54 protein-coding genes, 3 tRNA genes and 1 pseudogene (2 of these 58 running past the window's edge) are annotated in these 55,939 nt (G+C 68.1%); 36 read left to right on the forward strand and 22 right to left on the reverse strand.

The genetic code is table 11. The features are described 5' to 3' along the window. From BLS42_RS01050 to BLS42_RS01075, 6 genes are all read left to right on the forward strand, one after another. Nucleotides 1-10: the end of a cystathionine beta-synthase gene (locus BLS42_RS01050; RefSeq protein ID WP_090575104.1), read on the forward strand. It extends 1,376 nt beyond the left edge of the window; 10 of the gene's 1,386 nt are visible here — the last part of the coding sequence; its start codon lies beyond the left edge, outside the window; its stop codon occupies nt 8-10. A 17-nt stretch (nt 11-27) separates the two neighbouring features. After that, nucleotides 28-1,230 (forward strand): cystathionine gamma-synthase, encoded by a 1,203-nt coding sequence (locus BLS42_RS01055; RefSeq protein ID WP_090575107.1) that lies wholly within the window; start codon nt 28-30, stop codon nt 1,228-1,230. Nucleotides 1,231-1,325: 95 nt separating this feature from the next. Beyond that, the gene (locus BLS42_RS01060) at nt 1,326-1,919 is read left to right on the forward strand and encodes a winged helix-turn-helix transcriptional regulator (protein ID WP_256336160.1); all 594 of its coding nucleotides are present in this window, start codon (nt 1,326-1,328) and stop codon (nt 1,917-1,919) included. Continuing rightward, nucleotides 1,916-3,298: an MFS transporter gene (locus BLS42_RS01065; RefSeq protein ID WP_090575110.1), complete on the forward strand. Its 1,383-nt coding sequence runs from the start codon at nt 1,916-1,918 to the stop codon at nt 3,296-3,298. Before BLS42_RS01060 ends, BLS42_RS01065 begins: the two co-directional genes overlap by 4 nt. Nucleotides 3,299-3,399: 101 nt before the next feature. Continuing rightward, the gene (locus tag BLS42_RS01070) at nt 3,400-4,776 is read left to right on the forward strand and encodes a glycosyltransferase 87 family protein (RefSeq protein WP_090575113.1); all 1,377 of its coding nucleotides are present in this window, start codon (nt 3,400-3,402) and stop codon (nt 4,774-4,776) included. Nucleotides 4,777-4,837: 61 nt separating this feature from the next. Next, complete coding sequence (locus BLS42_RS01075; RefSeq protein ID WP_090575117.1) at nt 4,838-5,599, forward strand: SDR family oxidoreductase; 762 nt, start codon at nt 4,838-4,840, stop codon at nt 5,597-5,599. 44 nt (nt 5,600-5,643) lie between these two features. Here the strand turns inward: BLS42_RS01075 and BLS42_RS01080 are convergent, their stop codons facing one another. After that, nucleotides 5,644-6,843 (reverse strand): acyl-CoA dehydrogenase family protein, encoded by a 1,200-nt coding sequence (locus BLS42_RS01080; protein ID WP_090575120.1) that lies wholly within the window; start codon nt 6,841-6,843, stop codon nt 5,644-5,646. 222 nt (nt 6,844-7,065) lie between these two features. Between BLS42_RS01080 and BLS42_RS01085 the strand changes: the two genes are divergently transcribed. The 8 genes and pseudogenes from BLS42_RS01085 (at nt 7,066) to BLS42_RS01120 (ending at nt 13,211) form a co-directional block, all read left to right on the forward strand. Then, nucleotides 7,066-7,719, forward strand: coding sequence for an MOSC domain-containing protein (locus BLS42_RS01085; RefSeq protein ID WP_090576032.1), 654 nt, complete (start codon nt 7,066-7,068; stop codon nt 7,717-7,719). A gap of 388 nt (nt 7,720-8,107) precedes the next feature. Further along, entirely contained in the window at nt 8,108-10,225 is a 2,118-nt protein-coding gene (locus tag BLS42_RS01090; protein WP_090575123.1) for a DEAD/DEAH box helicase, read from the forward strand. A gap of 234 nt (nt 10,226-10,459) precedes the next feature. Continuing rightward, nucleotides 10,460-10,531: transfer RNA gene (locus tag BLS42_RS01095), tRNA-Thr, on the forward strand. A gap of 62 nt (nt 10,532-10,593) precedes the next feature. Further along, nucleotides 10,594-10,667: transfer RNA gene (locus tag BLS42_RS01100), tRNA-Met, on the forward strand. A 162-nt stretch (nt 10,668-10,829) separates the two neighbouring features. Then, on the forward strand, nt 10,830-11,333 hold the full coding sequence (locus tag BLS42_RS01105) for a hypothetical protein (protein ID WP_143019127.1): 504 nt from the start codon (nt 10,830-10,832) through the stop codon (nt 11,331-11,333). Beyond that, nucleotides 11,324-11,596 (forward strand): nuclear transport factor 2 family protein, encoded by a 273-nt coding sequence (locus tag BLS42_RS01110; protein WP_090575129.1) that lies wholly within the window; start codon nt 11,324-11,326, stop codon nt 11,594-11,596. Before BLS42_RS01105 ends, BLS42_RS01110 begins: the two co-directional genes overlap by 10 nt. Before the next feature lie 158 nt (nt 11,597-11,754). Beyond that, nucleotides 11,755-12,534 (forward strand): annotated as a pseudogene (yidC, locus tag BLS42_RS01115) (membrane protein insertase YidC); the annotation flags it as partial. Between the two features lie 17 nt (nt 12,535-12,551). Next, nucleotides 12,552-13,211: an NAD(P)H-binding protein gene (locus BLS42_RS01120; protein ID WP_090575135.1), complete on the forward strand. Its 660-nt coding sequence runs from the start codon at nt 12,552-12,554 to the stop codon at nt 13,209-13,211. Between the two features lie 52 nt (nt 13,212-13,263). On the opposite strand, the gene BLS42_RS01125 is transcribed toward BLS42_RS01120, so the two are convergent. Both BLS42_RS01125 and BLS42_RS01135 read right to left on the reverse strand, forming a co-directional pair. Continuing rightward, entirely contained in the window at nt 13,264-16,098 is a 2,835-nt protein-coding gene (locus BLS42_RS01125; RefSeq protein WP_176803090.1) for a M43 family zinc metalloprotease, read from the reverse strand. Between the two features lie 195 nt (nt 16,099-16,293). Then, nucleotides 16,294-17,475 carry an ROK family protein gene (locus BLS42_RS01135; RefSeq protein WP_090575144.1) on the reverse strand — a complete coding sequence of 394 codons (1,182 nt, stop codon included), beginning with the start codon at nt 17,473-17,475 and terminating at the stop codon, nt 16,294-16,296. Between the two features lie 103 nt (nt 17,476-17,578). On the opposite strand from BLS42_RS01135, the gene BLS42_RS01140 reads away from it, so the two are divergent. From BLS42_RS01140 to BLS42_RS01160, 5 genes are all read left to right on the forward strand, one after another. Beyond that, complete coding sequence (locus BLS42_RS01140) at nt 17,579-19,285, forward strand: glycoside hydrolase family 13 protein (RefSeq protein ID WP_090575147.1); 1,707 nt, start codon at nt 17,579-17,581, stop codon at nt 19,283-19,285. A 41-nt stretch (nt 19,286-19,326) separates the two neighbouring features. Beyond that, on the forward strand, nt 19,327-20,277 hold the full coding sequence (locus BLS42_RS01145; protein WP_176803120.1) for an aldo/keto reductase: 951 nt from the start codon (nt 19,327-19,329) through the stop codon (nt 20,275-20,277). Nucleotides 20,278-20,450: 173 nt separating this feature from the next. Further along, complete coding sequence (locus BLS42_RS01150) at nt 20,451-21,314, forward strand: HpcH/HpaI aldolase/citrate lyase family protein (RefSeq protein ID WP_090575154.1); 864 nt, start codon at nt 20,451-20,453, stop codon at nt 21,312-21,314. 25 nt (nt 21,315-21,339) lie between these two features. Then, the gene (locus BLS42_RS01155; protein ID WP_176803092.1) at nt 21,340-22,293 is read left to right on the forward strand and encodes a DUF2797 domain-containing protein; all 954 of its coding nucleotides are present in this window, start codon (nt 21,340-21,342) and stop codon (nt 22,291-22,293) included. Nucleotides 22,294-22,421: 128 nt separating this feature from the next. Continuing rightward, nucleotides 22,422-22,646 (forward strand): DUF3188 domain-containing protein, encoded by a 225-nt coding sequence (locus BLS42_RS01160; protein WP_090575158.1) that lies wholly within the window; start codon nt 22,422-22,424, stop codon nt 22,644-22,646. Here the strand turns inward: BLS42_RS01160 and BLS42_RS01165 are convergent. Further along, entirely contained in the window at nt 22,636-24,333 is a 1,698-nt protein-coding gene (locus BLS42_RS01165; RefSeq protein WP_090575161.1) for a SulP family inorganic anion transporter, read from the reverse strand. The two genes, BLS42_RS01160 and BLS42_RS01165, sit on opposite strands and share 11 nt — an antisense overlap. After that, complete coding sequence (locus tag BLS42_RS01170) at nt 24,330-24,725, reverse strand: ArsR/SmtB family transcription factor (protein ID WP_090575164.1); 396 nt, start codon at nt 24,723-24,725, stop codon at nt 24,330-24,332. The genes BLS42_RS01165 and BLS42_RS01170 overlap by 4 nt, the downstream gene beginning before the upstream one ends. A 189-nt stretch (nt 24,726-24,914) precedes the next feature. Here BLS42_RS01170 and BLS42_RS01175 point away from each other — a divergent pair, with 189 nt between their 5' ends. Genes BLS42_RS01175 through BLS42_RS01190 form a run of 4 tightly spaced genes read left to right on the forward strand, consistent with a single transcriptional unit; the run spans nt 24,915 to nt 28,272 of the window. After that, entirely contained in the window at nt 24,915-25,394 is a 480-nt protein-coding gene (locus BLS42_RS01175) for an FAS1-like dehydratase domain-containing protein (protein WP_090575167.1), read from the forward strand. Between the two features lie 2 nt (nt 25,395-25,396). Further along, nucleotides 25,397-25,834, forward strand: coding sequence for a MaoC family dehydratase (locus BLS42_RS01180; protein ID WP_090575170.1), 438 nt, complete (start codon nt 25,397-25,399; stop codon nt 25,832-25,834). A gap of 14 nt (nt 25,835-25,848) precedes the next feature. Next, a complete protein-coding gene (locus BLS42_RS01185; RefSeq protein ID WP_256336161.1) occupies nt 25,849-27,162 on the forward strand; it encodes an MFS transporter in 1,314 nt (437 codons plus the stop codon). A gap of 42 nt (nt 27,163-27,204) precedes the next feature. Next, on the forward strand, nt 27,205-28,272 hold the full coding sequence (locus BLS42_RS01190; RefSeq protein WP_090575176.1) for a UDP-N-acetylmuramate dehydrogenase: 1,068 nt from the start codon (nt 27,205-27,207) through the stop codon (nt 28,270-28,272). 47 nt (nt 28,273-28,319) lie between these two features. On the opposite strand, the gene BLS42_RS01195 is transcribed toward BLS42_RS01190, so the two are convergent. Then, nucleotides 28,320-28,832 carry a hypothetical protein gene (locus BLS42_RS01195; protein WP_256336162.1) on the reverse strand — a complete coding sequence of 171 codons (513 nt, stop codon included), beginning with the start codon at nt 28,830-28,832 and terminating at the stop codon, nt 28,320-28,322. 89 nt (nt 28,833-28,921) lie between these two features. Here BLS42_RS01195 and BLS42_RS01200 point away from each other — a divergent pair, with 89 nt between their 5' ends. Beyond that, on the forward strand, nt 28,922-30,028 hold the full coding sequence (locus BLS42_RS01200; RefSeq protein WP_090575183.1) for a winged helix DNA-binding domain-containing protein: 1,107 nt from the start codon (nt 28,922-28,924) through the stop codon (nt 30,026-30,028). Nucleotides 30,029-30,059: 31 nt separating this feature from the next. Here BLS42_RS01200 and asd read toward each other — a convergent pair whose 3' ends face one another. The 10 genes from asd to BLS42_RS01250 form a co-directional block, all read right to left on the reverse strand. After that, complete coding sequence (gene asd, locus BLS42_RS01205) at nt 30,060-31,202, reverse strand: aspartate-semialdehyde dehydrogenase (RefSeq protein WP_090575186.1); 1,143 nt, start codon at nt 31,200-31,202, stop codon at nt 30,060-30,062. A 54-nt stretch (nt 31,203-31,256) separates the two neighbouring features. After that, a complete protein-coding gene (locus BLS42_RS01210) occupies nt 31,257-31,475 on the reverse strand; it encodes an NF038396 family protein (RefSeq protein ID WP_090575192.1) in 219 nt (72 codons plus the stop codon). Then, entirely contained in the window at nt 31,475-32,068 is a 594-nt protein-coding gene (locus tag BLS42_RS01215) for a dihydrofolate reductase (RefSeq protein WP_090575195.1), read from the reverse strand. Before BLS42_RS01215 ends, BLS42_RS01210 begins: the two co-directional genes overlap by 1 nt. After that, entirely contained in the window at nt 32,065-32,868 is an 804-nt protein-coding gene (locus tag BLS42_RS01220; protein ID WP_079550143.1) for a thymidylate synthase, read from the reverse strand. The genes BLS42_RS01215 and BLS42_RS01220 overlap by 4 nt, the downstream gene beginning before the upstream one ends. A gap of 33 nt (nt 32,869-32,901) precedes the next feature. Continuing rightward, a complete protein-coding gene (locus tag BLS42_RS01225) occupies nt 32,902-33,318 on the reverse strand; it encodes a GntR family transcriptional regulator (protein ID WP_090575198.1) in 417 nt (138 codons plus the stop codon). Next, nucleotides 33,315-34,967, reverse strand: coding sequence for a hypothetical protein (locus tag BLS42_RS01230; RefSeq protein WP_256336164.1), 1,653 nt, complete (start codon nt 34,965-34,967; stop codon nt 33,315-33,317). The genes BLS42_RS01225 and BLS42_RS01230 overlap by 4 nt, the downstream gene beginning before the upstream one ends. A 77-nt stretch (nt 34,968-35,044) precedes the next feature. Beyond that, complete coding sequence (locus BLS42_RS01235) at nt 35,045-36,022, reverse strand: NUDIX hydrolase (protein WP_090575201.1); 978 nt, start codon at nt 36,020-36,022, stop codon at nt 35,045-35,047. 11 nt (nt 36,023-36,033) lie between these two features. Beyond that, nucleotides 36,034-38,298, reverse strand: coding sequence for an RNA degradosome polyphosphate kinase (locus tag BLS42_RS01240; protein ID WP_256336165.1), 2,265 nt, complete (start codon nt 38,296-38,298; stop codon nt 36,034-36,036). A gap of 88 nt (nt 38,299-38,386) precedes the next feature. Then, nucleotides 38,387-39,409: a mycothiol synthase gene (gene mshD / locus BLS42_RS01245; protein ID WP_090575208.1), complete on the reverse strand. Its 1,023-nt coding sequence runs from the start codon at nt 39,407-39,409 to the stop codon at nt 38,387-38,389. 291 nt (nt 39,410-39,700) lie between these two features. Further along, a complete protein-coding gene (locus BLS42_RS01250) occupies nt 39,701-40,399 on the reverse strand; it encodes a winged helix-turn-helix transcriptional regulator (protein WP_090575211.1) in 699 nt (232 codons plus the stop codon). Nucleotides 40,400-40,641: 242 nt separating this feature from the next. Here BLS42_RS01250 and BLS42_RS01255 point away from each other — a divergent pair, with 242 nt between their 5' ends. The 7 genes from BLS42_RS01255 (at nt 40,642) to BLS42_RS01285 (ending at nt 46,921) form a co-directional block, all read left to right on the forward strand. Beyond that, nucleotides 40,642-41,376, forward strand: coding sequence for a permease (locus BLS42_RS01255; protein WP_090575214.1), 735 nt, complete (start codon nt 40,642-40,644; stop codon nt 41,374-41,376). 167 nt (nt 41,377-41,543) lie between these two features. Continuing rightward, nucleotides 41,544-42,158 (forward strand): nitrobindin family protein, encoded by a 615-nt coding sequence (locus tag BLS42_RS01260; protein ID WP_090575217.1) that lies wholly within the window; start codon nt 41,544-41,546, stop codon nt 42,156-42,158. Nucleotides 42,159-42,211: 53 nt separating this feature from the next. Then, nucleotides 42,212-42,949: a flavodoxin family protein gene (locus tag BLS42_RS01265; protein ID WP_090575220.1), complete on the forward strand. Its 738-nt coding sequence runs from the start codon at nt 42,212-42,214 to the stop codon at nt 42,947-42,949. Nucleotides 42,950-43,044: 95 nt separating this feature from the next. After that, nucleotides 43,045-44,127 (forward strand): CAF17-like 4Fe-4S cluster assembly/insertion protein YgfZ, encoded by a 1,083-nt coding sequence (locus tag BLS42_RS01270; protein ID WP_090575223.1) that lies wholly within the window; start codon nt 43,045-43,047, stop codon nt 44,125-44,127. Between the two features lie 59 nt (nt 44,128-44,186). Then, on the forward strand, nt 44,187-44,582 hold the full coding sequence (locus BLS42_RS01275; RefSeq protein ID WP_090576040.1) for an ankyrin repeat domain-containing protein: 396 nt from the start codon (nt 44,187-44,189) through the stop codon (nt 44,580-44,582). A gap of 166 nt (nt 44,583-44,748) precedes the next feature. After that, nucleotides 44,749-45,312, forward strand: coding sequence for a PadR family transcriptional regulator (locus tag BLS42_RS01280; RefSeq protein ID WP_090575227.1), 564 nt, complete (start codon nt 44,749-44,751; stop codon nt 45,310-45,312). An 82-nt stretch (nt 45,313-45,394) separates the two neighbouring features. Beyond that, a complete protein-coding gene (locus BLS42_RS01285) occupies nt 45,395-46,921 on the forward strand; it encodes an MFS transporter (RefSeq protein ID WP_090575230.1) in 1,527 nt (508 codons plus the stop codon). A gap of 16 nt (nt 46,922-46,937) precedes the next feature. Here the strand turns inward: BLS42_RS01285 and BLS42_RS01290 are convergent, their stop codons facing one another. The 5 genes from BLS42_RS01290 to BLS42_RS01310 all read right to left on the reverse strand — a co-directional run bounded on the left by BLS42_RS01290 (nt 46,938) and on the right by BLS42_RS01310 (nt 51,010). Beyond that, nucleotides 46,938-47,648: a GNAT family N-acetyltransferase gene (locus BLS42_RS01290; protein WP_090575233.1), complete on the reverse strand. Its 711-nt coding sequence runs from the start codon at nt 47,646-47,648 to the stop codon at nt 46,938-46,940. 30 nt (nt 47,649-47,678) lie between these two features. Beyond that, a complete protein-coding gene (locus BLS42_RS01295; protein WP_090575237.1) occupies nt 47,679-48,704 on the reverse strand; it encodes a 6-phosphofructokinase in 1,026 nt (341 codons plus the stop codon). Nucleotides 48,705-48,918: 214 nt separating this feature from the next. Continuing rightward, the gene (locus tag BLS42_RS01300) at nt 48,919-49,173 is read right to left on the reverse strand and encodes a PspC domain-containing protein (protein ID WP_090575240.1); all 255 of its coding nucleotides are present in this window, start codon (nt 49,171-49,173) and stop codon (nt 48,919-48,921) included. A 3-nt stretch (nt 49,174-49,176) separates the two neighbouring features. Further along, on the reverse strand, nt 49,177-49,440 hold the full coding sequence (locus BLS42_RS01305) for a hypothetical protein (protein ID WP_090575243.1): 264 nt from the start codon (nt 49,438-49,440) through the stop codon (nt 49,177-49,179). Between the two features lies 1 nt (nt 49,441). Next, nucleotides 49,442-51,010: a PspC domain-containing protein gene (locus tag BLS42_RS01310; RefSeq protein ID WP_090575246.1), complete on the reverse strand. Its 1,569-nt coding sequence runs from the start codon at nt 51,008-51,010 to the stop codon at nt 49,442-49,444. Nucleotides 51,011-51,134: 124 nt separating this feature from the next. Here BLS42_RS01310 and BLS42_RS01315 point away from each other — a divergent pair, with 124 nt between their 5' ends. Further along, nucleotides 51,135-52,526 (forward strand): ATP-binding protein, encoded by a 1,392-nt coding sequence (locus tag BLS42_RS01315; RefSeq protein ID WP_090575249.1) that lies wholly within the window; start codon nt 51,135-51,137, stop codon nt 52,524-52,526. Nucleotides 52,527-52,591: 65 nt separating this feature from the next. Next, nucleotides 52,592-53,224 (forward strand): LuxR C-terminal-related transcriptional regulator, encoded by a 633-nt coding sequence (locus BLS42_RS01320; RefSeq protein WP_090575252.1) that lies wholly within the window; start codon nt 52,592-52,594, stop codon nt 53,222-53,224. Nucleotides 53,225-53,433: 209 nt separating this feature from the next. Here BLS42_RS01320 and BLS42_RS01325 read toward each other — a convergent pair whose 3' ends face one another. Continuing rightward, nucleotides 53,434-54,651, reverse strand: coding sequence for a pyridoxal phosphate-dependent aminotransferase (locus BLS42_RS01325; protein WP_090575255.1), 1,218 nt, complete (start codon nt 54,649-54,651; stop codon nt 53,434-53,436). A gap of 278 nt (nt 54,652-54,929) precedes the next feature. On the opposite strand from BLS42_RS01325, the gene BLS42_RS01330 reads away from it, so the two are divergent. From BLS42_RS01330 to nusG, 3 genes are all read left to right on the forward strand, one after another. Further along, nucleotides 54,930-55,002: transfer RNA gene (locus BLS42_RS01330), tRNA-Trp, on the forward strand. 79 nt (nt 55,003-55,081) lie between these two features. Continuing rightward, nucleotides 55,082-55,366, forward strand: a complete 285-nt coding sequence (gene secE / locus BLS42_RS01335) for a preprotein translocase subunit SecE (RefSeq protein WP_090576042.1) — start codon at nt 55,082-55,084, stop codon at nt 55,364-55,366. Between the two features lie 113 nt (nt 55,367-55,479). Next, nucleotides 55,480-55,939 carry the 5' portion of a transcription termination/antitermination protein NusG gene (gene nusG, locus BLS42_RS01340; RefSeq protein ID WP_090575258.1) on the forward strand. 395 nt of this gene lie beyond the right edge of the window, so 460 of the gene's 855 nt are visible here — the first part of the coding sequence; the start codon lies at nt 55,480-55,482; the stop codon falls past the right edge of the window.

The raw sequence follows: 55,939 nt of genomic DNA on the forward strand, positions 1-55,939 counted from the left end.
CAGCAACTGACCAGTTCAAGGAGTCCCATGTCCCTGCCTGAAAGCTCTTCCTCGAAAAACCCGGGTTTCAACACCCGCGCCATCCACGCCGGCCAGGCGTTTGAGCCCCGCACCGGGGCGGTGGTGCCCCCCGTACACTTCTCGTCGACCTATGCCCAGGACGGCATCGGCGGGCTGCGGGACGGCTACGAATACGGCCGGGGCACCAACCCCACCCGTGACTCGCTGCAGGAGCAGCTGGCCGCGCTGGAAGGCGGGAGCGCCGCGTTCTCCTTTAGCTCGGGCCTAGCCGCCGAGGACTCGATGATCCGCGCCCTCACCCGCCCCGGTGACCACATTGTGCTCGGCAACGACGCCTACGGCGGAACCTACCGGCTCATCAGCCGGGTCCTGGGGGACTGGGGCATCGGCAACACCCCGGTGGACATGTCCGACCTCGACGCCGTGGCAGCGGCCGTCGCAGCAGGCGGCACCGCCGACGGCGGCGGCAAGACCCGCCTGGTGTGGGTGGAGACGCCGTCGAACCCGATGATGAAGATCACCGACATCGAGGCGCTCGCCAAGGTCGCACACGACGCCGGCGCGCTCCTCGTGGTCGACAACACCTTCGCCTCGCCGTACCTGCAGACCCCGCTCGCCCTCGGCGCCGACATCGTGGTGCACTCCACCACCAAGTACATCGGCGGCCACTCGGACGTCGTCGGCGGCGCGATCGTGGTCAACGACCCGGAACTGGCGGAGAAGATCGGCTTCGTGCAGTTCGCCGTCGGCGCCGTGTCCGGGCCGATGGACGCCTTCCTCACCACCCGCGGTCTGAAAACCCTCGGCGTGCGCATGGACCGGCACAGCGACAACGCCCAGGCCGTGGCTGAATGGCTGCTGGAGCGCCCCGAAGTGGAGGCCGTGCTGTACCCGGGCCTGCCCTCCCACCCGGGCCACGAGCTGGCCCGGAAACAGATGAAGAAGTTCGGTGGCATGATCTCCGTGCAGTTCAAGGGCGGCGAGGCCGCGGCACGCAAGGTGGCCGAATCGACCTCCGTGTTCACCCTGGCCGAGTCGCTGGGCGGGATCGAATCGCTCATGAACTACCCCTCGGAAATGACGCACGCCTCGGTCAAGGGCACCGAACTGGCGGTTCCGGTCAACCTGATCAGGCTCTCGTGCGGCATCGAGGACGTCGAGGACCTGATCGCGGACCTCGACGCCGCGCTCTCCTCCCTGGAAAGCTAGCTGCACCGCCAAAGCTGAACCCCGGCGCACGCGTCATGCCCCTGCGCGGGACGGACACCCTAGCTTTCTCTAAGAGAGTCAGCTAGGGTGTCCGCATGGCACTCCGATCCGACTGGTCCCAGCGGACCTGCAGCATGGCCCGCGGGCTCGACATCCTCGGCGATCCCTGGAGCATGCTGGTCCTGCGCGAGGTGTTCTTCGGCAACGGCCGCTTCGAGGCCATTAAGGCCCGGCTGGGGGCGGCCGATTCCGTCCTCACCAAGCGGCTCGCCGGGCTCGTGGAGGCCGGCCTCCTCACCCGGCGGCCGTACGGCGACGGCGGCCGCACCCGCCAGGAATACGTCCTCACCGCCAAAGGCGAAGACGCCCTCCCGGTGCTCAACGCCGTCGTGATCTGGTCCGAAAAGCACCTCCCGGCGCCTTCCGGGCAGGCGCACATGTTCGTCATCCACAGCGGCTGCGGGGAGAGGACCACTTCGGCGGACACGTGTACGGCCTGCGGGGAACCGCTGACGGCCGCCAACACCAGCTGGCACAGCCTCTCCCGCACCGCGGACCCCGTGCCCCTGGCCTCGGCCGGCACCGGGACCCCAGTCCAGAACGGAACCCCTGTCCAGGACGGAACCCCTGTCCAGGACGGAACCCCTGTCCAGGACGGAACCCCTGCCCAGAACGGAACCGCCGCATGAGCGCCCCTGAAACCATTACCCCCGTCCCGGTCCGCCGCCGCATCCACCCGGCGTGGACCGTCGCCGCCGTGGCTTTCCTCGCACTCGTCGGCGCCGCGGGGTTCCGGGCAGCGCCGGGCGTGCTGATGGTGCCGTTGCAGAACGAGTTTGGCTGGTCCACCACCGTGCTCTCTGCCGCGGTCAGCATCAACCTCGTGCTCTTCGGGCTCACGGCGCCGTTCGCGGCAGCCCTCATGGAACGCTTCGGCATCCGCGCCGTCACGGCCGTGGCCCTGCTGCTGATCGGCGCCGGCAGCGCCCTGACGGTCTTCGTGACCCAGTCCTGGCAGATCCTGCTGACCTGGGGGCTGCTGATCGGGCTCGGCACCGGGTCCATGGCCCTGGTCTTCGCCGCCACCATCGCCAACACCTGGTTCGCCAAGAGCCGCGGCCTGGTCATCGGCATCCTCACCGCCGGCAGTGCCGCCGGACAACTCGTGTTCCTGCCCTTCATCGCCGCACTGGCCCAGGACCCGGGCTGGCGGCAGGCCTCGCTCCTCATCGGTGCCGGCGCGCTGGCCGTGGTGCCCCTCGTGCTGAAGTTCCTGAAGAACTCGCCAGCCGAGGTGGGCGTGCTGCCCTACGGGGCGACGCCGCCGTCCGCCGACGCAACTACCGGGCGGGACGCGTCCGAATCGACCGAGTCGGAATCAACCGGGCCGGCAACCGGGCGGGCAACTCCCGGGCAGGAAACGGCGGCGCCCCGCCGGAACGCCGCGGTCCGTGCCTTGCAGGTCCTCAAACGGGCCAGCAAGGTACGTACATTCTGGGCCCTCGTGGCCGGTTTCGCGATCTGCGGCGCGACCACCAACGGGCTGATCGGCACCCACTTCATCCCCTCGGCCCATGACCACGGCATGCCCGAAACCACCGCGGCCGGCCTGCTCGCCGTCGTCGGGCTCTTCGACATCATCGGCACCATCGCCTCCGGCTGGCTCACGGACCGCTTCAACCCCCGGATCCTGCTCGCTGTGTACTACCAGTTCCGCGGGATCGGGCTGCTGGTCCTGCCGCTGCTGCTCAGCGCCACCGTCCAGCCCAGCATGATCGTGTTCGTGGTCATCTACGGCCTGGACTGGGTGGCCACGGTGCCGCCGACCGCCGCGATCTGCCGCCAGGTGTTCGGAGCCGACGGGAGCGTCGTGTTCGGCTGGGTGTTCGCGGCCCACCAGCTCGGCGCGGCCGCCGCCGCCCTTGCGGCCGGAGCGGTCCGTGACGCCACCGGGCAGTACACCTACGCCTGGTTTGCCGCCGCCGCCATGTGCACCATCGCCGCCGTCATCAGCGCCACCATCCGCAAGAACGCCCGGATACCGGAGTCCGTCCCGGTTCCGGCGTAGCTGTTCTGTAGACTGACCCGACAGCGAGGGCGCGTTTGCGCCGCCCTGGACGGAACCGACCAAACGGCCGCGTCTACACCAGCAGCCCGATTGGGGAATTCATGTCAGTGCCCGATTCCGACCACAGCCCGGCGCGGCACTCACCCGTCCCGCAGCTGCTCCGGCTCTCCGTTATCCTGGCCGCCGCCGCCGTGGGCTACTTCATCTGGATCTCGCTCGGCGTCTGGGCCAAGCACGGCCTGGACTTCAGCGTCTACTGGTACGGCGGCAAGATCCTCAACGACGCCGGCGCGGCGCCCTCAGACCTGTACAGGGGAAATGTGGACTGGGCCGGCGGGCCGAACCTGATGTTTACGTACCCGCCGTTCGCCGCCATGATCTTCGGCCTTTTGGCCCGGCTGCCCCAGGCGACGGCGCTGAACCTGTTCAACGCAGCCGGCGCCGTCGTGGCGATCCTGACCGCGGTCCGTGCGGTCCGGTACTGGAACGCGGAATCCTCCTGGCGCACCACCTTCCGGACTCCTGGCAACGGCTGGGCCGCCGCCGTCCTGGTCCTGGCGGTGCTGAACCTCGGTCCGTGGCGCGAGACCCTGGTGTTCGGCCAAATCAACGCCCTGCTAATGGGCCTGATCGCCGTGGACCTGCTGGCCCGCAACCCGCGTTGGACCCGGGGCTTCCCCGGCGGCGGCTTCCTGGTGGGCGTCGCAGCCGGCATCAAGCTGACGCCCTTGGTGTTCGGGCTCTACTATCTGGTCCGCAAGGACTGGCGCGGACTGGGCAATATGGCCGCGGGCTTCACCGCCACCGTGGTGATCGGCTGGCTGCTGCGCCCCGCGGAATCCCTGCAGTTCTGGCTCCAGATGCTGCCGGACACCTCCCGGATGGGGGGAGCGGGCTATGTGGACAACCTGTCCCTCAAAGGCGCCCTGCTGCACTTCGGTGTCCCGGAGGCGCACGTCACCGTGCCGTGGCTGGTGCTGAGCCTGGCAGTTGTGGCCTTGGGCGCCGGAGTGATCAAGGCCGCCAGCGATCAGGGCGCCCGCGTCGTGGCCGTTTCGGCGACGGCGCTCACGATGCTGCTGATCAGCCCGGTCTCGTGGTCCCACCACTGGGTGTGGGTCGCGGCGGTATTTCCGGCTTTCGCCTGGACCCTGCGGGAAACCCCGCGCCGCTACGCCGGATTGCGCTGGACCATGGGCGCCGTGCTGGGCATCTCGATCCTCGTGTTCCTGTTCTCGCCCAAGACCATTGGAACAGCCCTCGGCGCCGAAAACCTCGATGTCCAGACGCCCGGGCTGTGGATCATGGCCTCCAGCGCCGGCGTCTTCTGCGCCGTGGCCCTGCTGGGGTGCTGGCTGGTAGCCCTGCGGCTGGATTCGCTGGCACCGGGGCTCGACCTGGCACACGGGCTCGGCCGTGCGTCCGGGCCGGTTGCTAAACGGGACGTCCAGGCCGCCGCCTCTTCCTCCGCTTCGTAGGCGCTCCTTTTCTGCGCCGCGTATAGGCGTCGCGCCAGCCGCCACCACTAGGCTGTTCGGCATGAGCTCCTCTTCCCCCCGTAAGACGGCCCTTGTCACTGGCGTCGGCCGGCTCGCCGGAATCGGCGCCGGCATCGCGCGCCGCCTCGCCGCGGACGGCTGGGACCTCGTACTGACGTACTGGCAGGACTACGACGCCCGGATGCCATGGGGAGTCCAGCCGGACGACGTCGAACGCCTCACCGCAGAGCTGCAGGCGATCGGCGCCGCCGTCGTGGCGCTGCCGGCGGATTTCCAGGACCCGGACGCCGTGGACCGGCTGATGGCCGCCGCTGCGGCCGAAGCCGGAACCCTGCAGGGCCTGGTGCTCAGCCATGCCGAATCCGTGGACTCCGGCATCCTGGACACGTCCCTGGCGAGCTTCGAGCGGCACTTCGCGGTCAACACCCGGGCCAGCTGGCAGCTGATTGCCGCGTTCGCCCGGCAGGCCGGCCCCGACGGCGGGGCCATCGTGGCGCTGACCAGTGACCACACCGCGTTCAACCTGCCCTATGGGGCATCAAAGGGTGCCCTGGACAGGATCGTGATCGCAGCGGCCCGGGAATTTGGCCCGCTCGGGATCAGCTCCAACGTCCTCAACCCGGGACCGGTGGACACCGGCTGGATGGATGAGCCGCTCCGGGACGACCTGGCACGGCGGCACCCCGGCGGACGGCTGGGCACCCCGGCAGACGTAGCCGGCACGGTCGCGTTCCTGCTCTCGCCCGAGGGCCGCTGGATGTCCGGGCAGCTGGTCAAGGCCGACGGCGGCTTCTCCGCCTGAGCCCGGCCGCGCCCCGCGACCGCGTCGGCGCGCCACCGGCGGGCCTAGCGGAAGGCTGGCAGACCCGTGATGTGCTGGCCCAGGATCAGGGTGTGGACTTCGTCGGTGCCTTCGTAGGTGCGGACGGATTCCAGGTTGGCGGCGTGCCGCAGCGGGGAATAGTCCAGCGTGATGCCGTTGCCGCCCAGGATGGTGCGCGCCTCCCGGGCAATAGCGAGCGCCTCCCTCACGTTGTTCAGCTTGCCGAGCGAGATTTGCTCCGGACGCAGCGTGCCGGCGTCCTTGAGCCGGCCCAGGTGCAGGGCGAGCAGGGTGCCCTTCTGGATTTCCAGGAGCATGTTCACGAGTTTCTCCTGCGTCAGCTGGTATCCGGCCAGCGGCTTGCCGAATTGCAGCCGCTCCTGGGCGTAGGCCAGGGCGGCGTCGTAGGAATCCCGGGCGGCGCCCATCGCACCCCACGCGATTCCGTACCGGGCCTCGTTGAGGCAGGAGAAGGGGCCCCGCAGCCCCCGCGCCGCCGGCAGCAGCGCCTCCGGGCCCAGCCGGACGGCGTCGAACGTGATGTCGCACTGGATGGAGGCGCGCATCGAGAGCTTCTGCCCGATCGGGGTCGCGGTGACGCCCGCGGTGCCGGCCGGGACGAGGAAGCCGCGCACGCCGTCGTCGGTCATGGCCCACACCACCAGCACATCCGCCACGGACGCGAGCCCGATCCAGCGTTTGGCGCCGTCCAGGACCCAGCCGGCGCTGTCGCCGGATCCGTCGCGGCGGGCGAAGGTCTTCATGGACGCCGGGTCGGAACCGGCGGTGGGTTCGGTCAGGGCAAACGCGCCGATCAGCTCGCCGGCGGCCATCCGGGGGAGCCACTCCTGCTTTTGGTCCTCGGAGCCCCACTTGTGGATGGCCGTCATGGCGAGGGAGCCCTGCACCGAGACGAACGTGCGGACGCCGGAATCGCCGGCCTCGAGTTCCATGGCCGCGAGGCCGTATTCGACGGCGGAGCGGCCGGGGCAGCCGTAACCCTGAAGATGCATACCGAGCACGCCGAGCTCGCCAAGTTCCGGGGCGAGGTCCAGGGGGAACACGGCGTCCTCGTACCAGCCGGCGATATCCGGACGGATCCGCTGGTTCGTGAAATCGCGGACGCGCTCGCGCACGGCCAGCTCCTCCGCGCTCAGCAGGGAATCGATCGCCAGGACATCGGAAACGTCGGAATCGTCGGGAATGCCAGCTTCGTTGCTCATGCCAGCATCCTACGGCGGCTCCACTTACACCGCTGCGTCGGCGCTCCTGCCCGGTTCCTTCCGGACTCAGGCGCGGATCCCGACGGACGCTCCGGTGTCGCCGGGGCTGTCGGGGGATGGGCCGGAAAGCAACTGGGCAGGAGCGCTGCACGGGGCGGGGTAACCCGCTGGGGAACATGTCCCGTCGGAGCCCCGGCCGTGCCGCAGGCCTACACTGGTGCCATGGAAACCGCATCTGTGCTTGCTGTCTGCAGGGTTCACCAGCTGCTCGATGATCCCGGCAGCGTCGGGGTGACCGCGATCGACAAGCGCCCCGTGGCCGGACCGGTGCGGGTCCACAAACTTGGCCTGCGCGGTGATGTCCAGGCCAGCAGGATCCACCACGGCGGCGAGGACCAGGCACTGTACGCGTATTCGCAGGATGACGCCGATTACTGGGCCGGCGAGCTCGGGCGGGACATGCCGCCGGGCATCTTCGGCGAAAACCTGCGGATCACGGGCCTCAACGCCTCCAACGCCGTGATCGGCGAACGCTGGAAAATTGGACTGGACGTCGAGGTGGAAGTCACCTCACCCCGCATTCCCTGCGCTACATTCCAGCGCCGGATGGGCGAGCCGCACTGGGTCAAGCGGTTCGCCGAGGCTGGCCGGGTGGGAACCTACCTCCGGGTGGTCCGGACGGGCAGCATCGAAGCCGGAGACCACATCCACCGGCTCTTTGTCCCCGCCCACGGCGTGACGATCGCCAAGTGGTTCACCGATCCCACCCTGGAGGACATGGAGGCCCTGCGCGACGCCGACGCCGACGGCCAGATCCGCCTGCAGCCCGAGTACCACCAGGGCTTCGAGCAGCTGCAGCGCCGGCTCGGGGTCTAGGCCAGGTACGCCGGTGTGCGCAAGCTCACCGTCCGCCGTCGGCCCCTCAATTACCGCTGTCCTGATCCATGCCCTACACTTGAAATATCCCCCACTCCGGAAATCCCTTATTCCTGCCCAATTCTTGAGGCAGGACTGGCAAGTGTTGGGGCCCGCAACTGTGATGCGGGCATTTTCATAGGGAGAGCCGGCAAAAGAAAACGCTGTACAGACTGCTGGGATAGCAGCCAAGAGATGCAGCGGGAAGTCCTGCCACGGGATTGCGAAAGCGCCGGACTTCTGTGACCCGCCGGTCAACCGTACGCCCGGCAATTCGTGTCACGCGTACTGCGGCTCCGCTCACCTCGGGTTGTGCCGCTTGGCCCCTATGGATGAGGAAATTTCACCTATGCCCGAAAATCAGAACAACTCCGTCGACACCGAAAACGTTCAGAGCGACGTCGAGACTTCTGAAACGGCTGCACCCGCAGCCGGCTCCGCCCCGGAATTCACCGAGGCTCCTGCGAACTTTGTAGCACCGGCCGCCGAGGCTGCCCCGCAGGCTGACACCAAGACCGAGGCCACTTCCGCCCCGGCCAAGGACGAGGACGCCGAGGATGAAGGCGTCAAGTTCGTAGACCTCGGCATCGACGGCCGTGTCCTCGCCGCCCTCCAGGACGTCGGCTACGAGAAGCCGTCCCCGATCCAGGCAGCAACCATCCCGCTGCTGCTCGAAGGCCGCGACGTCGTGGGCCTGGCCCAGACCGGTACCGGTAAGACTGCAGCATTCGCAGTACCGGCACTGTCCCGCCTGGCCGAGCTCCACGACCTCAACGGCCCGTCCCGCAAGACCCAGGCCCTGGTGCTGGCTCCTACCCGTGAGCTCGCCCTCCAGGTCGCCGAGGCCTTCACCTCCTACGCCAAGCACATCGACGACTTCACCGTCCTCCCGGTGTACGGCGGCTCCGCCTACGGCCCCCAGCTCGCCGGCCTGCGCCGCGGCGCCCAGGTTGTTGTCGGTACCCCCGGCCGTGTCATCGACCACATCTCCAAGGGTTCCCTCGACCTGTCCGAACTCCAGTACCTCGTGCTGGATGAGGCCGACGAGATGCTCCGCATGGGCTTCGCCGAAGACGTTGAGCAGATCTTCCAGCAGACCCCCGCGGGCCGCCAGGTTGCGCTGTTCTCCGCCACGATGCCGAGCCAGATCCGCCGGCTTTCCAAGCAGTACCTGAACAACCCGGCCGAGGTGCAGGTCAAGTCCAAGACCACCACGGGCGCCAACACCCGCCAGCGCTACCTGCAGGTCATGGGCCCGCACAAGCTCGACGCGCTGACCCGCATCCTCGAGGTCGAAGAGTTCGAGGGCGTCATCGCCTTCGTGCGGACCAAGATGGCCACCGAGGACCTCGCCGACAAGCTGCGCGCCCGCGGCTTCCAGGCTGCCGCGATCAACGGCGACATCCCGCAGCAGCAGCGTGAGCGCACGGTCGAGGCCCTGCGCGACGGCAAGATCGACATCCTTGTCGCCACCGACGTCGCCGCCCGCGGCCTCGACGTCGAGCGCGTCAGCCACGTGGTCAACTACGACATCCCGCACGACACCGAGTCCTACGTCCACCGCATCGGCCGCACCGGCCGCGCAGGCCGTTCCGGCGACGCGATCCTGTTCATGACGCCGCGCGAGAAGTACCTGCTGCGTTCCATCGAGAAGGCAACCCGCCAGCCGGTGGAGCAGATGCACCTGCCCACGGCCGAGACCGTCAACACGCTGCGCCTGGGCAAGTTCGCCGAGCGCATCACGGAGACCCTCGAGTCCGAGGACGTCGCCGCGTTCCGCGACCTCATCTCCTCCTACGAGGAAGAGCACAACGTGCCGGCCTCGGAGATCGCGGCCGCACTGGCCGTCATGGCCCAGGGCGGGCAGCCGCTCCTGGTCAAGGAACTGCCGGCAGCGCCCGAGTTCCAGAAGCGCGAGCGCTCCAAGGACGGCTTCGGCTCACGCGGCCCGACCCGCACCCTGACCGAGGGCAACGCCACCTACCGGATCGCCGTCGGACGCCGCCAGCGCGTCATGCCGGGTTCGATCGTTGGCGCCATTGCCAACGAAGGCGGCATCTCCTCGGCCCAGATCGGCGGCATCGACATCCGCTCGGACCACTCCCTCGTGGAGCTCCCGGCGGACCTGAGCGCCGATCAGCTGAAGGCACTGTCCCGCACCCGGATCGGCGGCGAGCTGATCCACCTCGAGCTCGACAACGGCCGCAAGCCCTCCGGGGACCGCGGCTCCTACCAGGGCAACCGTGGCGGCGACCGCGGCGGGGACCGGGGCGGCTACTCCGGTGGCAGCGGCAACTTCAAGGGCAACGGCGGCTTCAAGCGCGAATTCCGCAAGGGCGACGGCGAGCGGTCCTCCGCTGACCGTGGCGGCCGCTCCTTCAGTGAGCGCTCCGAGCAGCGCAGCTTCGGCGCTGACACCCGCAAGCCCCGCACCGAAGGCGGCTTCAAGCCCCGCAACAAGTGGTAACCACTAGCACTATCTGAGAACGGGCCGGCTCCCTGAGCCGGCCCGTTCTTGCTTAAGTTTTTCCGCCCTCGTGTTCACTTCGTCACAGCCGGGGCGGGCGGCCGCCCCGGGCACCCGGTTTTGGCTCCCGGGACCGTGCCCAGAGCCCGGATTTCCGCCGTTTTCGGCGGGTTCGACGTCGTCCGGCCGCCGATTTGTTGGTGGGCGAATCTTCCGGTAGAGTATTTACTCGTTGCCCCCCTAGCTCAGTGGTAGAGCGCGTTCTTGGTAAGAACGAGGTCACCGGATCGATTCCGGTGGGGGGCTCTGGATGAGGGCCTGTGTCAAGGCGGTTTTTGACCGGCTTAGCGCAGGTTTTCCTCATTTATGGCGGTGTAGCTCAGTTGGTTAGAGCGCACGACTCATAATCGTGAGGTCGGGAGATCGAGCCTCCCCACCGCTACAGGCAAGACCCCCGGAATCCTTGAGATTCCGGGGGTCTTTTCTGTTTCCTGCTGAGGGACGTCTCCGAAAGGTATGGACAACGACGGCCCCCTGCGGAACCCTTGAGGTGAAAAACCAGGTCGTCCGACATCGGACGCCGCTGTGTCAGGAGGAAAGGAAAATGGGAACCGAACGCAACACCGTCGAAGGCCGCACCACCTTCCCACCGGGGAGCCATACGTGGTCTGCAAGTCAAGGAGTGAGCCGGCGCAGGGTGATGCTCGCCGGCACAGCCGGCGCCGGCATGTGGACCTTAGCGACACTCTCCGCCTGCACCAACACCGGTGGTAGCAGTGCTACTACCAGCGCTGCCGCCACGAGTGCTGCCGCGAGCGCCGGCGCTGACGAACAACAGTACAAGGACGCGCTGATCAAGGCTCACATAGAGGCCCACCAGTTGTGGAACGACAGGAAGCTGGACGCGTTCATCCCGACGTTCGCATCACCCATCCATTACATGGACGTGCCGACCGGCCATGTGGTCAGCGACGCAACAAAGATGACGGAATTTGCCGCCAAGTGGTACAAGGCCGCCCCCGATGCCAAACTCTCAGGCGCCTACTTTTACACCGGCACCATCGCCGACCAACTGGGGGAATACCCGCATCCTTGGATGTGGCGCTGAAGCCTGACCTGTGGACCGTGGGCCGGCTGACCTTGGCGGGCACCCAGACCGGCCCCCTCCCCGAAGGACAGCCACCCACGAACAAGCCGTTTAAGCTGGAGCTCACCGAATTCATCGCCTGGCGCCAAAACCCTCCATCCTCGGAAAGCATTGCCCCGCCGTGGCAGGCAACGGGAGGTGCGATGTATTACGACGCCAACAGCCTTGCGAAGCAGCTCGGTCTCACCGGAGAGACCGGCCTAGGGAGCCCGGTCGCCGGCTGATCCCCGGCGGCGTCCGCAACATACAAGACCCTCGGAATCCTCGAGATTCCGGGGGGTTTTCTGTTTTCCGGTCGGCTGTGTGCAGTTCCGCAGCCCGAAGCCGTGACAAGCGGCTCGGTTCACCGTAGCTTTGCCTCACCTGAGAGATGGGGATATCAGTGGACTTTGTTGGATCAATCATGGGCCCGTTCAGATGGCTGGTCTCAGCCGTCATGGTGGGCTTCCATGACGGCCTGAGCGCCATCGGCATGCCGGCGGCCAGCGGCTGGACGTGGACCCTGTCCATCATCGGGCTCGTGCTGGTGATCCGTGCCGCCCTGATCCCGGTGTTTCTGAAGCAGGTCAACGCCCAGCGCCGGATGCGGCTGCTGCAGCCTGACCTGAAGGTGCTGCAGGACAAGTACAAGGGCAAGACCGACCAGTTGTCCCGCCAGGCCATGGTGCAGGAGCAGATGGCCCTGTACAAGAAGCACGGCACCAACCCGTTCTCGGCCTGCCTGCCCATGCTGATCCAGATGCCGTTTTTCTTCGCGCTGTTCCAGGTTCTCTCGGGCATCAGCACCGCCACCGCCCAGGAGGAGGGCATAGGAGCCATGAGCGCCGAGCAGGTCAAGCAGTTCGATGAATCCACGATCTTCGGTGCCCCGCTCTCCGCATCCCTGCTGCACGGCGGCGGCGGCAACGAGATGTCGGTGTGGACCCTCTCCATCGTGATGATCCTGGTCATGACGGCGTCGCAGTTCATCACGCAGAAGCAGATCATGGCCAGGGCCGTGTCTGAGGAGGCCCTGGCCAGCCCGTTCATGGCCCAACAGAAGGTGATTCTCTACAGCCTGCCGGTCATCTTCGGCGTGGGCGGCATCGTTTTCCCCATCGGGGTCCTGATCTACTGGACCACCACCAACCTTTGGACCATGGGGCAGCAGTTCTTCGTCGTGTGGGACAGAATGGGTCCATGACGCGAATCGCAATCATCGGCGGCCACGGCAAGGTGGCTTTGGAACTGTCCAGGATCCTCACGGCGGACGGGCAGGAGGTCACCTCCTTCATCCGCAACCCGGACCACGCGGCCGACGTGGCGGCTACCGGCGCCACGCCGTCGCTTCTGGACGTGGAGAAGGCGACGACGGCGCAGATCGCCGATGCCCTGCGGCACCACGACGCCCTGGTGTGGTCTGCCGGGGCCGGCGGGGGCAGCCCCGAACGGACCTACGCCGTGGACCGGGACGCCGCGATCCGTTCGATGGACGCCGCGGCGGAAGCAGGTGTCAGCAGGTACGTCATGGTTTCCTACTTCGGCGCCGGCCCGGACCACGGGGTCCCCGCAGACAACGGCTTCTTCGCTTACGCTGACGCGAAGGCCGCAGCGGATGCCTACTTGCGCGGCTCAGGCCTTGACTGGACCATCCTGGGACCCGGGGCCCTCACGAACGGACCCGGCAACGGGATGATCGACGTCGACCCCGCCGATACGTCGGACGGTACCGAAACCGCCCGCGCCAACGTCGCCCTGGTGGCGGCGGCGGTGCTGGGCCTGCCGCAGACCGCGGGCCGGACAATCGAGTTCCGGGACGGAACCCTGCCGCTCGCCGCAGCCCTCGAACCCGTGAAATAGACCCGGCAGATAGTCCCGTGGGCTAGAGCCCAGCTTCCGTGCCCATGGGACGTCACTTCCGGACGACCTTCACTCCCGTCGCGGAGTAGATCATGGAGCCGCCTTGGAACGGCACCGTCCGGTAGCCGTTGTAGGCGACAGCGGCAGCGAGCGGGTAGCCCAGTCCGCCGGACTGCCAGCCTGCCAGCCGCCAGGCGTTCCGGTAGGGCTCGCCAATCATGTTCGCGCCGGTCGCGGCGGTGTAGTAGCTGTTGCCTCGTTCGAAGGGCTGGTAGCAGCCGCCGCCGTACAGGCCGCACTTTTCCGGCCCCGTGGGGTAGCCCACTCCCTTTTGGAATCCGGCCGCGCGCCAGGAGTTGAAGTACCGGCTGGTTACGGCGTGAGCGCCGGAGGCGGTGGAGTAGTAGATGTTGGACTTTTCGAAGGGCTGGTAGCAGCCGCCGCCGTAGAGCCCGCAGGTAGGTGCTCCGATGGGGTAGCCGATGCCCGGCTGGCGTCCGGCTGCCGTCCAGGCGGTGGCGTAGGCGCCACTCACGGCGTGGGCGCCGGTGGCAGCGGTGTAGTAGACGTTGCCCTTCTGGAACGACTGGGAACAGCCGCCGCCGGAGAGCCCGCAGACGGGGTCGCCGGTCGGGTACCCGATACCGGGCTGCCAGCCGGCTTCCCGCCAGGCATTCCAGTAGGCGCCGGTGACCGCGTGGGCGCCCGAGGCGGTGGAGTAGTAGATGTTCCCCTTCTGGAAGGGCTGGAAGCAGCCGCCGCCGTAAAGCCCGCACGCTGGTGCGCCGGTCGGGTAGCCCATGCCCGGCTGGCGTCCGGCTGCCGTCCAGGCGGTGGCGTAGGCGCCGCTCACGGCGTGGGCGCCGGTGGCTGCGGTGTAGTAGACGTTGCCCTTCTGGAACGACTGGGAACAGCCGCCGCCGGAGAGCCCGCAGACGGGGTCGCCGGTCGGGTAGCCGATACCCGGCTGCCAGCCGGCTGCCTTCCACGCGTTCCAGTAGGCGCCGGCGACCGCGTGGGCGCCCGAAGCGGTGGAGTAGTAGATGTTCCCCTTCTGGAAGGGCTGGAAGCAGCCGCCGCCGTACAGCCCGCAGCTGGGTGCTCCAGTGGGGTAGCCGATGCCCGGCTGCCAGCCGGCGTCCCGCCAGGCATTCCAATAGACGCCGACGACGGCGTGGGCGCCCGAAGCGGTGGAATAATAGATGTTTCCCTTTTGGAAGGGCTGGTAGCAGCCTCCGCCGTACAGCCCGCAGCTCTCGGCGCCGGTGGGGTAGCCGATGCCCTGCTGCCAGCCGGCGTCCTTCCAGCCGGACATGTAGGCGGTCTTGACCGCGTAGGTGCCAACGCCCGGGGTGCTGTAAACTACGCCGCGCTGGAATGCCTGGTGGCAGGTCGTGGAGGCCGCCGCGCCGTACGGGCAGGTCACGTCGCTGGTGCTGTAGCCGAGGCTGGTCTCCCCGCCGGCCTGCAGCCAGGCGTCCCGGAACACCCCGGTCACGGCGTTGGCTGCTGTGATGGTGACGGCCGCCGCGGTGGCTGAAATCGAATCAATTTTCACCCGGGTGCCGGCATGGGTGCTGAAGGTCTGTCCGGCCTGCCAGGTCTGGCTGGGGTTGTAGTAACCGGCGAACGGTCGTGAATCCGGCAGCAGAACAAGCGAGTACGCCCCCAGCGGCTGGACAATCTTGACGCCGCTGTTCAGGTTCACGGCCTTGGCAGTGTCGTATCCGACGGGCAGCCGCAACTCAAGGAAATAGACTTCGCCGCTCACCGGATCGGTAAACTTCACGGCGCGCCTGGCATCGGTGCCCGCCCACGCCTTCAGGGTGAATTTCTTCACGTCTTTGAGGACCCCTGCGTCAAGGATTTCGTCGCCGCGGCCGAACCCTCCATAGGTCCAAAGAGTCGAGCTGATGGCGGGTCGGGTGCTCTGGGAGACGCCCATCAGGTCCAGGCTGTCGCCGTATTCGCGGATGCTGCAGCTGGAATCGGCGAAGGTCCCGTCCGCCTTGGTGGCGACGTCCTGCGCTCCACTTCCACACTGAAGGCTCTGGGCGTGGTTGAGCCCCAGAACGTGTCCGAATTCGTGCGTCAGCACGCTGTTGGTCAGGGCACCCGGGAGCGGCATTATGACCTTTCCACTGGTGCCGTTGTAGCTCCAGCCCGCCCCGTAGGCGCCGTCGGACAGGGGTGCGGGAGTCGAGACGAACACAACGAGGGCGGTGTAGGGGCTGGGAGTCCACCCGAGTTCTCCGGCAATAGTGTTCATCATGTCCGGATAACGCTGCGTCGAGGTGGCCTTGCTGGTGCGGCTCTCCACCTTGGTCACGGTCATCGACAACCGGTCGTTGGACATGGTCTTCCAGTAGCTACTGGTGGTGGTGATGGCAGCCTGTGCTGTCGCTTGCGAGATGGTTGCCTTCTTGTCGGCCAACTGGACCAGGGCCAGGCGTACTTTAATGTCGCCGGAGCGGGCAAGCGAGTAGGACTCAGTGGAGAGCGACGTCGCCGCGGCGCCCGCGGGCGCACCCTTCTTGCCGACCGGGGGCGGGTTCTCAAACGTGTGCGCAATGAACGGCTCGTCGGAGCCTTCCACGGGGAGCGACTCAACGGTCGTGAGGGACGGGCTGGCGCCGGCAGTGGAAGAGGGGCTCGGCGTCGGCTGGACGGCGTCCGCGCCGGGGGCCGGGGCTTCCGGGGTGGGTGGCGCCGTCGGCGTTGCCGCCGGAGCGGCGGTGGCCGTCGCGGAAGCCGTGGCTGTGGCCGGGGCGGTCGCGGTGGCGGTGGCGACAGGTGTCGGCGACTGCTCAGCGTGGGCTGGCGCCGTGCCGGTGGCTGGGACCGAAGCCAAAGCAAGGACAAGCGCGGCAAACAACGCAGTCTTCATCCGTAGAGAGTTCACGTTCATCTTTCATGAGACCGCCGTCCTGCCGACGGGTCAGCTGAACGGCCGCAAGAGACCAAAGTGTGGCCAGTCTACGGATGGCAGGCCGCAATACCGGGGAACCTGCGCCAAACTTGCGACTTGGGTATCAGATCGTTGCCGAATCTTGAGCAACGGCCGGCGGTGCCCGGCAAGCCCTCAGCCGGCCAGTTCGAGTTCCAGCGCATTGGCCTCGACGTAGTCCAGCGCATGCCGGATGGCGCCCGCGGTGACGATCTTGTCGCCCAGCGGCGAGACCGTCACGCGCGGCGGGGTGGCGGTAAAGCGGGGGAGCCGCGCTGTGATGCCCGGCAGGAGGGCACCGGCGGACTCGGCGACGGCGCCGCCGATCACCACCTGCTCGGGGTTGATCAGGCTCGCGATCGAGGCGATGACACGCGCCATGCGCTCCGAAATCCGGTCCAGGATTGCCAATGCCGCCGTATCTCCCGCCGCCGCGTCCTCGAAGACGCGTGGCGCGCTGGCAGGACCGCCCGCGGAGGGTCCGCCGCCTGCCGCGGACCACTGCCGCACCAGGGCCGCAATGCCGTCGCTGGAGCCAACGCCCTCCACCATGTCCAGATAGCCCATTTCGCCGGCGGCCCCGCCGCGGCCGTGGAGCAGGCGCCCGGATTCCATCACCCCGGCGCCCAGGCGTTCGCCCGCCAGGAGCACCACCAGATCGTCCACGCCCGCTCCCGATCCGCGCCAGCGCTCACCGAGCGCTGCCAGGTTGGCGTCGTTTTCCAGGAGCACCGTCCAGCCGTGCAGCTCCTTCAGCGCAGAGCGGAGCCCGACGTCGAACAGGCTCCAGAACGGCTGCGTCACGAGCACGTTGCCGTCGCGGTCCACCGGCGCGGCGACGCCCGCGCCGACGGCCAGGACCCTGCCCGGGTCCGCTCCCGCGGCTTCCAGCGCCTCGCGGCAGGCGTGATCGATGACGCCGATCCGCTCCTGCGCAGGGATGTCCGCCGCGCGGAAGCTCCGGCTGGACCGGCCAATCACAGTGCCGCGGAGGTCGGCCACGGCAGCGGTGGTGGTTGCGGCGCCGATGTCGAGGCCCAGCACGAAGCCTGCCTCCCGGTTGAAGGCAAACCGGCGGGCCGGGCGGCCCTTCCTCGGAACGGGGGGCATGCCGTGCCCAGCGCGGGGCTGGTCCAGCTCCACGATCCAGCCCCGGCCGATCAGGTCCTCGCAGACGGCAATCACCGAGGCCCGGGTGAGTCCGGTCAGGGCCATGAGCTCGGTTCCGGTGGCGACGTCGGCGCCGCGGAGGTGGCGCAGCACGGCCTGGGCGTTGACGCGGCGCAACATCTGCGGCGTGGCGGCGGCGTGCGGCATCACTTCTTGACCTCTTCTGTTCCCGGACCCATAATTGTTCAGGCAATATATTTAGCTTGTATCTAAATTATCAGAAGCCCTCCCAGACCCGAAGGAACCTCCTTTGACCAACACCGCCACGCTGGCAACCCTGTCCGGTTCCGACCTCGCCGCCGACCCCAACTGGTGGCGCCAGGCATCGGTGTACCAGATCTACCCGCGGAGCTTTTCCGACTCCAACGGTGACGGCCTGGGCGATATCAAGGGCATCACCGCCAAGGTGCCGTACCTGTTGGAACTCGGGATCGATGCCGTCTGGCTCTCCCCGTTCTACCCCTCGGCGCTGGCCGACGGCGGCTACGACGTCGACGACTACCGCGATGTGGACCCCAAGCTCGGCACCCTGGCGGACTTCGACGAGATGTCCGCCGCGCTGCACGCTGCCGGCATCAAGCTCATCGCCGACATCGTCCCCAACCACTCCTCGAACCGCCACGAATGGTTCCAGGAGGCCTTGGCCTCCCCGCGCGGATCCGCCGCCCGCGAGCGCTACATCTTCCGCGACGGTCTCGGCGAAAACGGCGAGCTCCCGCCCTCGGACTGGGAGTCCGTCTTCGGCGGCCCCGCATGGGAGCGCATCACCGAGCCCGACGGCACGCCCGGCCAGTGGTACATGCACATCTTCGCCAAGGAACAGCCGGACCTGAACTGGGCCAGCCGCGAAATCCGCGACGACTTCCTCAAGACGCTCCGCTTCTGGTCCGACCGCGGCGTGGACGGCTTCCGCGTCGACGTCGCCCACGCGCTGACCAAGGACCTCACCGAGCCGCTCATCTCCAAGGTGGAGCTCAGCGCCGCCAACACGGGCACGGACGGATTCCCGGATGGCTCGCACCCGTTCTGGGACCGCGACGAAGTCCACGAGATCTACGCCGAATGGCGCGAGGTATTCAACGAGTACAACCCGCCGCGCACCGCCGTCGCCGAGGCGTGGGTGCACGCCACCCGCCGCGCCCGCTACGCAAGCCCGGAGGGCCTGGGCCAGGCGTTCAACTTCGATCTCCTGCAGGCCGACTTCGACGCCGGCGAGTTCCGTGAAATCATCGCCCGGAACCTCGCCGAGGCCACGGAATCCGGGGCCTCCTCCACCTGGGTCTTCTCCAACCACGACGTCGTCCGCCACGCCACCCGCTACGGCCTGCCCCAGGGCGGCGGCAAGCACGCCCAGGGCCAGGACGGCAAGGGCTGGCTGCTGGCCGGTGCCCCTGTCGAAGAGCTCGACGTCGAACTCGGCCTGCGCCGGGCCCGCGCCGCCACCTTGCTGATGCTGGCCCTGCCGGGATCGGCCTACCTCTACCAGGGCGAGGAACTGGGGCTGCAGGAAGTCGCGGAGATCCCGGACGCCGAGCGCCAGGACCCCACCTTCTTCCGGAACAAGGGCGTAGAGATCGGCCGCGACGGCTGCCGCGTGCCGCTGCCGTGGGCTCCGGACGGCACCTCGTTCGGCTTCGGTGCCGGCGGGTCACACCTGCCGCAGCCGGCCTGGTTCGGCCGCTACGCCGTGGCAGCCCAGGACGGCGTGGAGGGCTCCACCCTGGAGCTCTACCGCAAGGCCCTGAAACTGCGTCGCGAACTGCAGACCTCGGAGGAACTGCAGTGGCAGGAATCCGGCAGTGCCGACGTCCTGCGCTTCAGCCGTCCCGGCGGCTGGCAGACGGTGACCAACTTCGGCGACGCACCGGTTGACCTGCCTGCCGGCGAGGTGCTGGTCAGCAGCGGCCCGCTGGATGGCGGACAGCTCCCGGCAAACACCACCGTCTGGCTGCGGTGAGCCCCGCACCGAAGGATTCGTCCGGCACGCCCGCCCGCGACGTGAGCCTTCCCCAGGAACTCGTCTACGGCTGCATGGGCCTGGGCGGCAACTGGTCGGCGGAACCGTACTCGTCCGCGCACGTGGACGAGGCGGCCGCCGCCGTCGAAGCCGCCATGAGCGCGGGCATCACGCTCTTTGACCACGCGGACATCTACACCAACGGCAAAGCCGAAGCCGTCTTCGGCGAGGTCCTGGCCCGCACCCCCGGGCTGCGGGAGAAGATCCGGCTGCAGACCAAGTGCGGCATCCGGCTCGGCGAGCAGGGCGTGGAGGCGTACTACGACCTCAGCCGGGACGGCATCCTGGCGCGGGTCAACGAAAGCCTGGCGCGGCTCCGGACGGACTACGTCGACGTGCTCATGCTGCACCGCCCCGATCCCCTGATGGATCCGGCGGAGGTGGCGTCCGCCGTCGGGCAGCTCATGGCCGAGGGCAAAGTGCGGGCCGTGGGCGTGTCCAACATGTCCGGCCCGCAGATCGAGATGCTGCAGGACCGGTTCGAGGTGCCCGTGGTGGGCAACCAGCTCGAAATGAGCCTGCTGAAGCGTGCCTGGCTCGAAAGCACTGTGCTGGTCAACCATGCCGAGGGCACGGACTACAGCTTCCCGCACGGCACCGTGGAGCATTGCGTGCGGAACGGCATCCGGCTGCAGGCGTACGGATCGCTGGCCCGCGGCCTGTACACCGGGGCGCCCGCCGCCGTGCCGACGCCGGCGGAGGAGGCCACCACCGCCCTTGTGGCCGCCCTGGCCGCCGCGAAGGGGACCACGGGCGAGGCGATCGTGCTCGGCTGGCTCATGAAGCACCCAGCCGGGATTGCGCCCGTGATCGGCACCGCCAACCCGGACAGGATCCTCGCCTGCGCCGGTGCCGCCGAGGCCGCCGCAACGATGACCCGGGCCGAGTGGTACGGCCTCTGGGTCGCGGCCAGGGGAAGCAACATCCCCTAGCCAGCCCCGCCGTCACACCAACCCAACCAGCTGGCAGACCGGGCAGTTTTTGAGCCTCGAAAACGGCCTTAGCTGCCGGCTGGTTGGGCACGGACGTGATTTTGGTCGTAATGGTCGCCCCTGAGGGCCGGATCGCTTAGCGGCAAGTGCCCCCGGGCGGCTAGCGTAGATGCATGACCTCTATGACCACCGCCGAATCACTTCGGCCCCAGCGCAACATCCCGGCCGACATCGCCCGCTCCTGGCTGCTGGTGAACGCGATGAAGACCGACCTCTTTGACCAGTCCGCCGTCTCCCGGGCCGATGCGATCATCCTCGACATCGAAGACGCGGTGGACCCCTCCCAGAAGGACACCGCCCGCGCCAACGTCGTGAACTGGCTGACCGCCGGCGGCAGCGCGTGGGTCCGGATCAACGACGCCACCAGCCCGTTCTGGGCCTCCGACCTCGCCGGCCTGCGCGGCACCCCCGGCCTGCTGGGCATCATGCTGGCCAAAACCGAATCGGCCGACCAGGTCACGGAGAGCTTCCACCGGATGGACGGCAAGACCCCGGTCATCCCCCTGGTCGAGTCCGCCGTCGGCATCGAGGAAGCCAACAACATCGCGAAGGCCCAGGGCGCCTTCCGCCTGGCCTTCGGCTCGGGCGACTTCCGCCGCGACACCGGCATGGCGGCCACCGCCGAAGCCATGGCCTACCCCCGCGCCAAGCTGGTTGTGGCCAGCCGCGTCGGTAACCTGCCCGGCCCCATCGACGGCCCCACCGTCGGCACGAACCACCCGATCCTGCGCGAACAGACCGGCATCACCGTGATGATGGGGATGACCGGGAAGCTCTGCCTCGCAATCGACCAGACGCCGGTCATCAACGAGGTCATCAGCCCCACGCCGTCCGACGTCGCGTGGGCCACGGACTTCATGGCCGACTTCGAAGCCAGCGGCCGCGTCATCCGGGACGGTTCCGACCTGCCGCGCCTGGGCCGCGCCGAGAAGATCATGAAGCTCGCGGTAGCGTTTGGCGTGCAGCCCGCACTGTAGCCGCCACACCACTCGAGGAGACCCCGTGACCGATACCCGCTATCTGGTTCACGGGGTCTTTTGGGATGGTCCGGCGCCCGCGGCCGTGCCTGTGCCGGGGGAGTCCGGCGGCGGGCTCCCGGCGATGCGCCTGCAGGACCCCGACGGCACGCTCACCGAACTGGCGCTCGACGCCGGCACTCGGCTCGGTTTCCGGCTCGCCGCCAAGGGGAAACACTGCCTCGGGCACCACAAGGTGCACGGCCCCGCGGACCGCGACCACGTCCTTTGCCCCGCCCGGGCTGCCGCCACCAAGGGCAGCCAATGCGAACGGTGCTTCGTGCTGGATGACTCCCGGCTCATCCACGACTTCCACCGCGGCGGCCGGGTCCCGCCGGGCCTGCGGGCGTACCTGATGCAGCCGCACTGGCTCTACGTCGCCACGTTCGCCAACGGGGCCAGCAAGGTCGGCACCGCGTCCCACCTGCGCAAATGGCACCGGCTCGCCGAGCAGGGCGCCGTGGTGGCCCGGTACGTCGCCCGCGCCGAGGACGGCCGCGTGGTCCGCATCCTAGAGGACATGATCACGCGCGACGCCGGGCTGCCGCAGCAGGTCCGCGCCGCCGCCAAAGCGGCTGCGCTCGTGGCGCCGGCAGCCGCCGTCGAACTCGATGCCGTGAACGGACGGCTGGCAGGGGAGGCCCGGACATTGCTCGCTGGCGCTGGCGGGGAGGGTTTCGAGGTGGTGGACGAGCGGTGGGTCCGCCCCGAGCTCTCTGCCAACGCCTGCGCCCAGGCCGCACGGCATGCCTACCCTCACGACCTGGGGACCGGAACGCACGGGTTCCGGGTCGAGTCGCTGAGCGGCAGCATTGCGCTCGCGGCGCTGGATGGCAGCGAACTGGAATTCGTGGTGAACCTGGGGCAGCTCAAGGCCCGGATGATCGAATTCGGTGACCACGGCTCGGCCGTCCCGGCCGTGCAGGAGTCATTGTTCTGAGACTGGAATTGCCCCGCGACGCGCAAAATACCGGACGCGCCCGTATTCCGGCGTCGCCCGGCATTTTGAGTGTCGCCAGGAATTTTGCGGCTCGCGGCGTAGCCGGCGCACCCCGGTAGACTGGCACGGTGCTGAATGAATTCTGGGCCACCGCGTCAACCACCTACAAGGTGCTCGTCTTCAGCGCCATGGGCCTGATCACTCTCGGCATCATCCTTAGCGTGGTGGGCAACAGCACCGGCAACCAGGCCCTTGCCCTCGCCTCACTGGCGGTGATCGGGCTGGGCCTGATCCTGCACCTTGCCGGGCTTGTGGTCCGCGGCCAGGCGATCCGGAAGAACCTCAAACGCTAGCAGCCGCGTTCCGCACCACATGGCTCCGGGCATGCGCCACGGCGTCCGGAAGGGACGTGAACAGGTGCTTGTGATGCCGCAATGAGCGGATAACCCCCACGTTGGTCACGAGCTCCAGATGCTGTGGCTGGACCCCTTTCAGCAGGACCGTCACGCCGCGCAGCTCCAGCGCGGAGATCACCTCGACGAGCATATGGGCCCCCGTGGCGTCTAGCATCCGCAGCTGGGATAGCCGGATGATGGCCACCTCGACGTCCTTGACCTGGCTAATCTCCTGCAGGACCCGCTCCGCGGCGCCGAAGAACATGGCACCGTCCAGCCGGAAAATGGCGATGTGCTCGTCTCCCGGAACCGGCGCCCCGGGAATGTCCTCGCGCCGGACCCCGCTCAGGGACGCGAACGTCCGCAGCGTGAACACGGCAGCCGCGGCGAGTCCGATCTGGATGGCCACAATGAGGTCGAAGGCGACGGTGATGAGGGCCGTGATCACGAACACCGCGGCGTCGGCCCGGGTGGACCGGAGGATCGCCGTCACCGTGTGCCGCGAGACCATGCGGCTGGCCGTGACCATGAGGATGCCGGCCAGCGCCGCCAGGGGAATCCTGCCGACGAGCCCCGCCGCCAGGTAAATGATCGCCAGCAGCACCAGGGCGTGCACCACCGCGGAGAGCCGGGTCTTGGCCCCGGAACGGACATTCACGGCGGTCCGGGCGATCGCGCCCGTGGCGGGCATGCCGCCGAAGAAACCGGCAGCGATAGAGGCCAGCCCCTGGCCGGTGAGCTCCCGGTCCGGGCTGTACGGGCCGGACGGACGGCCGTCGGGACCTACCATGCCGGCGGCCACCCGGGCCGAGAGCAGGGATTCGATGGCGGCGAGCGTCGCGATGGAGACCGCGGGCATCAGCAGACCGCCCAGTGCGGCCGGATCCACAGAAGGCATAGCGGGTGCCGGCAGGGAGTGCGGAAGTGCGCCGATCCGGGGTATGTCCAGCGCCAGCAGCTCTGCCGCCACGGTAGTGAGCAACACCGCGATCAGGCTCGCGGGCAGGGACTTATTGAGCCGGGGCAGCAGGTACATCAGGGCCGCGACGGCCGCCACCACCGCGAGGGTCTGCAGAACGGTCGGCACGGTAGCCTGCGATGCGCTTTCGACGGCGGCCAGGAGTGTGTTGTGGCCCGGCGTTCCCGCGGTGCCCGTGGCCAGGGGAACCTGCTGGAGGAAGATGATGGCGGCGATGCCGAGCGTGAAACCCTCGACGACCGGCCAAGGGATGAACGCGACGGCCCGGCCCAGCCCGCTAGCGCCCAGGACCATGACGAGCAGCCCTGCCAGTACCGAGACCAGGGCTATGCTGGCGACGCCGTGGGCGGCAACCACCGGGGCCAGGACCACCACCATGGCGCCTGTCGGGCCGGAGACTTGCACGTTGGATCCGCCCATGACGGCGGCGACCAGTCCTGCCACCACAGCGGTGATGAGTCCGGCCTCCGCCCCGACTCCGGAACTCACCCCGAAGGCCAGCGCCAGGGGGAGCGCCACTATGCCTACCGTGATGCCGGCGAACAGGTCAGTCTTCCAGGCGAACCGCAGGAACTCGTAGTCGCGGCGGGACGGCACGAACCGGGCGAGGCGTGTCCGGAGCGTGTCAGGTGCCCCGGCCGGACTTAATGCCTGGGTCGCGCTCACGGCGCAGCGTTGTCGAGGTGGCCGGTGCCCTCGAGGTGGCCAGCCGGCAGCTCCTGCGCTATCCGGAGCTGTTCGCTGGAACCGGCCAGGGTGTCCAGCAGGAAGGTCCGGGCGATCGCGAGAAGCTCCTTGATCTTGGGATGAGCCAGCCGGTAGGTCACCACATTCGCCGTCCGGACAGACGTCACCACCCCGTGCCGGCGCAGCGTCCCCAGATGCTGGGACAGATGCGAGGGCTCCAGCCCCGTCTCGGCGAGCAGATAACTGACCGGGGCTTCCGTGTCCGGCGCGGCGGCCAGAAGCTCGAGGATCCGGATTCGGGCCGGGTGGGCCAGGGCCTTGAACAGGTTGGCCTTGATTTCGTACAGGGGGGTCTGCGCGGCGGAGATCATGGCAGGAGGACACTTTCTCGCATCCGTTCGCGGCGCGGCCCGGCGGGTCAGCGCCGCTCTGCGGATTGATGGATTGATGTTTTCATCATATCGTGCGAGTCAATACCAGTCCCATCAAGACCCGCCCGGGCATGGCGCCCACCCTGTCACGAAGCCGGACGGTCCGGGGCGTGGCGATAGGCTGGAACCATGACTATCAATCCGGACCTGCAGGGGCGCAGCTACCCTGCCGCAGAGGTGTATGACGTCGGCCGCGAGAAGATCCGCGAGTTCGCCCGCGCGGTCAAGGCCACCCACCCCGCACACTTCGATGTCGCCGCCGCCGAGGCCCTGGGACACAGCGACCTCGTGGCGCCGCCGACCTTCGCCATCATCGTCGCGCAGCGCGCCGACGCGCAGCTGATCGAGGATCCGGATTCCGGGATCGACTTCTCCCGCGTGGTCCACGCCGACCAGCGGTTCACCCACCACCGCCCGATCGTCGCGGGCGACCGGCTGGTCGCCGAGCTACATGTCGACGGCGTCCGCGCCATGGGCGGCGGAGCCATGATCACTACCCGCTCGGAAATCTTCGCCCTTGCCTCTGGCGCTGCCGGCGATGCCGCCAGCGTCCGCGAGCCGGTCGCCACCACCACCTCGTCCATCCTGGTCCGCGGAGAGGGACAGTAGCCATGAGCGTCAACATCGCAGAACTCACCGTCGGCCAGGACATCGGCAGCCGCAGCATTACCGTCACCCGCACCGACCTCGTCAAGTACGCAGGCGCGTCCGGTGACTTCAACCCGATCCACTGGAACGAGGCTTTCGCCACGGAGGTCGGCCTGCCCGGTGTGATCGCCCACGGCATGTTCACCATGGGCGCCGTCGTCCAGCTCGTGACCGACTGGGCCGGCGATCCCGCCGCCGTCGTCGACTTCCAGACCCGCTTCACCAAACCGGTGCCCGTTGCTGACACCACGGGGACGCCGGAGGCCGGTGCCGTGATCGAGGTCAGCGGGGCCATCGGAGCGCTCGACGCGGACGCCGGCACCGCCCGCGTCGACCTCACGGTCCTCTCGTCCGCCCAGAAGGTCCTCGTCAAGGCCCAAGCCGTCGTCAGGCTGGCCTAGCCCGTGGCGTTGCTGTGACCAGATCCGCTGTGACCAGGGACGTCTTCGTCCCGGCCGCCGAGATCACGCACTGGCGGAACGCTGTGGTGGTGGCCTACGGGGCGAGTGGAATCGCGTTTTCCACGTGGGTGTCCCGGCTGCCGGCCATCCGGGACGGCCTGGACCTGACTCCCGGAACTATCGGACTGCTCCTGCTCTGCATGACGGCGGGGTCCTTCCTTTCGGTGTCCGCGTCGGGCCTGATTGTCCTTCGCCTCGGCTCCAAGCTCACCATCCGGATCGGCAGCATCATGGTCGGCGTCGGGCTGATGCTGGCGGGCTTCGGCACCTCCGTGCTCGCCAACCCGGTGGCGGTGGCCGCGGGACTGGCAATCATCGGGCTGGGCACCGCCAGCTGGAACACCGCGTCCAACGTCGAAGGCGCCGCCGTGGAACGCGCGGTCCGGCGGCACATCATGCCCCGGCTGCACGGTTCCTTCAGCCTGGGCACGGTGGCGGGGGCCGGGCTCGGTGCCTGGGCAGCCGGCGCCGGGATCCCCGTCTTCTGGCACCTCGCCGCGGTTGGCCTGCTGGTGGCCGGCTCGGTGACCACCGCCGCGGCGTGGTTCCGGGCGGACATCACGGCGGTCGAGGGGGAGCGCCCCTTCAAGGCGTCCGGGACAGACACGTTTGAGGATCCCTCCACCGGGCCCATCCCGATCGTCCGGCAGACGGACGCGGTCCCGGAGCAGCCGCTGGACAACAAGCGCCAGATCGCGCAGGCCTGGCGTGACAGGCGCACACTGCTCTTAGGCGTGCTGGTCCTCGGGCTTGCCCTCGCCGAAGGGGCGGCGGGGGACTGGGTGGCCCTGGCGCTCGCCGACGGCCACGGCCAGACCGACGCCGCCGGAGCCGCAGGCTACGGGCTGTTCGTCACGTTCATGACCATCGGCCGCTTCGCCGGCACCCTGGTCCTTGACCGGTTCGGCCGGGTCCCGGTGATGCGCTGGTGCGCCGCGCTGGCCGTCCTGGGCCTCGGCTTGTTCGTCTTCGCCCCGGCGCCGTGGCTGGCCTACGTCGCCTTGGCCATCTGGGGACTCGGCGCCTCGCTGGGCTTCCCGGTGGGCATGTCCGCCGCGGCCGACGATCCCGTCAAGGCCGCTGCACGGGTGTCCGTGGTGTCCACGATCGGCTACGGAGCGTTCCTGTGTGGGCCGCCGCTGCTGGGTCTGCTGGCCGAGCACGTCGGCATTCTCCACTCGCTGCTTGCCGTCATGGTGATGCTGATCGTCAGCTTCCTGCTCTCCCCGGTGGCGCGCAAACTCCCCGTGCCCGCCCGGGCCCTCTAGCACCGGCTTAGGCGAGCCGATGATCCCGGCTAGGCTGGTCAGGTGACCCAGATCCAGCTCTCCACCTTGACCACGTCCGCCGTCGGCGGCCCCGCAGGCAGCTACATCGAAGCCCGCAGCGAGGCCGGAATCATCGACGCCGTGCGCACGGCGGACGCCGCCGGCCAGCCCTTGCTGATCATCGGCGGCGGCTCCAACCTGCTGGTGTCCGACGACGGGTTCCCCGGCACGGTGCTCAAGATCGCCTCGGAAGGGTTCACCGTCAACGCCGAGGACTCCTGCGGCGGCGTGGCGGTGGTGGTCCAGGCCGGCCACAACTGGGACGCCTTCGTTGACCACGCCGTGAAGCATGCCTGGTCCGGCGTCGAGGCGCTCTCCGGCATCCCCGGCGCCACGGGCGCGACTCCCGTGCAGAACGTCGGCGCCTACGGGTCCGACGTTTCGCAGACGATCGCCGCGGTGCGCACCTGGGACCGGGAACGCAACGCGGTGAAGACCTTCACGAATTCCGAACTCAAATTCGGCTACCGTGACTCCATCCTGAAGCGGACCACCGTCAACGGCTCGCCGCGCTATGTGGTGATCACCGTGGAATTCCAGCTCCCGCTCGGCCGGATGAGCGCCCCTGTCCGCTACGCCGAACTCGCCCGGGCGCTCGGCGTCGAGCAGGGCCAGCGGGCCTACTCCAACGACGTCCGGCGCGAAGTGCTGCGGCTCCGGGCGTCCAAGGGCATGGTCTGGGATGCGAACGACCGTGACACCTACTCCACGGGATCCTTTTTCACCAACCCGATCGTGTCCGAAGACGTCGCGGCACGCCTGCCGCAGGAGGCCCCGCGTTACCCCGCGGGTGCGGATGGGCTGACCAAGCTCTCGGCGGCCTGGCTGATCGACCAGGCCGGGTTCGTCAAGGGCTTCGGGCTGGAACCGGACAGCGTCTCGGGCGGCCGGGCCTCGCTGTCCACCAAGCACACGCTTGCTATCACCAACCGGGGAGGGGCGAGCGCGGCCGACATGCTGGCTGTTGCGCGCGAGGTGCGCCACGGCGTCGTCGAACGTTTCGGCATTGAACTGCACCCGGAACCGCTGCTGATCGGCGTCTCTCTCTAGAAAGGCAGGCTCGCTGGGAAAGCCGTCTCTCTAGGAAAGCGGAGCGACTACCGGTCAGTGGGGCGGGGAGTCACCTTGCTGAAGAGCATGAAGGTGAAACCCGAGGCCGCGGCCCCGAGCAGGAAGACCTGGCAGAACGCCACGGACTGAACGCTGGGCCCGCTTTGCAGCACCAGCCCGGCGCACGCAAACGCGACGGCGCCGGCGAGAAACGCCAGGGAGCCGAGCAGGAAGGCCTGTACGGTGGCCGGAAATTCCCCGGCGTAGTCGAGCTGGAGCTCCCGGCCCCGCGGGGCAATGCTGCTGCGCTTCACGCCCGCCTGCGCCTGCGCCCGGGCCCGGGGCTGCAGCCCAGCGGCCGCGACGAAGCTGGCCACGGAAACTGCCATGCACAAACCGGCCACCAACTGCAGGGTACTCATCATGGGCGAAAGCCGGGTACCGCTGGCGATGGCGACGGCGAGCCCGGCAGCCATGCCGGCGGCGCTGGAGGCCCAGCCCAGCAGGGCCAGCTTCCGGCACAGGGGCCGCAGCAGCGGCCACACCTCACTCATAGTCATGCATCAAGGGTAGAGAGGTCCGCTGGATGGCGGCTGGGAAGAGCCGGGCAACAGCCCGACAGCCGACGCAGGCGACTTACCATGGACCCATGACAGCAGTGACGGGCATCCGGCGCCTTAGCCCCGGGATCATGGGCAGGCTGCGGTTGGCCGCCCAGGGACTGCTGGGAACAGGGTTTCAGTCCGTCCCGGAAGCCGTCCGCGGGATGACGGCAATGCAGGCCCAGGACCTGCAGGCCGTGCTCTGGGCCGTCGGCCAGCGGGTGCCGGGGTCCCGCGTCGATGACGTCCGCGGGGCGTTGGACCGGGCGGAGATCGTCCGTTCCTGGCCCATGCGCGGCACCTTGCACGTGCTGGCACCCGAGGACTTGAGGTGGATGCTGGCCATTACCTCCGAACGGCTGATCCGCGGCATGGCCGGTCGCCACCGGGACCTCGGCATCAATGACACGGACGTGGACGCCGCCGCGGGGTCCGCGTTGCGGCTGGTTTCCGCAGGAGCAGCCAGCCGGGCTGAGCTGTTCCAGGCCTTCGAACGGGCGGGCCAGTCCACGGCGGGCCAGCGCGGCATCCATCTGCTGGGGATGCTGTGCCAGCGGGGCCTGCTGGTGCAGGGTCCGCTGGCAGGCAACCAGCAGCTGGTGGTGGCGTTCGGCGACTGGATCACTCAGTCGCGGACCCTGGACCGCCAGGACGGCATCGCCGAGTGGCTGCTGCGCTACCTGCGCAGCCACGGCCCCGCCACGGAACGTGACTTTTCCTGGTGGTCCGGCATTCCCCTGACGGAAACCCGCGCGGCCCTGGCCCGGGTCAAGGACCGCCTGGTGGAGCTCGAGTTCGCGGGGACCAGCTACTGGCTCTCGCCGGCAACGGCCGCGCTGCTGGACGACGGCGTGCCGGGACAGCGCACGGTGCTGGCGCTGCCGGGGTTTGATGAATTCCTGCTGGGCTACGCAGACCGGTCCGTGGTGCTGGCGCCGGAGCACGCTGACAAGATCGTCCCCGGCGGCAACGGCATGTTCAAGAAAACCATCGTGGCGGGCGGCACGGTGATCGGCACCTGGGCGGGGCCGCCGGGCGGCCGGAGCGCCGGCGTCGTGCCCGAACCCTTCGATACCGTTAACGGGCTGCGGCCTGCCGCCCAAAAGTCCTTTGAGCTGCAGGCCGCGAAGTACCGCAGATTCCTGGGCGCCTGAAGGGGGCGCCCGAACGGCCGCCCGAAATCCCCTAGAGGTTTCCGGTGGCGATGCGGAGCATGCGCCGCAGCGGCTCGGCCGCGCCCCACAGCAGCTGGTCGCCGACCGTGAACGCGCTGATGTACTCCGGGCCCATCTCCAGCTTGCGGATGCGGCCCACCGGAATGTCCAGGGTGCCGGACGCCGCTACTGGCGTGAGCTCGGCCATCGAGGCTTCCTTGGTGTTCGGCACCACGCGGGCCCACTGGTTGTCCGCGTCCACGAGCTTCTCGATCTCGGCCACCGAGAGGTCTTCGCGCAGCTTCAGCGTGAGGGCCTGGGAATGGGAACGCATCGCACCGATCCGGACGCAGAGGCCGTCCATGATGATCCGGTTCCCGGCGGAGGTGCCAAGGATCTTGTTTGTCTCCACCCCGGCCTTCCATTCTTCTTTGGACTGGCCGTTGCCGAGGTCCGCGTCGATCCAGGGGATCAGGGAACCGGCCAGCGGGACGCCGAACTGCGTGGCGTCGATGCCGGCGCGCTGGTGCGCGAGGACCTTCCGGTCGATTTCCAGGATGGCCGACGCCGGGTCGTCCAGTTCGGTGCTCACCTCGGCGTTGAGGCTGCCGAACTGGTTCAGCAGCTCACGCATGTGGCGCGCCCCGCCGCCGGAAGCCGCCTGGTAGGTCATGGACGTGCCCCACTCGACGAGGTCGTTCTTGAACAGCCCGCCCAGTCCCATCAGCATGCAGGACACGGTGCAGTTGCCGCCGATGTAGTCCTTCACCCCGCCGGAGAGGCCGGCGTCGATGACGTCCCGGTTGATGGGGTCCAGCACGATGATGGAGTCCTCATTCATGCGCAGCGTGGAGGCGGCATCGATCCAGAGGCCGTCCCAGCCGCGGCTGCGGAGCTCGCCGTGGACCTGCTTGGTGTAGTCGCCGCCCTGGGCGGTGACAATAATGGGCAGCTTCGCCAGCGTCTCGAGGTCGAACGCGTCCTCGAGCTTGCCGGCCGCGCCCGCGGCAGCACCGGCAATGGCCGGGGCGGCACCGCCCGCGTTTGAGGTGGAGAAGAAGACCGGGTTGATGGTGGCGAAGTCGCCCTCGTCCTGCATGCGCTGCATCAGGACGGAACCGACCATGCCACGCCAACCGACCAGGCCGACGGACGGGGTAGCTGCTGTAGTCATGGGCCCAGTTTAGACTTCACCGCCGGTCCGGCGCAGTCGGTTACGTCACGGGATTTATTCGCCGCGCGGTTCTTCCAGCAGTGCCGCCTTGCGCCGGCGCAGCGCAAAGACCGCCCCGAACGTGAAGACCTGGGTCACCACCACCAGCACGATCGCCCCGAGGATCTTGTTGCCGCCCAGGATCATGGTGAGCCCCACGATGGCCGAGAGCAGCGCGAGCAAGGGCAGGAGCATGTACCCCAGGACAAAGAGTGTTTCGGGTTTGCGCAGCATTACTTGGCCTCCGTCCGGCGCCACAGCGTGATCCGGTAGCGGGTGCCGTTGGTGGAGGTCAGCCAGCCGCTGGCGGGGAGGCTGGCGGAGGCGGTCCAGTCGTAGCCGAGTTCGGGAGCGAAGGTGTCCCCTTCGGCGGTGGTGTCGATGGTGGTGACGACGGCGACGTCGGCAAGGTCCAGCGCCTGCGCAAAGATCTCGCCGCCGCCAATGATCCAGACCGTTTCATGGCCAGGCACGAACTGGGATTCGAGCAAAGCGTCGTCGAGCGAGGCGACCGCGACGGCGCCTTCCGCGCCGGGGGTGTCCCGCCACGCGGCCTGGCGGGTGATGACGATGTTGGTCCGGCGGGGCAGCGGGCGGTACTTGTCCGGGAATGATTCCCAGGTCTTGCGTCCCATGATGACCGGGTGGCCGGAGGTGAGGCTGCTGAAGTGCAGCATGTCCTCGGGCAGGTGCCACGGCATGGCGCCGGCCTGGCCGATGACCCCGGTGCTGGTCTGGGCCCAGACCAGCCCCAGGCCAGTGGTCGACGCGCGGAGTTGCTCAGTGAATTCGCCGGGCTGCACGCCCGGGGTGTCTTCGTTGCTCATACGGCTATCGGGGCCTTAATCGTCGGGTGGTGCTGGTAGCCGACCACCTCGAAGTCCTCGAGGGTGTAGTCGAAGATGGAGTCCGGCTTGCGGGTGATGTTCAGCTGCGGGTAGTCGTAGGGCTCGCGGGCGAGCTGCTTGAGGACCTGGTCCATGTGGTTGTCATAGATGTGGACGTCCCCGCCGGTCCAGACGAATTCTCCCGGTTCCAGGCCGGTCTGCTGCGCGATCATACGCGTCAGCAGGGCGTAGGAGGCGATGTTGAACGGCACGCCCAGGAAGGTGTCCGCCGAGCGCTGGTACAGCTGGCAGGAGAGTTTGCCGTCGGCCACGTAGAACTGGAAGAACGCGTGGCACGGGGGCAGCGCCATGTCCTTGAGTTCGGAGACGTTCCAGGCCGAGACGATGTGCCGGCGCGAGTCCGGGTTGGACTTCAGGTTCTCTATCAGTTCGGCGATCTGGTCGATGTGGCCGCCGTCGGGCGTGGGCCAGGAACGCCACTGGACGCCGTAAACGGGACCGAGTTCGCCGTCGGCGTCGGCCCATTCGTCCCAGATGGTGACGCCCTGGTCCTGCATCCATTTGACGTTCGTGTCGCCGCGGAGGAACCAGAGCAACTCCACCGCCACGGACTTGAAGTGCACCCGCTTGGTGGTGATGAGCGGGAAACTCTTGCTCAGGTCAAAGCGGAGCTGGCGGCCAAAAACGCTGAGGGTGCCGGTTCCGGTACGGTCTGATTTGTGCGTGCCGTGCTCGAGGACGTCGCGCAGGAGGTCTTCGTAGGGCGTAGGGATGCTCACGGTTCCAGTCTACTGAGAACTGGCTTTCTCTCCTTATTTGTCTTGCTGGGTGAGCTTGGTGCGCAGGAGCGCCAGCAGGGCGGCGTCGTCCAGCCCGGCTCTGCGGCCTTCTGCAATGTAGCGGTCGACGGCGGCAATCACCTCCGCGGTGGCAGGCGCTTGCGCTGCCGATTGCCCTGCCGCGCCCGCACGGGCAGGCAGGGCAGCCGTCCCCGCGACCACCGTGCCGTTGCGCCGCCGGGTTTCGATCAGTCCCGCCAGTTCGAGTTCCTTGTAGGCCCGCGCGACGGTACCGGCCGCCAGGCCCAGGTCCGACGCAAGGCTGCGGACTGTCGGCAGCCGGGTTCCCGGTGCCAGGGTCCCGACTGTGATGAGGGAAGTGATCTGCGCCCGGATCTGCTCGAAGGGGGGAACAGGGGAGCGCAGGTTGACGGAGATCCCTGCGCTCACGTGGCGGGCTCCTTGTCCGGCCGCGGAGCGGGAGCGGAGCGTGTCCGGGCCAGCGTACGGACAGGGGTGACGGCGATGACGATGGCCGCGGCGCCCAGCACAGAACCTGCCAGGGTTGCCGGCCACCACGCTCCGGCGGCCGGATCAGTCTCCCCGAAAGTCGCCCGGCCCAACACGGCCGCCCAGGCGTTGCTCTGGGTCAGCAGCAGGACACCGGCCTGGGCGGTGAGCGTGGCCGCCAGGGTCCGCACGACCCGGTGGAGGGTGATGGCGCGCAGGGCGGCGTCCAGGCCGCGCGGGGCGTCGCGAACACCTTCGCGGAACCTGGCCATAAGGAACGCCGGCAGGGAGGCAGCGCAAGCCCCGGCCGTGAGTAGCCCGGCCGGAACCCAGCCCGGTCCTTCGGCGAGGCGGGCCTGCCCTACGGCCGCGACACCCAGGACGGCAAGGAAGACGAACAGCGCCAGGACAGCCGTGGTCAGCAGGGCGGGACTGACCGGTTGCCGAGGCCAGCCGCGCGGTGCTGCGGGAGTTCCGTAATTGCGCTGCAACAGGAACTCGCCGGCGGCAATGACCAGCAGTACGGAAGCGGCCGTCAGCGCCACGAAGCCCGCAAAACCGTAGCTGGCGGCGGTCGGGAGGAACTGGGAGAGAAAGGTACCGGCGACCAGCGGCAGACCAGCCGCCAGACCCAGCAGCGCCCCGAGGGAGGAGACCAGCCTGGCGGCCGGATGCTGGTGGCCGGTGGCGACCCCAGATTCCGGCCGGTTCCGGGCACCTAGGCCGGCGGCCGCGAGCCGAGGGGGCCGCCACCACCACATGACGAGGGGGACCACGGTTGCCGCGAGGCCGGAGAAGTTCGTCCACGACGTCGGTCCTTCTGCGGGATCGGGACGGGACGCGAAGTTCCCGGCGATGACTGCCAGCCCGGCAGCCACTGTGGACGCTGTGCGCAGCAGCCGGTTCATCGCGATGCTCCGCAGCACAGCGTTGTCCGCCGCGTCGAGGGACTCCAGCTGCCGGCGGCGGGCGATCAGCCACAACACCAGCCACGTCCCGACGGCCAGCACCAGCAGGGCACCCCCGAGCCAGGCGGCTGCCTCCGGTCCGGGGATGCGGCCGTCGCCCCCGCCGTTCAAGTAGTTGTACTGACCGTCGCTGACCGTGGTGGGAGGCACAGCCGCGAATCCGGGCAGTGTGGCAACCCGGGCGATGGCCGCGGCGGCCGAGAGGAAGATCGCAGCCGTGGTCAATGCCAGCCTGCGGGGCAGGAAGTCCTTGATCCGCCGCACGGACAGTACGGCCTCCCGCCGCATCCGCCGCGGACCCGGATAACTGACCTGGCCCAGGGCGTGCACGGTCAGGCAGCCCAGGACCGGCCATGCCAGGGCCGGGACGATCGACTCGGCGCTCACCACGGCGACGGCCGCTGACGGATTGGCCGGGATGATGCCCAAAGTCATGGCGCCCTGGAGCGAGCTCGCCAGCCAGCCGATCACACCCACCCACAGCCCGTGCTCCGACACGCTCTGCGGCGAGGTTCCGGCCCCGGGAGACCAGATCACCCACCGCAGCACGGCATAGACGAGCAGGGCCGCGATCGCCGAGCCGAGCAGCAGCATCGGCGGAACGTAGAACAGGACCGGCATGGAATCCCCCAAGATTCAGCAGTAATGTATCAAGCTATTGATACAAACTAGGCGTGCGGGCCCCGGGGGTCAAGGACCTAGTCGTCGAAGGGCCGGAACCGCTCCACCGCAACTATTTTGTTCTTGCTGTGGTGCGCCACGTGGCACACGATGATCTCGCCCGGCGCCAGAAACGGGTCCGAGGACGGCAGCAGGTCCCGGAGGCGGGAATTCATGTGCTTTGCGAGCTGCTTCAGGACGGTCGGCAGTGCCGGGCGGTGCGTACACACGGCCACGGCCCGCTGCTTGTCGAACAGCGACTCGACGACGGCGGCCGTCTTCTGCGGGCTGCGGCCGTGCCGGTGCTCGGTGAGGGCCTCGTTGAGCTTCACCTTGGCGTCGGCCGCCTTGGCGTACGGTGCGATGGTGGCCACGCACCGCAGCCACGGGCTTGAAACGATCCGGGCGGGCTTCCACGCCTGCAGGAGCCGCCCCACCGACTGCGCCTGCCGCATGCCGGTTGCGGCCAGCGGGCGGTCACCCTCGGCCTTGGACCACGAAGAGCGGGGCTTGGCCTTCGCGTGGCGCACGATCAGCAGCGGCCACGTCTGCAGTTCCCCGCGGTCGTGGGCGTTCACGAGGTGCTGCAGCGGTTCGATGTCGCTCGGGTTGCTCAGGAGGCGGGCCGCCTTTTCGGGCGGGCACCACATGACGCTGTCGACTTCGCTGCCGTCCGGCAGCAAGGCGGCGCCGTCGACGTCGACCGCCCAGTAGTGGACCACCTTCAGCCCGGCCTGCACGTGGTAGTGGATGGGCGGAAGCGGGATCCCCAGGGGAGCGGTGAGCCCGATCTCTTCCTCCACCTCGCGGACGGCGCACTCCGGGATGGTCTCGCCGGGGTCGATTTTGCCCTTCGGCCAGGACCAGTCGTCATACCGCGGGCGGTGGATCAGCAGGACCTCGAGCTGGTCCTGGGTGGCCGAATTGAGGCGCCAAGGGATGGCGCCTGCCGCTGTGACGGCAATCTCTTCGTCGGGATGGTCAGTCTGGTCCTCAACCAGTGCATCGCTGCTCACGCTCACGGTCCCTACCGCAGGCTGGTCGAGCGCTGGCGCGAGCGGGAGGCGAGCAGCCAGGACTGGACGTCCTTGAGATTCTGGCCGTCTTCTGCCAGGTGGTGGCGGGTCCATTCGCCCTCCCTGTCCAGATGCCAGCTCGCGGTCTCGGGCACCATGTAGCGGTTGAGCAGATCCAGGACATAGCTCGTGTCGTCGCCGCTCGTCAGCTGGACGAGGGCCTCCACCCGGCGGTCGAGGTTGCGGTGCATCATGTCGGCCGAGCCGATATAGACCACCGGGTCGCCGGCATTGGCGAAGGCGAAGACACGGGAGTGCTCCAGGAAGCGGCCCAGCACGGAGCGGACCGTGATGTTCTCGCTCAGGCCCGGAACGCCGGGCCGCAGGGAGCAGATGCCGCGGACAATGACGTCCACCTGCACCCCGGCCTGGGACGCGCGGTACAGGGAGTCGATGATGGCCTCGTCCACCATCGAATTGACCTTGATCTGGACGCGGGCGGCGATGCCGGCGCGGGCGTTCCTGATCTCGGTTTCGATCCTGTCGATCAGTCCGGACCGGACCGAGCGCGGCGCCACGAGCAGCCTCTTGAACGTGGACTTCGGCGCGTAGCCGGAGAGCTGGTTGAACAGCTTCGACAGGTCTTCGCCGACCTGTTCGTTCGCCGTCAGCAGGCCCAGGTCCTCGTAGTAGCGGGCCGTGCGGGGGTGGTAGTTGCCGGTGCCGATGTGGCAGTAGCGGCGCAGGCCGTCCACTTCCTGGCGGACCACCAGGGAGAGCTTGCAGTGGGTCTTGAGGCCCACGATGCCGTACACCACATGGACGCCGGCCTGTTCCAGTTTCCGGGCCCAGGAGATGTTGGCCTGCTCGTCGAAGCGGGCCTTGATCTCCACGAGGGCCAGGACCTGTTTGCCGGCCTCGGCGGCGTCGATCAGTGCATCGACAATCGGGGAGTCGCCGGACGTGCGGTACAGGGTCTGCTTGATGGCCTGGACTTTCGGGTCCGCGGCCGCCTGTTCCAGGAAAGCCTGGACGGAGGTGGAGAAGGAATCGTACGGGTGGTGTAGGAGGATGTCCCGTCGCCGCATGGCGGCAAACACGTTGGCCGCCTTGGAGGTTTCCGATTCGTTGAGGTACCGCGAGGTGTGCGGGACGTGCTTGGGGTAGTGCAGGTCTGCCCGGTCGATCCCGGCAATCACCGAGAGCCCGCGCAGGTCCAGCGGCGCCGGAACGGAGTAGACCTCGGATTCGTCGACGCCGAGCTCGCGGATCAGCAGGGCGCGGATGTTCGGGTTGATGTCATTGGTGACCTCGAGCCGGACGGGCGGGCCGAACCGGCGGCGCAGGAGTTCCTTCTCCAGCGCCTGCAGGAGGTTCTCGGCGTCGTCCTCTTCGACCTCGACGTCCTCGTTGCGGGTCACGCGGAAGATGTGGTGCTCCAGGACCTCCATGCCGGCGAACAGCTGGTCCAGGTGCACGGCGATCACTTCTTCGAGCGCGATGAACCGTGCCACACGCCCGGGGACGGAGCCGGCCCGGGCGCCGTCGATGGAGATCAGGCGGGGGAGCTGGTCAGGGACCTTGACACGGGCGAAGAGTTCCTTGTCGCTGACCGGGTTGCGGACCACCACGGCAAGGTTCAGGGACAGCCCGGAGATGTAGGGGAACGGGTGCGCCGGATCCACGGCCAGCGGGGTCAGGATCGGGAAGACCTTTTCCGCGAACATGGCACTGAGCTGGTCCTTGGCCTGGGAGTCGAGTTCCTCCCAATGCATGAGGTGGATGTGCTCGTACGCAAGGGCGGGACGGATCTGTTCGGCGTAGACCCGGGCGTGGCGCTGCTGGAGCCGGTGGGCCTCCTCGCCGATCTGATCCAAAACCTGCATGGGGCTCAGCCCGGCGGGGGAGGGGACCGCGAGGCCCGTGGCGATCCGGCGCTTTAGCCCGGCCACCCGGACCATGAAGAACTCGTCCAGGTTGGAGGCAAAGATGGACAGGAAGCTGACCCGCTCCAGCAGGTACAGGTTGGGGTCCTCGGCCAGTTCCAGGACCCGGGCGTTGAAGGCGAGCCAGCTCAGCTCCCGGTCCAGGAACCGGTCGGGGCGGATGTCGCCATCCGGTTCCAGGTTCGGCGCGAACTCCGGAATGTCGATCCGGTCCTGGGTGGCGCGTGAGGCCGGCACTTCGGAGGAGCCAAAGCGCGCACGTACTGGACGCTCCCGCTTTTCCGGCGTTGCTGGTTCAGACGTGGATGTCCGGGCGGTATCCCGTGGCATGGGGTCTCCTCAATGCTGGCGCGATGTAGCTTCAACCTTACAAGCAATCACGGCCAGATGACCCCAGATTGCGGCCCGGCCGGGGCGGTCATCCGCCGACTTGACTAACGCCGTCGGGCGCGGAGGTGCCGGCCGGTGGTTGCTGCTGCGGCAACGGCGCGTACATGACATCGACATCCCAGCGGGTGAACCCGAGCCGGCGGTAGAGGGCGACGGCGGGCGCGTTGTCGGCATCGACGTAGAGCATGACGGCGTGGAGCCCGAGGTCCTGCAGATGCCGGATGCCGGCGACGGTGAGGGCCTTGCCCAGCCCGGAGCCCTGGGCGTCCGGGGTCACGCCCACCACATAGACCTCGCCGATCGCGGGGTGATCGCCGTGGCGGGGGTGCACCTTGGTCCAGTGGAACCCCAGGAGCCGGTCCGCCGGGTCCACGGCCAGGAGGAAGCCTGCGGGATCAAACCAGGGTTCGGCCATCCGGGCGTCCAGATCGGCGCGCGTCATGTTGCCCTGCTCCGGATGGTGGGCGAAGGCGGCCTTGTTTGCGGCCAGCCAGGCGTCCTCGTCCCTGCCGGGCACGAAGGTGCGCAGCTGTACGCCCTCCGGGAGTTGGACCTCTGGCAAGGCCGCCGCTGCCGTCATCAGCCGCATTTTCCACAGCTCGCGGACGGCGCCGTAGCCGAAGCGTGCCGCGAGATCCGCCGCGGCTTCGTGGTTTCCGTGGGACCAGGCTTTTAGGCCCGCGAAGCCGCGGACGCTTTTCAGTTCGCCCACCAGGCGGCCGCCCACGCCCTGGCTGCGGTAGCTGGGGTGAACGGCGATCTCAAGAACCCCGGTGCCGTCGGGCTCCTCGATGACGACGGCGACGCCGGCTAGGTCCTGCGCCGTCGCGGGATCCAGCTGATCGTCCGGCGCGTAGAGGGCCAGGGCCAATACCGAATGCTCGCCCGCGTCGGCGGCGCGCAGCGTGACCAGGGTTTGTTCGGACAGCGGCGGGTTGCCGTCGGACTCCTCCGCCGCGGCGGCAAGGACGGCGACGTCCCGCAGCAGCCTGCCGTCCACGGTTCCTTTGACAGCAAGTACGGGCCAGTTTTCCGGGTGCGCAGGGCTCATGGTGCAAGGCTATCGGCTGCATGGCTGTCAGCGGCCGATTTTGTTGAACTGCGAACGGCCGCGTATAGTCGTTATCTCGTCCGGCGTTGCGCCAGATGCGAGGGGGATCCACCACTGGGGTGGCCTCGATACGTTCGACCCGTATGTCCTCCACTGAGAAGGTTTTGCGCCGATGGACCGGTGCACCACGAAGGCCCCGGACTCTGGATTCCAGAGTCCGGGGCCTTCTGTGTTGCTGTGTTTAGTGCGTCTGCGGTTCTCTGCTTCTGGGCTCGGGCCGCCCTGGTGTGCTCAGGCCTCGGTGAGTTCGTCCTCGGTCTGGCGGACCAGGGTCAGGCGGTAGCCGACGTTGCGGACCGTGCTGATCAGGTTCTCGTGGTCGGCGCCCAGTTTGGCGCGCAGCCGCCGGACGTGGACGTCCACGGTGCGGGTGCCGCCGTAGTAGTCGTAGCCCCAGACTTCGGTCAGCAGCTGCTGGCGGGTGAACACCCGGCCGGGGTGCTGGGCGAGGTACTTCAGCAGTTCAAATTCCTTGAAGGTCAGGTTGAGTGCGGCGCCGTTGACCCGTGCGGTGTAGCTGGCCTCGTCAATGACGACGCCGGCGGCCCGGATTTCGGTCGGCACGTCCTCCTTCTCCGGAACGGCGCGGGCGACGCCGAGGCGGAACCTGGCTTCGACTTCTGCCGGGCCCGCGGATTCCAGGAGGATGTCGTCCACGGCCCACGCCGAGGAAACGGCGGCCATGCCGCCCTCGGTGAGGATCAGCATCAAGGGGGCGCTGAGGCCGGTGGCCTTGAGCAGCTGGGTGAGGGAACGTGCGCCGACCAGGTCCTTGCGGGCATCAAGCAGGACGATGTCGCAGGGGTCCGTCTCGAGCAGGGCAGTGGGCTCGGCCGGCAGGATGTGCACCCGGTGGTTCAGCAGCTCCAGAGCAGGCAGGACGTCCACGGATGTTCCGGTGCTGTTCGTCAATAGCAGGATGTGCGACATTGTTCCTCCAAGGGGTGTCCGCGCATCGTTGGGCGTCTTGTTGCTGATCCCGAGTATACCTAAACGCCCCATTCCGGCCATGGTCCCGTCACCTCCGGCCACTGCTTTTGCGACACATATCGTTCACATAAGGCAGGATTGAACCGTCAGGGCCGCGGCCCGTTGAAATTGAGCCGAGTCGAATTGGGGTCCGCAGTGAGCGAAGGTACGACCATGGTGGGTCTGCCGATGGCGAGCAGACGGTGAAGCCGTGGAGCGTCGGCATCATCGGCCTGGCTGGACTCGCGGCCATTGTTGCCGGCGCCTACTTCTCGCCTGAGGTCCTCCTGGCCGTCGCGGCACTCACCGCCGTCGGCGTCGGCATCGGCTGGCCCTACTTTCTGGGCATCCCCGCCAAGAAGACCCTCGCCGTTTTGATTGGCCTGCCGGGTGTGGGGTCGGCGGTCGCCGCGACCTATCTTCCGGCTCCCGGTTTCCTGGACTGGACGCCGTCGTTCATGGCGGTCGGGGTCATAGCAATCTTCGTCATGCAACTGATCCGAGGCACAGGGCAGGCCCAGCGGCTCGAATCCACCTTGGGCTCCTGCGCGGGTGTCCTGCTGTCCTGCCTGGGCGCCGGCTGGATTGCCAGCTCGCGCTTCAACGGGGTCCGCGAAATGATCCTCGTGGCCGCCGTCAGCGCGGCCATCGCCCTGATGGCGGGGCTGATCCGCTGGCCTGACCGCATCGTGGCGCCGCTGGGCATCGTGAGCGCGGGGCTCGCCGGGCCGCTGGCCGGCCTGGTGTTCTCCGACATTGCCGTGCTGCCCGCCGCCCTCGCCGGCGTCGTAGTGGGGGCGGTGCTGGTGAGTTTCCGTCGCCTCGTCATCCTCAGCGGTGAGAGGTTGAACTTTTTGGCGGCCGTGAGTATGGGGCTGGGGCCGGTGTCGGCGGTCGGTTCCCTGGCCTACTTCATAGACAAACTACTCATCTACTAAGGGTTAGGATGGCATCATGTCCGTACTTGCATATGAGATCTTTTTCCTTGTCCTGCTTGGCGTGGCCAGCCTGTCCATGGCGTGGTTTGCCGGCTTTGTCGTGTACCGCCTCTTCAAAGGCCAGAAGTAACACGTTCCCGACCCCGTAGCTTCCAGAGGTAGATGCTGTGCCGATTGAAATCCCCACTGATCTGACCCCCGAAATCGTTCCGCTGTCCTGGCTCATTGGTGAGTGGGAGGGCCGCGGCCGGCTGGGGGCCGGGGACGAGGACTCCGAGCACTTCCTGCAACACGTGTCGTTTACGCACAACGGCCTGCCGTATCTGCAGTACCGCGCCGAGAGCTGGCTGACGGACGACGACGGAACCAAGCTGCGTCCCCTGACCGTCGAGACCGGCTTCTGGGCCCTCGAGCGTAAGCAGCGCGAGGAGGACGGCGGCCCCGGCCTGATCCCGGCGGACATCGTCCCCGTGCTCAAGAGCGCCGACGAGGTTGAGGCCCTGCGCAACAGCGACGGCGGCTTCGACATCTCGGTGTCCATCGCCCACCCCGGCGGGATCTCGGAGCTGTACTACGGTCAGATTAAGGGACCCCAGATCCAGCTCAGCACCGACATGGTGATGCGCGGCAGCCACTCCAAGGAGTACACGGCGGCCACCCGGATCTTCGGGCTCGTGGAGGGGAACCTGCTGTGGCGCTGGGACGTGGCCCCCGGCAAGGATTCGGCGTCCGGCGGCGGCCTGGAGGCCCATGCATCGGCCATCCTCGCCAAGGTAGGCTAACGGCGCGGTCTCACTGATTTTTCCGTTGTCAGCATCGACCGAGGAGAAACGCCGTGAATGCCACAGTCCCCAGCAACGACGCCGGTAACACCAGCTACGCCGACCTCAAGGCCGTGTACTTCAACGGCACCCTCAAGAAGTCCCCCGACGTGTCCAACACCCAGGGCCTGATCGAGGTCAGCCGGCGGATCATGGAAAAGCAGGGCGTCACCACCCGCGTGATCCGTACCGTGGACCACGACATCGCCAGCGGCGTCTACCCCGACATGCGCGAACACGGCTGGGCCACCGATGAATGGCCGGAACTCTACCCGGCGGTCCAGGAAGCGGACATCGTCGTCGTCGCCGGGCCCATCTGGCTGGGGGACAACTCCTCGCAGACCAAGAAACTCATCGAGCGCCTCTACGCCCACTCCGGGCAGCTGAACGCTAAGGGCCAGTGGGCCTATTATCCCAAGGTGGGCGGCTGCCTCATCACCGGCAACGAGGACGGGATCAAGCATTGCGCCATGAACGTCCTGTACAGCCTCCAGCACATCGGCTTCACCATCCCACCGCAGGCCGACGCCGGATGGATCGGCCCCGTCGGGCCCGGACCCAGCTACCTTGACGAGGGTTCCGGGGGTCCGGAGACCGATTTCACCAACCGCAACACCACCTTCATGACCTGGAACATGCTGCACCAGGCACGGATGCTCAAGGACGCCGGCGGCATTCCCGCCTACGGTAACCTCCCCGACGCCTGGAAAGCGGGCACCCGCTTCGACTTTGAAAATCCGGAATACCGCTAGGGCCGGCCGGCCCCACAGTCGGACAAAGCCCGGTCGGCCCCGACATTCCATGCCGGGGCCGGAATACGCGCACAGCTAAGGACGTTCCCTTCAATATGACTATCAAAAGCCCCCTGTTGTCGCGCCCGGCCGCGGTTGAGGCCAGCGGTGCCGACGCCGGCGTCGCCGCGCACTACGGCGAGCCGCTCCGGGAGCAGCGGGCGCTGGCTGCCGGCACCGCCGTCGTCGATCTTTCAAGCCGCGGCGTGGTCACGGTCACCGGACCGGACCGCCTCAGCTGGCTGAACACCCTGTCCTCCCAGCAGCTCACGTCCCTGGCCCCCGGCCAGTCCACCGAACTGCTGTTGCTGAGCGTGCAGGGCCGGATCGAGTTCGACGCCAGGGTGGTGGACGACGGCGCAACCACGTGGCTGATCGTCGAGGGAGCCGAGGCCGGCCCGCTCGCCGAATGGCTGAACAAGATGAAGTTCATGCTCCGGGTCGAGATCGCCGACGTCTCCGCGGACTGGGCCGTGCTCGGGTCCACCCAGCGCATCCCGGAGTGGTCGGCGCTGCAGGTCTGGGAAGACCCGTGGCCGCATGTCGGGGCCGGCGGCTACTCGTACGCGGTGGTGGGCGAGGACGTCCACCCCGGGCTGGAGCGGCCGTGGTTCGAGTACCTGGTCCCCGCGGCCGAGCTGGTCGCGACGGTGGGCGAGCGTGCCCTCGCCGGCACCATGGCTTCAGAAGCGCTGCGGATTGCGGCGTGGCGGCCGCGGTGGGGCTCGGAAACCGACGACAAGACCATTCCGCACGAGCTCGACCTCCTCCGCACCGCCGTGCATCTGGCCAAGGGCTGCTACAAGGGCCAGGAGACGATCGCCCGCGTCCACAACCTGGGCCACCCGCCGCGGCGGCTCGTGTTCCTCCAGCTCGACGGCTCCCAGCACACCCTGCCCGCGCCCGGCAGCGAGGTGCGTGCCGGTGACCGCAAGGTGGGCGCCGTGACTTCCGTGGCGCAGCACTACGAAATGGGCCCCGTGGCGCTGGCCGTGATCAAGCGCTCCGTCGCCCCGGACCAGGTCCTGACCGTGGTGGACGGTGACGAGCCCTATGCCGCGGCCCAGGAAGTCATTGTGGCTCCGGACGCCGGCCAGGTGGTGGGCCGCCAGACCGGCTTCCTGCGGGGCACCCGATGAGCGGCGAGTCCCCGCAGAACGGTTCTCCGCTGGGCTCTTCCCCGCTGGACTCTGTCCCGCTGGAGGGTGGTGGCGCCGCGCCCGACGACGAGACGCTGGCGCTGGCGCACGCGCTCTTAGACGCGGCCCGCGAGGGTAACTCCGCGCTGCTGGGCGGCTATCTGGCTGCCGGCGCTCCGGCCACGCTGACGACTTCCTCCGGCGACTCGCTCGTCATGCTGGCGGCCTACCACGGTCACGCGGGCACCGTCCGGCTGATCCTGGACCACGGCGGCGACGCCAACGCGCCTAACGACCGCGACCAGACGCCGCTGGCCGGTGCTGTGTTCAAGGGCTACACGGACGTCGCCCGGGAGCTGTTGGAGGCGGGGGCCGACCCCGACGCCGGCACCCCCACCGCGCGGGCTGCCGCGCAAATGTTCGCCCGCACGGAGATCCTGGCCCTCCTCGGCTGACAGGCCCCGACAAGCCCTGACAAAACCGGTCCGGTCCGAGGCTAAGGCCCTGTCGGCCCGGATCCGGGCAAGATTGCCCCCAAATACTCCACGTGGAATAATCTTCAGTGGAGTAATCGCAATTTAGACCGAAGACGACAGTTTTGACCGAAGAGGACACAGCACCATGGCCCGGGCAACCGCACTGACACCGCTGGGTGTCGCCGCACTCTCCCTGCTCGTGGAGGAACCGATGCATCCCTACGAGATGTACCAGCTCCTGATCGCCCGGCACGAGGACCGACTGGTCAAGGTCCGGCCAGGAACTCTCTATCACGCCGTCGGGCGGCTCGAAGAGCAGGGTCTCGTCGCAGCGACGGGAACGGACCGGGGAGGCAACCGTCCGGAGCGCACCACGTACACGATCTCGGCAGCGGGCCGCGAAGCGTTCACGACGTGGCTGCAGGACATGCTCGCCGCGCCGGTCAACGAATACCCGTCCTTCCCGCTGGCCATCTCCGAGGCCTACAACCTGCCCGCCGGCGTCGTCGTCGACCTCCTCGACCGCCGGCTCCAAGCGCTGCAGGAGCAGCTCGACTTTCTAGTCTCCGGCGAGGAACTGCTGAAGACGAAGGGCGTGGAGCGCAAGTACTGGATCGATGTCCAGTACCAGCAGTGCACGCTGCAGGCCGAACTCGCCTGGATCCGCAGACTTCAGGACCAGCTCCGCTCCGGCGAACTGCCGTGGTGAAGCCCTCGCAGGACCCCGGCCGGAGCCCGGCCGCCCTAACACTTAGCCCGTCCAACTTTCACACCAGCCCCTAAGGAACCCCATGGAAAACGTAGCCCGGCCATGGCCGGCACTCTGGTCCCTGGTGATCGGCTTCTTCATGATCCTGATCGACACCACCATCGTCTCGGTGGCCAACCCGAGCATCATGGAGGGCCTCAACACTGACATCAACTCGGTTATCTGGGTGACCAGCGCCTACCTGCTCGCCTATGCCGTGCCGCTGCTCATCACGGGCCGGCTCGGCGACCGCTTCGGACCGAAGAAGCTCTACCTCTCCGGACTCGTCGTCTTCACCATGGCATCGCTGTGGTGCGGCCTCTCCGGCGACGTCCAGACCCTCATTGGGGCCCGCGTCGTCCAGGGCCTCGGCGCGGCCATGATGACGCCGCAGACCATGGCCGTCATTACCCGGATCTTCCCCCCGGACCGCCGCGGGGCAGCCATGGGCATCTGGGGTGCCACGGCCGGCGTCGCCACCTTGGTCGGCCCGATCCTCGGAGGCGTCCTTGTGGATGGCCTCGGCTGGGAATGGATCTTCTTCATCAACGTCCCCGTCGGGATTGTCGGCTTCATCCTCGCTCAGCGTTTCGTCCCCTCGCTGACCACCCACCCGCACAAGTTCGATATTCCCGGCGTGCTCCTTAGCGCTCTCGGCCTCTTCCTTCTGGTGTTCGGCATCCAGGAGGGCGCGAAGTACGACTGGGGCACCATCGCCGGTCCCATCACCGTCTGGGGCCTGATCATCAGCGGCATCGCGGTGCTGGTTGTCTTCGTCCTGTGGCAGAAGTTCAACAAGGGTGAACCGCTGCTGCCGCTGTCCCTTTTCAAGGACCGGAACTTCTCGCTCGCAAACATTGCGATCACCACCGTGGGCTTCACCGTCACGGCGTTCAGCCTGCCGCTGATCTTCTACTACCAGATCGTCCGCGGTCTGACGCCGACCCAGTCTGCGCTCATGATGGTGCCGATGGCGCTGATCTCGGGCGGCCTCGCACCCGTGGTCGGCCGGATCATCGACAAGGTCAACCCGAAATTCATCACCGCGACCGGCCTGGTCCTGATGTCCGTGGCGCTGTTCTGGAATGCCCTGCTCATGCACCCGGACACCGCCATCTGGCTGTTCCTGCTGCCGAGCGCAGTGCTGGGCTTCGCCAATGCGGGCATTTGGGCGCCGTTGAGCTCCACCGTCACGCGCAACCTGCCGCCGCGGCAGGCCGGAGCCGGCTCGGGCGTCTACAACACCACCCGCCAGATCGGCGCCGTGCTCGGCAGCGCCGCCATCGCCGTCCTCATCCAGGCGCGGCTGGCGGCCGAGCTCCCCGCCCGGCCCGGAGCGGGCGCAGACGCCAGCCCGATGGGCTTCGGCGGCGCCCTGCCCGAGGCACTCCAAGAGGGGTTCTCGACGGCGATGGGCCAATCCATCCTGCTGCCGGCGGCGGTCATTCTGCTCGGTGCTGCCGTGGCGCTGTTCTTCGCCAAGCCCAAGCCGGTCCAGGGCTGGGGTGAGCCGGGCCCTGCAGTAGCTGCCGGCGCGGAGACGGACAAGGCCGCCGCAGAGCGCGGCTAGCCTGGCGGCATCCGGATCAGCCCAGCAGCACGCTGGTGTGGATGCCGCCCGCGGAGAAGCCCAGGCTCCGGGCCAGCGCCAGTGAGCCCTTGTTGCTGACCTCTGAACGCCACTGCAGCGTCAGCCCGGCGGCGAGGGCCTCGTGGGCGGCTATCGAGGCGGCCAGCTTGCCCAGACCGCGGCGCCGCCATTCGGGCGCAACCAGCACGCCCAGATGGGCCAGGAGCCCTTCCCATTCGGCGTAGGCCCCGCAGGCCACGGGCGTCCGCCGCTCGTCTTCCAGATGCAGAACAGTGAAGCGGTGTTCGAGGTCGGCGAGGCCCACCTCATTGATGTCATCGGGCGGGCAGAACGTCTCCAGTTCGACCGCTTCCGGGTTCCCGTGCGAGACGGTCAGCTCCTCGGAAGGCTGCTGCAGCGGGAGGTCGTCGGCGAAGAAGAGTGCGGCGGCGCCCAGCCCGTGGCCGCCGTGCCCGCGGGTGATGGTCAGCAGCGTCACGTGCTGGGCAAGTTCCTCATCGGCGAGACCGTCGGCGGCGTCCAGCGCCCATTGCGGGCCAACCAGGGCTGAGTTGCCGAACAGGCGGACGAACTGCACCGACCGAGCAGTCTCATCCGCGCGGGTGAGCCGGACGCCGGCGGCGGCCGCGAAGGCGCCGTCGTCGAACCCCAAGCGACGCGCCCATGCAAGCTGGACAATTTCAGCGGAACCGGGCTCAAGAGTCATGAATCAACCCTACCCACCGCTGGCCGGCCTTTAGCCGAAGAGGACCGCGGCCTCGTCATAGCGGCTCTGCGGTACGGACTTGAGGTTGCCGAGCGCGGCGTCGAAACCGACGTGCACAATATCCGTGCCGTGCAGCGAGACCATCGTGCCCCAGCGCTTCTCCACCACTGAATCGATGGCCGCCATGCCCAGGCGGGTGGCCAGGACGCGGTCGAACGCCGTCGGGACGCCACCGCGCTGGATGTGGCCAAGGACCGTCGCGCGGGTCTCGATGCCGGTGCGTGCCTCCAGCTCGGGCGCCAGCATTTCGGCGATCCCGCCGAGGCGGGGGCGGCCAAACGTGTCGAGGCCGCGCTCCGAATGCGGGGACTCCTGACCTTCGGGCACGAACCCCTCGGCCACGACGAGCAGCGGGGCGCGGCCACGGTCATGGGCGGAGATAACCCACTCGGCGATCTGTTCCATGGAGGCCTTCTGCTCCGGAATCAGGATAGCGTGGGCGCCCGAGGCCATGCCGGCGTGCAGGGCGATCCAGCCCACATGCCGTCCCATGACTTCCGCAATCATGCAGCGGTGGTGGGACTCTCCGGTGGTGCGCAGCCGGTCGATTGCCTCGGTGGCGATTTCCACGGCGGTGTCGAAGCCGAACGTGTAGTCCGTGGCGTCGAGATCGTTGTCGACCGTCTTGGGCACGCCCACGATCTTGAGGCCGGCGTCGGTGAGCCGCTTGGCGGCGGCCAGGGTGCCTTCGCCGCCGATGGCGATGATGGCGTCGATCCCGAGCCGGTCCATGTTGGCTTTGATGACCTCGGGACCGCCGCCGTTCTCAAACGGGTTGGTGCGGGACGTGCCGAGGATGGTGCCGCCCTGCTTGGCGATGCCGCGGACCATGGTGCGGGGAATCTCCACGATGTCGCCCTCTACGACGCCGCGCCAGCCATCCTTGAATCCTACGAACTGCTGGCCGTGGACCGCGATTCCCTTGAGGACGGCGCCTCGGATGACGGCGTTCAGGCCGGGGCAGTCTCCGCCGCTGGTGAGGATTCCAATTTTCATATGTTGGCTCAAATCCTGGTTTGAAGGGGTACAGGCAGAGCGCCACGCTGAGCTCACCTAGAGTCTAGTGGCGCGTGTGGGCCAGGACACAAACGGTTACAAAAGGGTGCCCCTGCCATGGTGGCGGGGGCACCCTTTCGTGGTGCGGTGCAGCTACCGGGCGCCGGTTGCCGCGGGGCCGGGACGGCCTGTGAGCGGCGGCCTGTGATCGACTTCAGGGCCGGGAGGACCGCTTCGAGAGGAAGCTTTCGAGGACGATTGCGTTGCGCTGGTCCGGGAGGAGCAGCCACGCCGCGAGGTAGAACACGAACGCCGGCCCGGGGAGCAGGCTCAGGAGCAGGTAGGCGATCCTGACATAAGCCACATCAACCTTCAGTTTGGCGGCAATTCCGCCGCAGACGCCGCCAAGCCAGCGCTGCGGACCACGTTTCAGGCCGAAGCCCCGGATGGTGTCGAAGAATTTATCCATGGCTCAAGACTTCCCTGTCGTTGACGTATTGTCACGCCTGCGCGCCGCGACCAGGCCGCCCACTATCAGGGCGGCCCCGGCCCCGATCATCAGGCCGATCAGGACATAGGTGCCGTTGAGGGCCACGATGCCGAGCCCGGAAATGATGATCAGCGCGGCCAGTGCCACCACTGTCAGTCCCCAGACCACTGTGCCCACCCGGGCGGGGGAACCCGCCTCCGGGTCCTGCCCGGCGGCGGCCGGCCGCGAGTCGTCATAGCTGCTCATGTCAGTTGCCTTCCTTGATGGTCACGTTGCTGACGGTTCCGGAGATCTTCAGGACCAGCGGGGCACCCGGCTTTGAGGTGTTGTAGTCGCTTTGCTGCTTGGTGATGCCGCCGCGGTCCTGGTTGCCGTCGTGGAGGTTCCCCATGGTCATGTCCGCCTGGACCTGTACGGGGACGGTGGCGGGGATGACGACGGTGAGGTTGCTGGCCGTCGCGTCGATCGGAACAACGACGTCGGAGCCCAGGGGCGGATTCAGCGCCAGCTTGGTCAGGTCCACGGTTCCGGCGCCGCCGGTGATCTCGAAGCCGCCGCGGGCCTGTTCAATGCTCGACGGCGTCCAATCGGCGTTCTGGAAGCGGAACCGGTCCCCGTGCGGGACCACGCTGAAGATTGCGCCGATCAGCAGCGCGACGACCGCGAAGAAGCCCAGGATTCCGGAGGTCCGGCCCCGCAACCCTGCGGACAGGATCCCGAGACCCAGGATGGCCGCGCCGAAGGCCCAGACCAGCGCGTTGCCGGCGTCGCCGAGATCGATCACGTTGGCCGCGTCGAGGGCCTTGATGCCGCCGCCCACCAGGAGGGCGGAGCCTACGGTAATGGCGACAGCCGGAGTGCCCGGGCCAACGTTGCGCGGCGCGGCGGGAGGGGGCGGGGTGGCCCCGGACCCCGGGCCATAGCCGCCCGGGGGGACAGGGCCGGGCGGGATGGGGCCGGACGGCGGCGGCGGACCCCAGGCCGGTCCGGCACCGGAGGCTCCGGAACCGTCGACGGGAGGGCCATAGGCCGGGCCGCCGCCCAGCGGGAAGCTGCCGGCGGATTGCTGCCCGGCGCCGGCGCGGGAGCTACCCGCAAATGCCGCGGCGCCGGCCGGGCTGCTGGACTCGTAACGCGATGGCATGGGAGTGGCCCCGTTCCGGATCTTATTGCGTTGGGTCAGGTAGTAGACGAGGTAGATGGCGCCGCCCACCCAGAAGACGGTCCAGACGAAGCCGCCAAAGCCGCGGTCCCAGCCCCAGACGCCCGTGCCCAGGCTGGGGAAACCGATAACCGAGCTGATGAGAGCGCCGGTCATGCCCGCCGTCCACCGCCCTGCCGCGGCCTCCTGGACGTGAATGCGGCCGTCAGGTTCGGGCAGCAGTGCCCAGGCGAGACCGTAGGCGAGAACGCCAATTCCGGCGAAGAGGGTCAGGACGATCAGGACGCCGCGAATGATCAGGGGGTCGACGCCGAGCCGGTGAGCTATGCCGCTGGCCACGCCGCCGATCCAGCGGTCGCGTCCACGGTAGATGCCCTGGCTGCGGATCCAGTCGAAGAAATTCTGGGTTTGCCGGCCGGGCACTGGTCCATTCGGGTCGCCGGGTGGGTAAAGCGGCGGCGGCTCCGTCGGCGGCGGGCTGCCGGGCCCGGAGCCGGCCGGAGGGGCGGTGGGCTGGCCTGTGTCCGGACCTTCTGCGACTGGACGTTCCGTGTCAAGACCTGGCGCGGCTGGAAGTTCTGGGTGTGGTCGTTCCGTGGCCGGTCGGTCTGCGGAGGCCGGGCCTTCATCGGGGTGTGGACTGTGCGGGTTCATACTTCGATCCTTCCTGTTCGCGGGGCCGGGCTCTACTGGGGAACACCCTGAACGGTCCCTGAGTGGCCCCCGGTTGGGCCCCCAAACGCGTCCGGGGAACCCCGATCCGTGCTTGGATTGATGCATGACAACCGCGCCCGTCCGCCCGCCGCTGGTTCGCAGCAGCGATCGCGTGATTGCCGGCGTTTGCGCAGGCCTCGCCAACCACCTGGGCTGGCCGGTGCGCATGGTCCGGATCGGCATGGTGGTGGCTGCGCTCGCGGGCGGCGCCGGCGTGGCCTTCTACGCCTGGCTCTGGATCATGGTCCCCACGGCGGATGAAAGCGCCCGGCGCAATGCCCGCCGCCCGGCGTCGCCCATCGCGCCGGCAGTAAGCGCTCCCGGGTTTTCCGGCGCCCTCGGAGTGCCCGGTACCCCGGCGGACCCCGGAACCCCCGGAACCCCCGGAACCCTTGACGCGCCCGGGTCCCCAACGCCGGGGTCCTGGTGGTCCAAGGTGCCGGGCATGCCCTTCGGCAAGGAGATCCTGCTGGGCGCAGGGCTGTTGCTGGCCGCCGGGATCTTGATCGCCCGGCTCCTCGGCGTAGACGTGCCGCTGGGTACCCTGATTCCGGTTGCGGCGATCCTGGGCGGTGCCGCGATCGCCTGGATGCAACTGGACGAGACCCGCCGGGCGGGGCTGGTGGACAGGACCAAGGCGGACCAGGCCGGCGGCTGGGCGCGCCTCGCGGCCGGGCTCGCCCTCGTCGTGGCCGGCGTCCTAGTCATGGTGTCCGGCTCGGGATCCTGGGAACAGACCTGGCTGGCCCTCCTGGCCTCGGTGGCCGTGCTCGGCGGCGTGGCCCTGGTGCTGCTGCCATGGGGGCTGAAGTTCTGGCGCGACCTGGAAACCGAGCGCGCGGGGAGGGTGCGCGCCACTGAGCGGGCCGAGATTGCCGCCCACCTCCATGACTCCGTGCTGCAGACCCTCGCCCTGATCCAGCGCCGTGCCGGCAACGAGCACGACGTCATCCGGCTGGCCCGCGCGCAGGAGCGCGAACTGCGGGGCTGGCTGTACCGGGACGCCGACAAGGAAGCCGGCCAGCTGTCCGAAAGCATCAAGGCAGCCGCGGCAGAGGTCGAGGACGCCCTGGGCCACGCGGTCGAAGTGGTCAGCGTGGGGGACTGCGTCATGACCCAACGCCACGAGGCCCTCGTCCAGGCAGCCCGCGAGGCCATGCTCAATGCCGCCCGGCATGGCGGCAGTGCCGTGTCCGTGTATCTGGAAGTCACCGATGCCGCCGCAGAAGTTTTCGTCAAGGACCGGGGACCGGGCTTCGACCCGGATTCGGTTCCCCCGGACCGGCTCGGAGTCCGGGAATCGATCATCGGCCGGATGAACCGCCACGGCGGCACGGCCGCCATCATCAGCAGCCCGGGCGGCACCGAAGTGCGGCTCCGGCTGCCCGTCGCCGCCGCCTCTGCCGGAAATGCCGCGGCTGCCGCCAACAACGCCAACGGAGAGGCCAAGCCGTGACCAGCCCAGCACCAGGAAACCCAGCACCAAGAAACCCAGCACCAGGAAGCCCCACGCCGGTTCGGGTGGTGATCGTGGACGACCACGCCATCTTCCGCTCCGGGTTGAAGGCGGATCTGGACCCGGACATCGTCGTCGCGGGGGAAGCCGGAACCGTGGAGGACGCAATCGCGGTCATCGCAGCCCAGCGCCCGGACGTCGTGCTCCTAGACGTCCACCTGCCCGGCGGCCGGGGTGGTGGCGGACGCGAGGTCCTGGCTGGCTCGGCGCCGCTGCTGGCCACCACGCGGTTCCTGGCGCTAAGCGTCTCCGACGCGGCGGAAGATGTCGTGTCCGTGATCCGGGCCGGCGCGCGCGGCTACGTCACCAAAACAATTTCCGGCGCGGAGATCAGCCGCGCCGTCCGCCGCGTGGCCGGCGGCGACGCCGTCTTCTCGCCCCGGCTGGCGGGCTTCGTGCTGGACGCGTTCGGCACGGCCCCCGCGGACATCGCCGACGACGAGCTGGACAAACTCTCGGCGCGGGAGCTCGAAGTGATGCGCCTCATTGCCCGCGGTTACAGCTACAAGGAGGTGGCCAAGGAACTGTTCATCTCGATCAAGACAGTCGAAACCCACGTCTCGGCCGTGCTGCGCAAGCTCCAGCTCTCCAGCCGCCACGAGCTGACCCGCTGGGCCGCCGAGCGCCGCCTCCTCTAGCCCGCCCGACGCTCCCGCACATAAGGGGCGTTAAACCCGGACGCTCCCGCAGTTCCGGTGGCCGAACGACGAACGCTCCGTCAGTTCCGGTGGCCGAACGACGAACGCTCCCTCATCCGTGAAACTGCACGGGTGAGGGAGCGTCCGGGTTTTTCCTGCAAAAGGTGCGGGAGCGTCCGGGTTTATACTGCGAAAGCTGAGGGAGCGTTCTACTTGGCCTTGCCGAGGAAGTCCTGCAGGCGGGCGACGCCCGTGGCCAGGTCGTCGTCGCCCAGCGCATAGGACAGGCGCAGGTAGCCGGACGGGCCGAATGCCTCGCCGGGAACCACAGCGACCTCGACCTCGTCCAGGATCAGCGCCGCGAGTTCGGCAGAGGTGGCCGGCCGCACCGGACCGTTCGCAGACGGGAACTCCTTGCCCAGCAGCGCGCGGACGTCCGCGTACACGTAGAAGGCGCCCTTCGGCGTCGGGCAGTCAACGCCGTCAATCGCGTTCAGGCCCGCGACAATCGCCTTGCGGCGGCGGTCAAATGCCACCTTCATCTCATCGACGGCGGTCAACGGCCCGGATACGGCCGCGAGGGCGGCTACCTGGGGGATGTTGGAGACGTTCGACGTCGCGTGGGACTGCAGGTTGGTGGCGGCCTTGATGACGTCCGTCGGCCCGATCATCCAGCCCACGCGCCAGCCGGTCATGGCATAGGTCTTGGCGACGCCGTTGAGGATGACCACCTTGTCGCCGAGCTCGGGAACTGCGGTGGCGATCGACGTGAACGGCACTCCGTCGTAGGTCAGGTGTTCGTAGATCTCGTCGGTGACAACCCACAGGCCCTTGGACGCTGCCCACTGGCCGATCTCCTTGACCTGCTCCGGCGAGTACACGGCACCGGTCGGGTTGGAGGGGGAGACAAAGAGAAGGATCTTGGTGCGCTCCGTGAGGGCCGCTTCCAGCTGGTCCACGGTGACCAGATACCCCTGCTCCGGGCCCGCGAAGACCTCCACCGGCACGCCGCCGCCCAGCCGGATGGCCTCGGGGTACGTGGTCCAGAACGGGGTGGGAACCATGACCTCGTCGCCCGGATCCAAGAGGGTGGCGAAGGTGTTGTAGACGGCCTGCTTGCCGCCGTTGGTCACCAGCACCTGGGATGCCTCGGCCTTGTAGCCGGAATCCCGGAAGGTCTTGTCCGCGATGGCCTGTCTCAGCTCAGGCAGCCCGCCCGCGGGGGAGTAGCGGTGGTACTTCGGCTGGCTGGCGGCCTCAATGGCGGCCTGCACAATGTAGCCGGGCGTCGGGAAATCGGGTTCCCCGGCGCCGAAGCCAATGACTGGCCGGCCGGCTGCCTTCAGCGCCTTCGCCTTGGCATCGACGGCCAGAGTGGCGGATTCGGCTATGGCGGAAATGCGCTGGGAAATGCGGGCAGCAGACATGGGCGGGTCCGATCTTCGCTTGCAGCTGGAAGGCTGGATGTGGGATTCGACGAAATCTACTCTATGCTGTTCAGCGGATCCCCCGGGGTGCCTGAACGCGAATATGACTGACGATTGTCAGTTGGATTTGCGAAGACACGCAGGGGTCCGGAAGAGGGCCGGTTCGACGTAGGCGCAGTTGTTGCGTAGACTGGTTCTCCGGTGTTGAAAACACGATGATGGCCTGCGCCTCAGGGAAGCCTGAGGAAAGCGTCGGCCGGAGCGAATTTTCTCCCCGAAGGGTAGTGGCGCAATTGGTAGCGCAGCGGTCTCCAAAACCGCAGGTTGCAGGTTCGAGTCCTGTCTGCCCTGCGCATGCTGTTCCGGGTCATCCGGAACAAGCGCAGCAACCATGGTTCAGTTCAGAGCCGGGTATCCGATCATTGCGAGGATGAGTGAGGACCAGGTGACCGAAACAGCTGCCAGCAGCTCCAAAGGCCGCCCCGCCAAGAATGCCGTCAAGCCCGGCTTCTTCGCTCGCGTCGCGATCTTCATTCGCCAGGTCATTGGCGAACTGAAGAAGGTCGTCGCACCGACCCGTAAAGAACTGATCAACTACACACTCGTGGTGCTGGTGTTCGTGACCATCATGATGGTGATCGTCACCCTGCTTGACTTGGCCTTCGGGACCGCGGTCAGCTGGGTCTTCGGCGGCAGCAGCCCCACGAACAGCTAAGGCGACCGGTCCGCAGACTGCGTGGATGTCCCGGGAAACCGGAGATTCCGCGGGGTGTGCGGAATTGAGTCATTTAAATAGGCATGTTAGGCAATGAGGAAGCAGGAGACCAAGTGTCTGAGCAGGAGCTCGAGGTAACTGAGACTGAGCTGGATAAGAGCCAGGGCGCCGCGGTGGAAGCCGCGGAAGAGTCCGAGGCTGTGTCTGCTGCGCCCGAATCCGACGTCACTGACGAGGCCGAAGCCACGGAAGACGTAGCCACAGAAGACGCAGAGGCAGCAGTTGCCGAAGCCGTCGATGCTGAAGACACCGACGCCGAAGGCGCTGAAGACGCCGACGCGCTGGCAGCGGCGGCCGCCAAGGCCGACGTCGACCCCGCCGACGAGTTCAAGGCCAAGCTGCGCCGTCAGGAGGGTGACTGGTACGTCATCCACTCCTACGCAGGCTACGAGAACCGCGTCAAGGCGAACCTTGAGACCCGCATCCAGACCCTGGACATGGAAGATTACATCTTCGAAATCCAGGTTCCGATGGAGGAAGTCGTTGAGATCAAGAACGCTCAGCGCAAGGTCA

Source organism: Arthrobacter sp. ov407 (genome assembly GCF_900102895.1).
Lineage (GTDB): Bacteria > Actinomycetota > Actinomycetes > Actinomycetales > Micrococcaceae > Arthrobacter.

What these genes read in the sequence shown, in the direction of transcription:
- BLS42_RS01055 (WP_090575107.1), top strand. Translation starts at nt 28, where the DNA reads ATGTCCCTGCCTGAAAGCTCTTCCTCGAAAAACCCGGGTTTCAACACC.
- BLS42_RS01060 (WP_256336160.1), top strand. Translation starts at nt 1,326, where the DNA reads ATGGCACTCCGATCCGACTGGTCCCAGCGGACCTGCAGCATGGCCCGC.
- BLS42_RS01065 (WP_090575110.1), top strand. Translation starts at nt 1,916, where the DNA reads ATGAGCGCCCCTGAAACCATTACCCCCGTCCCGGTCCGCCGCCGCATC.
- BLS42_RS01070 (WP_090575113.1), top strand. Translation starts at nt 3,400, where the DNA reads ATGTCAGTGCCCGATTCCGACCACAGCCCGGCGCGGCACTCACCCGTC.
- BLS42_RS01075 (WP_090575117.1), top strand. Translation starts at nt 4,838, where the DNA reads ATGAGCTCCTCTTCCCCCCGTAAGACGGCCCTTGTCACTGGCGTCGGC.
- BLS42_RS01080 (WP_090575120.1), bottom strand. Translation starts at nt 6,843, where the DNA reads ATGAGCAACGAAGCTGGCATTCCCGACGATTCCGACGTTTCCGATGTC.
- BLS42_RS01085 (WP_090576032.1), top strand. Translation starts at nt 7,066, where the DNA reads ATGGAAACCGCATCTGTGCTTGCTGTCTGCAGGGTTCACCAGCTGCTC.
- BLS42_RS01090 (WP_090575123.1), top strand. Translation starts at nt 8,108, where the DNA reads ATGCCCGAAAATCAGAACAACTCCGTCGACACCGAAAACGTTCAGAGC.
- BLS42_RS01105 (WP_143019127.1), top strand. Translation starts at nt 10,830, where the DNA reads ATGGGAACCGAACGCAACACCGTCGAAGGCCGCACCACCTTCCCACCG.
- BLS42_RS01120 (WP_090575135.1), top strand. Translation starts at nt 12,552, where the DNA reads ATGACGCGAATCGCAATCATCGGCGGCCACGGCAAGGTGGCTTTGGAA.
- BLS42_RS01125 (WP_176803090.1), bottom strand. Translation starts at nt 16,098, where the DNA reads ATGAAGACTGCGTTGTTTGCCGCGCTTGTCCTTGCTTTGGCTTCGGTC.
- BLS42_RS01135 (WP_090575144.1), bottom strand. Translation starts at nt 17,475, where the DNA reads ATGCCGCACGCCGCCGCCACGCCGCAGATGTTGCGCCGCGTCAACGCC.
- BLS42_RS01150 (WP_090575154.1), top strand. Translation starts at nt 20,451, where the DNA reads ATGACCTCTATGACCACCGCCGAATCACTTCGGCCCCAGCGCAACATC.
- BLS42_RS01170 (WP_090575164.1), bottom strand. Translation starts at nt 24,725, where the DNA reads ATGATCTCCGCCGCGCAGACCCCCCTGTACGAAATCAAGGCCAACCTG.
- BLS42_RS01175 (WP_090575167.1), top strand. Translation starts at nt 24,915, where the DNA reads ATGACTATCAATCCGGACCTGCAGGGGCGCAGCTACCCTGCCGCAGAG.
- BLS42_RS01180 (WP_090575170.1), top strand. Translation starts at nt 25,397, where the DNA reads ATGAGCGTCAACATCGCAGAACTCACCGTCGGCCAGGACATCGGCAGC.
- BLS42_RS01195 (WP_256336162.1), bottom strand. Translation starts at nt 28,832, where the DNA reads ATGACTATGAGTGAGGTGTGGCCGCTGCTGCGGCCCCTGTGCCGGAAG.
- BLS42_RS01200 (WP_090575183.1), top strand. Translation starts at nt 28,922, where the DNA reads ATGACAGCAGTGACGGGCATCCGGCGCCTTAGCCCCGGGATCATGGGC.
- asd (WP_090575186.1), bottom strand. Translation starts at nt 31,202, where the DNA reads ATGACTACAGCAGCTACCCCGTCCGTCGGCCTGGTCGGTTGGCGTGGC.
- BLS42_RS01210 (WP_090575192.1), bottom strand. Translation starts at nt 31,475, where the DNA reads ATGCTGCGCAAACCCGAAACACTCTTTGTCCTGGGGTACATGCTCCTG.
- BLS42_RS01215 (WP_090575195.1), bottom strand. Translation starts at nt 32,068, where the DNA reads ATGAGCAACGAAGACACCCCGGGCGTGCAGCCCGGCGAATTCACTGAG.
- BLS42_RS01230 (WP_256336164.1), bottom strand. Translation starts at nt 34,967, where the DNA reads ATGCCGGTCCTGTTCTACGTTCCGCCGATGCTGCTGCTCGGCTCGGCG.
- BLS42_RS01240 (WP_256336165.1), bottom strand. Translation starts at nt 38,298, where the DNA reads ATGCCACGGGATACCGCCCGGACATCCACGTCTGAACCAGCAACGCCG.
- mshD (WP_090575208.1), bottom strand. Translation starts at nt 39,409, where the DNA reads ATGAGCCCTGCGCACCCGGAAAACTGGCCCGTACTTGCTGTCAAAGGA.
- BLS42_RS01250 (WP_090575211.1), bottom strand. Translation starts at nt 40,399, where the DNA reads ATGTCGCACATCCTGCTATTGACGAACAGCACCGGAACATCCGTGGAC.
- BLS42_RS01270 (WP_090575223.1), top strand. Translation starts at nt 43,045, where the DNA reads ATGACTATCAAAAGCCCCCTGTTGTCGCGCCCGGCCGCGGTTGAGGCC.
- BLS42_RS01280 (WP_090575227.1), top strand. Translation starts at nt 44,749, where the DNA reads ATGGCCCGGGCAACCGCACTGACACCGCTGGGTGTCGCCGCACTCTCC.
- BLS42_RS01285 (WP_090575230.1), top strand. Translation starts at nt 45,395, where the DNA reads ATGGAAAACGTAGCCCGGCCATGGCCGGCACTCTGGTCCCTGGTGATC.
- BLS42_RS01290 (WP_090575233.1), bottom strand. Translation starts at nt 47,648, where the DNA reads ATGACTCTTGAGCCCGGTTCCGCTGAAATTGTCCAGCTTGCATGGGCG.
- BLS42_RS01295 (WP_090575237.1), bottom strand. Translation starts at nt 48,704, where the DNA reads ATGAAAATTGGAATCCTCACCAGCGGCGGAGACTGCCCCGGCCTGAAC.
- BLS42_RS01300 (WP_090575240.1), bottom strand. Translation starts at nt 49,173, where the DNA reads ATGGATAAATTCTTCGACACCATCCGGGGCTTCGGCCTGAAACGTGGT.
- BLS42_RS01305 (WP_090575243.1), bottom strand. Translation starts at nt 49,440, where the DNA reads ATGAGCAGCTATGACGACTCGCGGCCGGCCGCCGCCGGGCAGGACCCG.
- BLS42_RS01310 (WP_090575246.1), bottom strand. Translation starts at nt 51,010, where the DNA reads ATGAACCCGCACAGTCCACACCCCGATGAAGGCCCGGCCTCCGCAGAC.
- BLS42_RS01315 (WP_090575249.1), top strand. Translation starts at nt 51,135, where the DNA reads ATGACAACCGCGCCCGTCCGCCCGCCGCTGGTTCGCAGCAGCGATCGC.
- BLS42_RS01325 (WP_090575255.1), bottom strand. Translation starts at nt 54,651, where the DNA reads ATGTCTGCTGCCCGCATTTCCCAGCGCATTTCCGCCATAGCCGAATCC.
- secE (WP_090576042.1), top strand. Translation starts at nt 55,082, where the DNA reads ATGAGTGAGGACCAGGTGACCGAAACAGCTGCCAGCAGCTCCAAAGGC.